Origin of the sequence: Achromobacter sp. ESBL13 (assembly GCF_036668755.1) — a bacterium.
Taxonomy (GTDB): Bacteria; Pseudomonadota; Gammaproteobacteria; order Burkholderiales; family Burkholderiaceae_B; genus Achromobacter.
Genome location: NZ_JAZEVT010000006.1, coordinates 343,295 through 400,178, shown reverse-complemented (window position 1 = coordinate 400,178; position 56,884 = coordinate 343,295). Strand labels below are relative to the sequence as shown.

Genomic DNA, 56,884 nt, shown 5'->3' with positions numbered 1-56,884 from the left:
GTGCGGGGACCCCACAGGGCGCGCCGGAGTGGCTGGGATTGAACAGCGGCGGTCGTGGTTCGGGTTATGGCCGCTGTTCGCCATGCAGCGCGAACTGTACTTGAGCGGGACCCGAAATGTACAAAGGTTTGTATAGCTTTGTGAGTGGCGTGTACGAAGCGTGGCGGCGTCGGGTGGCCCGTGCTCAGCGGGGCGAGCCGGGGGGGGATTCGCCGGACAGGTCGCGCGCGGTCGTCGCCGCCTGTTGCATCAGCCACGCGGCGACCACATCGGCGTCGGCGGTGCCACGCCGCGCGTTGCGGACCAGCCAGTAAGCGTGTTCGGTGGCCAGGGCCGCCTGCTCGCCCACCGGTTGCAAGCGGCCGTCGGCCAGCATCGGCGCAATCAGCGCCAGCCGGCCCAGCGCAATGCCATGGCCGGCCAGCGCCGCCAGTACGATCTGGTCGTATTGATTAAAGCGCAGCATGCCCTTGGCGCGTGCCCGATTCAGGCCGCGCGCATTCAGCCATTCCGACCATTGCAGCCAGGGCCGGGTGGGGTCGTCGAATTCAAGCAACACGTGGCGTTGCAGCTCGCCCGCATCCAGCTCGCGGGCGTTCAGTGACGGGTGCGCCACGGGTACCACCGATTCCCCGAACATCCAGGCGGCGTTGTCCGGGACCCTGTCGCGCGGGCTGTAGCGGATGGCGATGTCGACGCTTTCGCGGTCGATATCGATCAGGCGGTTATCGGCCGCCACGCGCACGTCGATCTGCGGATGCGCCGCCTGGAAGTCGCCCAGACGCGGCAGCAACCACAGCGAGGCCACGCCGATGGTGGTGGTGACGGTGACGGGGGTGCGCCGCCCGGGGGCGCGCAGCTGTTCGGTCAAATCCCCCAGCTGGCTCAGCCACACGTCGGCCATGCGGAACAGCTGCGCGCCTTCGGAGGTAAACGACACGCTGCGAAAGCCGCGCACCAGCAGCGGCACGCCCAAGTGCTCTTCCAGCGCGCGGATCTGGCGGCTGACAGCGGACTGCGTCACATGCAGATCCTGCGCGGCAAGGGTGATGCTCATGCGGCGGCCCACGGCGACGAAGCCTCGTACGAGATCAAGCGGCGGGAGCTTTGCCAGTGGATATGACATTCGCGAAACTCATGCGTATCGGGCGGAAATGTTGCTTGAGCAATAGTACGCCCACGGCGTTCAATAGAAGGCCGCGACAAGCGCCAGCCGGGCCTTGGTCGCAGCCTTGTCCTGCCGGAGTTGCCTGATGAACGCGTCTTTGCCTGACTCGCCCCGCATGCAGATGTGGTTCGATTTCGCCAGCCCTTACAGCTATCTGGCCATCTTGCGCGTGCAGGCGCTGGCGGAAAGCGCGGGCGTGGTGGTCGACCTGCGTCCCTTTTTGCTGGGGCCGATTTTCCAGGCTCAGGGCTGGAACGATTCTCCGTTTCGCCTGTTTCCCGGCAAGGGCGCCTACATGATGCGGGACATCGCCCGCCTGGCCGACAAATACGGCATCACCTACAACCGCCCGCGTCTGTTTCCGCGCATGAGCGTGCTGCCGGCGCGCATCGCCTTGCTGGGCCAGGACGAACCGTGGTGCCGCGATTTCTGCGTGGCGGTGTTTCGCGCCAACTTCCAGGACGACCTGGACATCCAGTCCGAAGATGTGGTGCATGGCCTATTGCAAGACCTGTCCCTGGATGCCGATGCGCTGATCGCGCGCGCCAAGTCCGAAGCCGCCAAGGAAGCGCTGCGCCGTCAGGTGGACCGCGCGCGGGATCTGGGTCTGTTCGGCGCGCCCACCTTCTTTGCGGGCGGTGAAATGTTCTGGGGCAATGATCGCCTGGAGGACGCGCTGCAATGGGCGCGCGACCAGGTAGCCGCCCGCGACGTTGCTGTTGCCGACCAGGACAATTCCGTCAGCCCTTCGTAACGGGCGCCACGCGTGCCCATTCCTCGTCCGAGTACAGGCGCGATCGCAGCAGGAAGCGCTTGCCTTCCGCGCTGTCCAGCGAAAATGCCCCGCCGCGCCCGGGCACCGCGTCGATGATGAGCTGGGTGTGCTCCCAGTACGCAAACTGGTCCTCGCCCATGTAGAACGGGCAACCTTCCAGCTGGCCCAGCAGCACGTCCGAGCCCCCGACCATGAATTCGCCCTGGGCATAGCACATGGGTGAACTGCCGTCACAGCAGCCGCCCGATTGGTGAAACATCAGCGGGCCGTGCTTGGCGCGCAAGGTGTCGATCAGTTGGCGCGCTTCGTCGGTGGCGACGACGCGCGGGGTGGGGGCTTCCATGGGGGTGTCCTGTGTGGGCCGGCGGTTCGAAGGTGTCGCGCGCCAGGCCCGCAGGCCCGGCGCGCGTTGAAGCGCTGTCCGCGTCAGAAGAAACCCAGCTTCTTCGGCGAATAGCTGACCAGCAGGTTCTTCGTCTGCTGATAGTGGTTAAGCATCATCTTGTGATTTTCACGCCCGATGCCCGACTGCTTGTATCCGCCAAACGCCGCATGCGCCGGGTACGCGTGATAGCAGTTCGTCCACACGCGCCCCGCCTTGATTGCGCGCCCCATGCGGTAGCACGTATTGGCGTCGCGCGACCACACGCCCGCGCCCAGGCCGTACAGCGTGTCGTTGGCCAGCGCCAATGCATCGTCGGCGTCCTTGAACGTGGTGACCGCCACGACCGGCCCGAAGATTTCTTCCTGGAACACGCGCATCTTGTTATGGCCCTTGAACACCGTGGGCTGCACGTAGTAGCCGCCTTCCAGCCCGCCTTGCATCTGCGCGCGTGATCCGCCCGCCAGCACGTCGGCGCCTTCCTGCTTGCCGATGTCCAGGTACGACAGGATTTTTTCCAACTGCTCGGTGGACGCCTGCGCGCCCAGCATGGTGTCGCCGTCCAGCGGGTTGCCCTGCTTGATCTCGGCCACGCGCTTGAGGGCCCGTTCCATGAACTTGTCGTACAGCGATTCCTGGATCAACGCGCGGCTGGGGCACGTGCACACCTCGCCCTGGTTCAGCGCAAACATCACGAAGCCTTCAACCGCCTTGTCCAGAAAGTCATCATCTTGCGCCGCCACATCGGCAAAGAAAATGTTGGGCGACTTGCCGCCCAGTTCCAGCGTGACGGGGATGATGTTCTGCGACGCGTACTGCATGATCAGCCGGCCGGTGGTGGTCTCGCCGGTGAAGGCGATCTTGGCGATGCGCTTGCTGGAGGCCAGGGGCTTGCCGGCTTCCAGGCCAAAGCCCGTCACCACGTTCAGCACGCCCGGGGGCAGGATGTCGCCAATCAGTTCCATCAACAGCAGGATGCCCAGCGGGGTCTGCTCGGCGGGCTTGAGCACCACGCAGTTGCCGGCCGCCAGCGCGGGCGCCAGCTTCCACGCCGCCATCAGGATGGGAAAGTTCCACGGAATGATCTGGCCGACCACGCCCAGCGGCTCGTTGAAGTGGTAGGCCACGGTGTCGCTATCGATTTCCGACAGGCCGCCTTCCTGGCTGCGGATGCACGAGGCGAAATAGCGGAAGTGGTCGATGGCCAGCGGGATGTCGGCGGCGCGCGCTTCGCGGATCGGCTTGCCGTTGTCCCAGGTTTCGGCGGTGGCCAGGCGTTCCAGGTTGGCTTCCATCACGTCCGCGATCTGCATCAGCATGCGCGCGCGTTCCGCGGCCGGGGTCGCTCCCCATTTCGGCGCGGCGCGATGGGCGGCGTCCAGCGCCAGGTCCACGTCGCGTTCCTTGGAGCGCGCGTTGCGCGTCAGTACCTGGCCGGTGACGGGCGTGACGTTGTCGAAGTACTCGCCATCCGCCGGCTTTTGCCACTTGCCGTCGATGAAGTTGTCGTACTGCGTTTTCAGGTCCAGACGGGTGCCATACGTGTCCGGGGTGATGCGGGTCGCGATGTCCATGCTTGTCTCCGATTTTGTGGGATAGCGGCAGTCAGCTGCCTGCCTGGTATCAAGCAAGGAACATGCCAACGTGCGGGCTTCCCCGCTGGACAGCGCGCGCCCTCGCGTGCGAAAGTTGACTTCGCCGCGCCCGGACGGGCGTGCAACAGTTTTGCCCCTTCGAGATGTCGTTATTTGCGACGTTGTCGCGGAACAGGTGTCGCAGAAGCGCCTGTCCAAGGAGACACGCATGGCCAGTCAATCTCGTCAGCACGCGCTGACGCAAGCGCGCCTGCTGTTCAACCAGCAGGGCGCCGTGCCCGGCGGCATCGTTGCCGAGCCCATCCTGCGGTCCTGGCGCCGGTGCGCCGACCTGGGCTTCGACATGCGCGGCGTACGGCGTGCCGAACTCATGACGCAAGGCGAACTGCGCGAGGCCCAGCAGCGCAACGAAGCGCTGCGCCGCTTGTCGGAACCCGCCATGTCGTACCTGCGCCGCCAGGCGGGCGGCAGCGGCAATCTTGTGATTCTGTCGGATGCCCAGGGTCTGGTGCTCGATAGCGATGGCGACAGTGGTTTCGCCAGCCGCGCATCGCGCGTGGCGTTGATGCCCGGAGCGCCCTGGGACGAAGCGGCGGCGGGCACCAACGCCATCGGCACGGCACTGGTCGAAGGCCGACCCATTGCCGTGCATGGCGCGGAACACTATTTCGAACCGAATCGCATCCTGACCTGCGCAGCCGTGCCCATCACCGACAGCGAGGGGCGCACGCTGGGCGTGCTGGACTTGTCCAGCCAGGCGCGCGATGTCCGTCCCGATGTGCTGGCGCTGGTGCGCGCGGCCGTGGACGTCATCGAACATCGTTTGTTTGAACAGGCTTATGAACGCTACACGGTGCTGCGTCTGCACGACGCGCCCTGCGGCCTGGGGGCGCCCGGCGAGGGCTTGCTGGCATTCCAGGGTGATCTGCTGATCGGCGCGAACCGTCGTGCGTTGCAGGCATTGGGGCTGGCGCCGACCGCGCTGGGCGTGTATCGCTACGCCGACCTGTTCGACGGTGAACTGGAACGCTGCCCGGACACGTCCGGCCGTGTGCTGGCGCGCTCGGGCGTTGGCTACCACGCACGCTTGCGTCAACCGCGCTCGCGGCCGCCGCAGCCCACGGCGCCGGCTCTGCCCGCTGCTACCGTCCGGCCGGCGGCGCCCAGCTTCGATGCCGCCACGCTAAGTGCGCTGGCGCGTGCGGTGCACCTGTCGGACGCGGGCGTTTCGATTTTGCTGCAAGGCGAAACGGGCGTGGGCAAGGAGGTGTTTGCCCGCGAACTGCATGCGCGCGGCAAGCGCGCGGCCGGGCCTTTCGTGGCGGTCAATTGCGCGGCGCTACCCGAAAGCCTGATCGAATCCGAACTGTTTGGCTACGAGGATGGCGCCTTCACCGGGGCGCGCCGGCAAGGCAGCAAGGGCTTGCTGCGCCAGGCGCACGGCGGTGTGTTGTTCCTGGATGAAATTGGCGACATGCCGCTGCTGCTGCAATCGCGCTTGCTGCGCGTCCTGCAAACGCGTGAAGTGTCACCGCTGGGCGCGGCGCGGCCGGTGCCGGTGGATTTTGCGCTGGTGTGCGCCACGCATCGCCCGCTGGCGCATGAAGGATCCGATGCGCCGGTGCGCCCGGACCTGTATTTCCGCATCGCCGAATACACGGTCACGCTTGAGCCGCTGCGTGCGCGCACCGATCGCCTGGAATTGCTGCGCGCGTTGTGGGCAGCGCAAGGCCCGGGGCCGGTGCTGCCGCCGTCGATCGAAGCCCGGCTGGCCGCGTATTCCTGGCCGGGTAATTACCGGCAATTGGTGGCGGTGTTGCGCACCTTGCATGTGTTGGCGGGGCCGTCGGGCGTGGTCGATGTCGACATGCTGCCTGCCGAGTTGTTGCAGTCGCCCGCTGCGACCCGCTCGCCAGACGGCCCGACCGCGCCGGATAGCGGCGTGGGGGATCTGCAATCGATGACAGATGCGGCAATACGCGACGCGCTGGTCGCGCATGGTGGCAATGTCAGCCGCGCGGCGCGCGCGCTGGGCGTGCACCGCAGCACCGTGTACCGGCGCGCGGGCAATGTGGTTGTGCCGCGTTCGCGATAGCGGCGCGGCGGGTTCGCAACAGCGCCCGCGCGGCCTGCGGGCGCCGGTGCGTTGGTCCGTTCCTTACCCCATCAGGCGCGCGAGTTCCGCGCCTGGATCCTTGGCGCGCATGAACGCTTCGCCTACCAGGAAGGCGTTGACCTTGTTGTCGCGCATCAGCTTGACGTCTTCGGGTTTGAGAATGCCGCTTTCAGTGACGACGCGCTTGCCCGCCGGAATGTTGGGCAGCAGGTCCAGCGTGTTCTTCAGGCTGGTTTCGAAGGTGCGCAGGTTGCGGTTGTTGATGCCCAGAAGCGGCGTCTTCATCGTCAGCGCCATGTCCAGTTCGCGGGCGTCGTGCACTTCCACCAGCACGTCCATGCCCAGTTCCATCGCCAGCGTTTCGTAGTCGCGCAGTTGCGTCGGCGTCAGCGCGGCCACGATCAGCAGCACGCAGTCGGCGCCCATCGCGCGCGCGGCGATGATCTGGTAGGAGTCGATCACGAAGTCCTTGCGCAGCACCGGCAGCGAGCACGCCGCGCGCGCCTGGCGCAGGTGGTCGTGCGAACCCTGGAAGAACTGCACATCGGTCAGCACCGACAGGCAGGCCGCGCCATGCACGGCATAGGACGAGGCGATGTCGGCGGGGGCGAAGGTGTCGCGCAGCACGCCCTTGGAGGGCGAGGCTTTCTTGATTTCAGCGATGACGCCGGCCTTGCCTTGCGAGATCTTGTCTTCGATGGCTTGGGCAAAGCCGCGCACGTCCTGGCGCGCCTGCGCTTCACGCAGGACTTCGGCTTCGCTGCGCATCTGGCGGGCGGCGGCGACTTCCTCTACCTTGACGGCGAGGATCTTCGCAAGAATATCGTTCATTTCTGGAATTTCCGGGTATATGCGCAGAATTCTTCCAGCTTGGCTCGCGCCGCGCCGGTGGCGATCATTTCAAATGCTAGCGCTAAGGCTTCGGGAATGGAATCGGCTTTATTGCCGGCGTAGATGGCAAGTCCTGCGTTCAGGGCGACGATGTCGCGGGCCGTGCCCTCGACATTTTCCAGCGCCTCGATGACAAGTTCGCGTGATTGCTCGCGATTGGACACCTTGATGGACCGGTTGGACATCATGGATAGCCCGTAGTCTTCGGGATGGATTTCATATTCCCGTATTTGACCATCTTTCAGCTCGCCCACCAGCGTGGCCCCGCCCAACGACGCTTCGTCCATGCCGTCCTTGCCGTGCACCACCAGCACGTGGCGCGAACCCAGGCGTTCCAGCACGCGCACCTGGATGCCGACCAGGTCGGGGTGGAACACGCCCATCAACTGGTTGGCGGCGCCGGCCGGGTTGGTCAGGGGGCCAAGAATATTGAAGATGGTGCGCACGGCCAATTCCTTGCGGACGGCAGCCACGTTCTTCATGGCCCCGTGATGCGCGGGCGCGAACATGAAGCCGATGCCGGTGGCCTGGATGCACTCGGCCACTTCCTCGGGCGACAGGACCAGGTTGGCGCCCAGCGCCTCCAGTACGTCGGCGCTGCCGCTGGACGATGACGCGCTGCGATTGCCGTGCTTGGCGATCGGCACGCCGGCCGCCGCCGCCACGAACATGGCGGTGGTCGAGATGTTGAACGTGTGGCTGCCATCGCCGCCCGTGCCGCACATATCCAGCAGGTCTTGCGGATTGGGCGTGACCACGGGCGTGGCGAATTCACGCATGACCTGCGCGGCGGCGGTAATTTCGCCGATGGTTTCCTTCTTGACGCGCAGGCCCATCAAGAGCGCGCTGGCGATCTGCGGCGACATTTCGCCGCGCATCAGCATGCGCATCAGATGCAGCATTTCGTCGTGGAAAATTTCGCGGTGTTCAATGCAGCGCGTCAGGGCTTCGGTGGGGGAAATGGTCACGATGCGTCCTTCTTGTCTTAGGCGAGGTTCAGGAAATTGCGCAGCAGGGCATGGCCATGTTCGCTGAGCACGGACTCGGGATGAAACTGTACTCCGTACAGCGGCAGGGTCTTGTGACGCACGCCCATGATGTCGCCGTCGGGCGCGGTGGCCGTCACCGCCAGGCAGTCGGGCAGGGTGGCGGGGTCGATGGTCAGTGAGTTGTAACGGATCACGGTGTACGGCGTGGGCAGGGCGGTGAAGATGTCGGTGCCGGTGTGCGAAATCTGCACCGTCTTGCCGTGCATGATCTGCTGGGCCCGCACGATGTCGCCGCCGTAGGCCGCGCCGATGGCCTGGTGGCCAAGGCACACGCCCAGAATCGGCTTCTTGCCGGCAAAGGCCTGGATGGCGGCCACCGAGATGCCTGCTTCAGCGGGCGAGCACGGGCCGGGCGACACGCAGATGCGGTCGGGGTTCAGCGCGGCGATCTCTTCCAGGGTGATCTGGTCGTTGCGCGCAACGCGCACGTCTTCGCCCAGTTCGCCAAAGTACTGGACCAGGTTGTAGGTAAACGAATCGTAGTTATCAATCATCAACAGCATTTTTTTCTCCGTGCGGGCAGGGGGCGTGCGGCGGGGCCGGGCCGGGATCAGATAGGTTCGTCCAGGCCGTGCTGGACCTGCTCGGCGGCGCGCAGCACGGCGCGGGCCTTGGCTTCCGTTTCGGCGTATTCGGCCTCGGGATTCGAGTCGGCCACGATGCCGGCGGCGGCCTGCACATACAGCGTGCCGTCCTTGATGACGCCGGTGCGGATGGCGATGGCCACGTCCATTTCGCCGCCGTAGCTCAGATAGCCGGCGGCGCCGCCGTAGATGCCGCGGCGCACCGGTTCCAGTTCGTCGATGATCTTCATGGCTTCCACCTTCGGCGCGCCTGTCAGCGTGCCGGCGGGGAAGGACGCGCGCAGCACGTCCATGCTGCTCATGCCCGGGTTCAGGTTGCCCGTCACGTTGGACACCAGGTGCATCACGTGCGAATAGCGTTCGATGACCATGGTGTCGCTGACCTTGACCGAGCCCACCTCGGCCACGCGGCCCACGTCGTTGCGCGCCAGGTCGATCAGCATCACGTGTTCAGCCACTTCCTTCGGGTCGGCCTTCAATTCGGCGGCCAGTGCCGCGTCTTCCTCGGGCGTTGCGCCGCGCTTGCGGGTGCCGGCCAGCGGGCGGATGGTGATTTGCGACTTGGGCACGCCGTTGTCCACCACGCGCTCCTGGCGCACCAGGATCTCGGGCGATGCGCCCACCACCTGGAAGTCACCGAAGTTCCAGAAGTACATATAGGGCGAGGGGTTCAGCGAGCGCAGCGCGCGGTAAAGCGACAGGGGCGAATCGCGGAACGGCTTGGCGATGACCTGGCCGATCTGCACCTGCATCAGGTCGCCGGCGGCGATGTGTTCCTTGGCACGGTGCACAGCGGCCAGATAGTCTTCTTTCTTGAAATCGCGCCGCTCTTCGGTCTGCATGCTGGCGTGGCTGTACGGAATTTCCACGGGGCGTCGCAGGCGCGCGCGCAGATCGTGCAGGCGCTGCTGGGCGCGGCTGTAGGATTCGGGCCGGCTGGGGTCGGCGTACACCATCAGGTAGATGCGGCCGGCCAGGTTGTCGACGATGACCAATTCGTCCACATGCATGAGCATCAGGTCTGGCGTGCCGCCGTCCATGCCGGCCGGAAACGGCTTGACGGCGGGGCCCAGGCAGGGCTCGATGTGGCGCACGGTGTCGTAGCCGAAGTAGCCGGCCAGGCCGCCGCAAAAGCGCGGCATGCCCGGGCGCAGCGCCACCTTGAACCGGCTTTGGTATTGCTCGATGAACGCAAGCGGGTCGCCTTCGTGCGTTTCCACGATCTTGCCGTCGTGCAGCACTTCGGTCAGCGTGCCGCTGGCACGGATCACGGTGCGGGCGGGCAGGCCGATGAAGGAATAGCGGCCGAAGCGCTCGCCGCCCACCACCGATTCCATCAGGCAGGTCATGCGGCCGGCCAAGGGGCCTGCATGCGCCAGCTTCAGGTAGATGCCCAGCGGGGTGTCGAGGTCGGCGTAGGTCTCGGCCACCAGCGGGATGCGGTTGTAGCCTTGTGCGGCAAGGGCCTTGAATTCGATTTCGGTCATGTCGGGGTCTCGTAAGCGATTTTTGGTTTGCTTTCAGACCGGGCGCACAACAAAAAAGCCCGGTCCAGGTGTCTGGTTCCGGGCTTGGCTCTGTGTTTACACAGCTACGGCACTAGGCGGCATACGCGTCCAGGGCCGGGAGGGATCATCGCCACCCGGAAGACAAACGCCACCAGCGCCACGAGGCGCCGAGCATTTGGTTCTGGGGGTAAGCGTTCATTGATCCGGGTGTGTCTTGATGAGGTGCGGTGTTTTGGTTGTTCCGGTTTGCCGACGCGCTTCAGGAGGCGATTTTCGCGGCGTTCTGGTTTTGATTCCAGAGCGCAACCCACTGGGCGGCGTTGACAAGCGTGTCAACTATACCATCGACATCCAGCTCCCGCACATCACGGCCTTCGTTGTAGCCGTAAGGCACCACCAGCACCTGCGTACCGGCCGTGCGGCCTGCCTGCGCGTCGTTGATCGAATCCCCGATCGTGACGGCTTCGGTCACCGCCACGCCCAGCAGTTCGCAGGCGTGTAGCACCTGGTCAGGGTCCGGCTTGCGGCGCACGCAGGTGTCGCCGCAAACCACGGCGTCGAAAAAGCCGGCCAAGCCCGTGCGCTGCAACAGCGGCAAGGTGAATTCGGTGGGCTTGTTGGTGACGACGGCCAGTTTCAGGCCCTGGTCGCGCATGTGCTTCAGGCCGTCGATCACACCGGGGTAGACCTGGGCGCGTTCGCCGTTGACCAAGTGATAGTGGCGGTAGAAGGACTCGCGCGCGCGGGCGAATTCCTCGGCCGACGGATCGGGCGCGTCCAGGCTGCCCGCCAGGCTGCGGCGGACCAGGTTGTCCACGCCCTTGCCGACGAACGTGGCGACCACGTCTTCGCGCAGTACGGTCAGGCCCAGGTCGACGCGCATGGCGTTGGCGGCGAATGCCAGGTCGGGGATGGAGTCCAGCAGGGTGCCGTCCAGGTCCAGCAGCGCGGCGCGAAAAGCGGTCATGTCGAGGTTTCCTGGTGGCTTAGACGGCGGTGGTTTCGCCGATGGCGATCTGTTCGCGCATGGATTTGATGATGCCGGCGTAGTCGGGCTTGCCAAAAATGGCCGAGCCGGCCACGAAGGTGTCGGCGCCCGCGCGGCGGATTTCAGCGATGTTGTCGATTTTGACGCCGCCGTCCACCTGCAGCACGATTTCCTGGCCGCCGGCCTGCGTCCAGGCGTCGATCCGGGCGCGCGCCTCGCGCAGCTTGGTCAGCGCGCCGGGGATGAAGCTCTGGCCGCCAAAGCCCGGGTTCACCGACATGATCAGGATCAGGTCGATCTTGTCCATGACGTAGTCCAGGTAGGACAGCGGTGTGGCGGGGTTGAAGACCAGGCCGGCCTTACAGCCGTTTTCGCGGATCAGCGACAGCGTGCGGTCCACGTGGCGGCTGGCGTCCGGGTGAAAGCTGATGTAGTCGGCGCCTGCCTTGGCGAACATCGGGACCAGGTCGTCCACCGGCTCGACCATCAGGTGCACGTCGATCGGCACTTGCACGTGGGGCCGGATCGCCGCGCACACCATCGGGCCGATGGTCAGGTTGGGGACATAGTGGTTGTCCATCACGTCCACGTGTATCCAGTCGGCGCCGGCAGCGACGACGTTGCGGACTTCCTCGCCCAGGCGGGCAAAGTCAGCCGACAGGATACTGGGGGTGATGCGGGTGGAGGCCGTGGAGGTAGACATGATGTTCGGGATCGGGGAGGGCATAATGTGCCATTATTGCAGTTTGAGGCGCGGGTTCGGGAAAGGCCCGGTTCCACGGCTCCCAATTCTGCGTTTTCGAAACGTCTCCCGAACGCCCGGCGCCGATGTCCGGCCCCCGCGTCCAGCCACACAGGGAAGGACTGTGAAACCTTACGACCTGAGCGTCTCTGTCTCTCCGCGCTTCGTGCCTGAACAGTCCGATCCCGGCGAACAGCAATTCGTGTTTGCCTATACCGTTCGCATCACCAACACCGGCGAACATCCCGCCCAGGTGATCAGCCGCCATTGGGTCATCACCGACGGCAACCAGCGCGTGCAGGAAGTGCGCGGGCTGGGCATCGTGGGCCAGCAACCGCTGCTGGCACCCGGCGAAACCTTCGAATACACCAGCGGCTGTCCGCTGCCCACCCCCGTGGGCACCATGCGCGGCACCTATCACTGCGTCGGCGAGAACGGCATCCCGTTCGAAGTGCCGATCTCCGAATTCGTCCTGGCCATGCCTCGCACCCTGCATTGAATGGCCCCGCCCGTCGCTCGTTTTTTTCCTAGCTCATGAAGCGCATTCTCAGCCTGTCCCTGCTGCCGATCTTGCTGGCCGCATGCTCTACGCCGTCGGAAATACCTTCCGGCCCCGGCGAAACCAGCACCATCCCGGGCTCGCGTGCTCCGGCGGCTGACGGCCCCCTGGTGGTGCCCTCGCTGTCGGCGTTGCCCGACACGCCGCCCCGCGCGCTGGCCGGCAAGTTCAAGGCCGGCACCTGGTCCGAAATGCCCGGTTGGTCCGCCGACGACCTGACTCAGTTCTGGCCCCTGTTCCTGCGTAACTGCCGGGGCCTGATGCGGCCGACCAGCGGCAACCTGGCCGCCCCGGCCCGCGCCACCCCGCGCGCCTGGCAGCCCGTCTGCGCCGCCGCCATCGACCCTGCGCGCGCGCCGGCGGCAGGCGACGGTGAAGCCGTGCGCCGCTTCCTGCAAACGTATCTGCAGCCGTGGCGCCTGAACGCCGCCGACGGCAAGCCGGCCACCAACACCGTCACCGGCTACTACGAGCCCCTGGTGCGCGGATCGCGCCGGCAGGGCGGCAACTACCAATGGCCGCTGTACGCCGTGCCGGCCGACCTGCTCACCATCGACCTGGGTTCGGTCTACCCGGACCTGGCCGGCAAGCGCGTGCGCGGCAAGCTGGATGGCAAGCGCGTGGTGCCCTATGACACCCGCGCCGCCATCGAATCGTCCTCGGGCCGTAAGCCCCCGGTGGTCGTCTGGGTGGATGACCCGGTGGATAACTTCTTTTTGCAAGTGCAGGGCTCGGGCCGCGTCCAGCTGACCGATGGCCCCGACGCCGGCAAGACCATCCGCGTGGCCTACGCCGACCATAACGGCCAGCCCTATGTGTCCATCGGCCGCTGGCTGATCGACCGCGGGGAACTCAGCGCCGATCAGGCGTCCATGCAGAACATCCGCGCCTGGGCGCAGCGCAATCCGAAACGCGTGCCGGAAATGCTGAACGCGAACCCGGCAGTGGTGTTTTTCCGCGAAGAGCCGGTTATCGACCCCGAACAGGGTCCCAAGGGCGCCTACGCGATCCCGCTGGCGCCCAAGCGATCCATCGCCGTGGACGCCACCTTCGTACCGCTGGGCACCCCGGTGTACCTGGCCACGACCTTCCCGGCCTCCGACCGCCCGTTGCAACGGCTGGTCTTCGCGCAGGACACGGGCACGGCCATCCGGGGCGCCGCGCGCGCCGACTTCTACTGGGGTTACGGCGAAGAAGCCGGCCAGCAGGCGGGCCGCATGAAACAACGGGGCCAGATGTGGGTGCTGTGGCCCAAGCAAGCGGGGGAGCCCTCGGCAAGATGAGCCATCAAATCGTCGTATGCGGGGCCGGCATCGTCGGCCTGTCCACCGCCCTGGCGCTGGCCCGGCGCGGCCAGCGCGTTGCCGTGCTGGCGCCGCGTTCGTCCGTGCCCGCCGCCGATCCCAACCACTACCACCCGCGCGTCTATGCCATTTCGCCCGCCAGCCAGCGTTTCCTGGCCGAGCTGGGCGTGTGGGACGCCATGCCCGCCGGCCGGTTGATGCCGGTGCAGGCCATGGAAATCCATGGCGACGCCGACGGGCAGGTCAACCTGAATGCCTGGCAGGCGGCATTGCCGCAGCTGGCCTGGATCGTCGAATCCGGCGAGATCGAACGCGTGTTGATTCAGGCGGTTCGGATGTTCGGCATCCCCTGGCTGGAAGACCGCTGCACCGGCTATCAGGATGGCGCGGTCGATACCGAAAGCGGGACCCGCATTCAGGCGGAATTGTTCGTGGGCGCCGACGGCGCCGCCTCGCCGCTGCGCACGGCGGCCGGCTTGAAGCACGACACCGTGTCCTACCACGACACGGGCCTGGTGGCGCATCTGGACGCCGAGCACGCCCACCATGGCACGGCCATCCAGTGGTTCCGTGACGACGGCGTGCTGGCGCTGCTGCCGTTGCCCGACACCGCCGACGGCCCGCAAGTGTCGATGGTCTGGTCCCTGCGCACCGAACTGGCGCAAGCGCTGCTGGCCTTGCCGGCCGAACAGCAGACCGCGCGCCTGGAAACCTTGCTGGCCGACGCCGCGGAGGGCCGGTTGGGCCGCTTGAAAGTGCGGAGCAAATTGCACGGTTTTCCGCTGACGTTGGAACGCGCGCAGATGGTGGCGCCCGGCATCGCGCTGGCCGGCGACGCCGCGCACCGGCTGCATCCCCTGGCGGGGCAGGGCCTGAACCTGGGCCTGGGCGACGTCGAGGCGCTGGCCCGCACCGTGGCCGGCCGCGAGTCCTACCGCTCGGCGGGCGACATTCGCGTGCTGCACCGCTACCAACGCGCCCGCGCCGAACCGGTGCTGGCAATGCGCCTGGCCACAGACGGCCTGCACAAACTGTTCGCCTCGCGCGCGACGCCGCTGGTGTGGTTGCGAAACGCCGGGATGCATGTGGTGGAACGCGCGCCCTTGGTCAAACGCCGCCTGATCGCGGGTGCATCGGCCAATTAAAGCGGCGCCAGGGTGTATGCCCAGGCGCGGCGGCCAGGCACGGGCGGCCAGCCCCGCGCTTTGAGGTTTTCTTTTGGAACCTTGAAGCGCGCCGGGCGTCTGAAGGACACTTCGCCTTTCCGCGTCCAACCGGCATGTCGTCCGGCCCGGCTCCTTGCCGGATGAGTTACGCTTTCCCCCAAAGAACACGATAAGTACAGGAGCACCCATGACTTTCCGCATCTCCGCCACGCTGGCGGCTTGTTTCCTGGCCGGTGGGCTGGGCTTGTCCGCCCCGGCACTGGCGCAGGCGCCGGCCCAAGGCAAGGCCGTCTCCACCGAGTCGGTCGGCAAACCCGCCCAGGGCGAAAAAAGCGTGTCGACCCCGCAGCTCGACGCCGTCAAGGAACGCTTCGAACAACGCTTTTCCGGCATGGACGTCACCGCCGTGCGCCTGACGCCTTACGGCATTTTCGAAGTGCAGCTGGGCATGGACCTGCTCTACACGGACGAAAAAGTCACCTGGGTCATGGAAGGTCCGTTGATAGACGCCATGACGCGCCGCGATGTCACCCGCGAGTCGCAGGAAAAGCTCAGCGCCGTCACGTTTGATCAGCTGCCGCTGGAACTTGCCATCAAGCAGGTCAAGGGCACCGGCGCAAAAAAGGTCGCTATATTTGAAGATCCCAACTGCGGCTATTGCAAGCAGCTGCGCAAGACGATGGAAGACCTGAACGACGTCACCGTCTACACCTTCATGTACCCGATTCTGTCGCCCGATTCCAAGGACAAGGTGCGCGACGTCTGGTGCGCCAAGGACCAGGGCAAGACCTGGGACGACTGGATGGTGCGCAACAAGAAGCCGGCCACCGCCAATTGCGATGTGCCTGAAGACAAGCTGCTTGCGCTGGGCCACCGCCTGATGGTGCGCGGCACGCCCACGCTGTTCTTTGCCGATGGCTCGCGCGTTAGCGGCGCCATTCCGCTGGACCAACTGAAAGAACGCTTGAACTGACCGGCGCTGATCGCGCCGGCCGGGTGGCTGGCGTGATAGCCGCCTTGCCACCCGGAGAAGACACTTGAAAATCGCAATACTCGACGATTACCACGACGTAGCACGGCGCTATGCGGATTGGACCTCGCTGGGCGGTGACGCCGAGGTGCAGATCTTCAACAACTTCATTCCGACTGAGCAGGTCGAGGCCACGCTGGAACCCTTCGACGTGATCGTGGCGATGCGCGAACGCACGCCGTTTCCCGCGGAACGCATCCGCGCGCTGCCCAAGCTGCGCCTGTTGATCACCACCGGCATGCGCAACAACGCCATCGACATGCCAGCCTGCACGCAGCAGGGCATCGTCGTGTGCGGCGCGCCGGGCAGCGCCGACGCCAACACCGCCACGGCCGAACTGGCCTGGGCGCACATCCTGGGGCTCTTCAAGCACCTGCCCGCGGAAGACGCGGCCATGCGCCGCGGCATGTGGCAAACCGCCATGCCCGAGCCGCTGGCCGGCAAGCGGCTGGGCGTGTTGGGCCTGGGCAAGCTGGGCGCGGCCGTGGCCAAGGTGGGCCTGGCTTTCGGCATGGACGTCGTCGCCTGGAGCCCCAACCTGACGGACGAACGCGCCGAGGCGGCCGGGGTCAAGCGCGTCGACAAGCACACGCTGTTTGCCACGTCCGACGTGGTCAGCCTGCACTTGATCTTGTCCGAGCGCAGCCGTCACGTGGTGGACGCCGCGGCGCTGGCCGCGATGAAGCCAACCGCCTATCTGGTGAACACGTCACGCGCCGGGCTGGTCGACAACGAAGCCCTGATGGACGCGCTGGTGAAATTCCGCTTGGCGGGCGCCGGCCTGGACGTCTACCCCGAAGAGCCGCTATCGCCCACCGACTCGGTGCGCGACCTGGACAACGTGATCCTGACCCCGCACCTGGGCTACGTCAGCCGCGAGAATTTCGAGGCGTTCTACCAGAACGCGCTGGACGCCGTGAAGGCGTTTCAGGCGGGCAAGCCGATTCGGGTGCTGAACGCGTAACCGCCTCGGGCTCGTGCCCTGCGCAAAACGGCTGGCCGTTGCCAACGGCCGCTTCCAGATATTTCCACAGACGATTCAGCACCGGCCCTTGCGGCCGGTCGCTGCGCCGCGCCGCAACCAACGCCTCGACGCTGCCCGGCAGATGGCGGCTGGTGATGTCCAGCAGGCGCCCGTCGCGCAATTCGTCTTCAATCAAAAAGCGCGGCAGGTGGCCCCAGCCCATGCCCTGCAAGATGATCTCCTTTTTCATCTGCTGGTCCGGGACCGTGCATTGATGCGCGCCGTCGATCATGAAGTAGCTGCGCGCGGGTGTATGGCGCGCGGTATCGCGCATGACGCACTGCGTGTAGCCGCGCAGCAGACGGGGCGTGATGGGGCGCGGCGACGCGGGTAGAAAACCCGGTGCCACGACGGGAATGAACGGCACGTCCAGCAAGTCCAGGCAGTCGATGCGGGATTCGCCCCGGTCCACCCGATGCAGGATCAGATCTGCGTCGCCATCCAGCAACCGTTCCACCGGGCCGCCCACCGCCTCGAAATGCAGGTTAAGACGCGTGCCCGGGCACAGCGCAAAAAAACCGCCAAGCAAGGCCAGCATCTGGGGCCGTGGACACAAGTCGCCAATCACCACATGCAGCTCGCTTTCTTCGCCCATCGCCAATTGCGCGGCATGCGTGCGCAGTGCGTCGAACTCGCGCAGCAGACCGGTGGCGTGCTGGTGAAATGATCTGCCCGCCGGCGTCGGCCGCACCCGGTAGCCGCTGCGGTCAAACAGCATCAGGCCCAATTGCCGCTCCAGCTTTCCCACCGCGGCGAACACGGCGGGATGGGATCGATGCAGCGCGGTGGCCGCAGCCTGAAATCCGCCCAGGCGCACCACGGCGTCAAAGCACTGGAGGTCGTGCAGGGTGAAGTCGTTCATGTTCGGTTTTCCGACAAAGACTGTGCGAACTTTGTAATTTCTTATTCAAAGCCGCGCAACTACGCTGGGCATCATGTTCACCCTTGAAGGCAGCATGATCATGCAAACGATGTCCGCAACCACAACTACCACAACCACAACTTCCACGATTACAACTTCCACATTCACCACGGGCGATTGCGTACGGATCGCCTATCGGCTGGATGGTCAGCAGCACCGGCCGGTGCTGGTCCTATCGAATTCCATCGGTACCACACTGCATATGTGGGACGACCAAGTCGTGGACCTGTCGCGGCACTTCCGGCTGCTGCGTTACGACACGCGCGGGCATGGCGCGTCCGGTGTGCCGGCGGGGGCTTACTCGATGGATCGGCTGGGCAGGGATGTCATCGAACTGCTGGACGCGCTGGGCATTGCCCGCGTGCATTTCATGGGGCTGTCCCTGGGCGGCTTCATCGGCCAGTGGCTGGGCATACATGCGCCGCAGCGCATTGACCACCTGATCCTGGCCAACACGTCTTCGTACCTGGGCCCCACGCCGCAATGGGACGAACGCATCGCCGCAACCCTGCGGGCGCGGGACATGTCGGACACCGCCGCGATGTTTCTGGGTAATTGGTTTCCGGCCGATATGTTGCGCGTGGGTGGCCCGGTCATCGATCGCTTTCGCGCCATGCTGCTGGCGATGGATCCTCAGGGCCTGGCCGGCGCCTTCGCGGCGGTGCGCGACGCGGATTTGCGACGCACGATTGCGCTGATCGACCGCCCCACGCTGGTGATCGCCGGGCGCGACGACACGGTCACCGCCGCCAGCCATGGCGCATTGATCGCGGCCACGGTGCCGGGCGCGCGCCTGCTGGAGCTACCCACCGTGCATCTTTCGAATATTGAGCAGCCCGCAGAGTTCACGCGGGCGGTGCTGTCGTTCTTGCCGCCGCGTTGATACATAGCGGCGCGCAAAAACGTAGCGGTGCGCCAAAAACGGGCAGGGTGCCGCCGTGGGCGGCCCCTGGCTCCGCGCGCCGATTACTGGCGCGTGAACGTCACTTTCTTTTCAACGATCGCGCCCGGGGCGGATGCGTCCGGGGTGGCGCCGGGTGTGTCGCCGCAGGCGTCGGCCGCGTTGTCGTCCGGGTCCACCGCGTCAAACGCCGTGTCGCCATTCGCGTCCGGCACGCCGGTGGGTTTCAGGCCGACAAAGTCGAACAGGTCGCGGTCCATCAAGTGCGACGGCACCACGCGCGACAGCGCGTTGAACACGTTCCACGAGCGGCCCGGATGCTGCTTGTCCCAGTCCTTGATCATCCGGCCCACTTCCTTGCGCTTCAGGTTTTCCTGCGAACCGCAAAGGTTGCACGGAATGATCGGGAATTGCTTGAGCTCGGCGTAGGCAATCAGGTCCGTTTCGGCCACATAGGCCAACGGGCGGATCACCGTGTGGCGGCCGTCGTCCGACACCAGCTTGGGCGGCATGCCCTTGGCCTTGCCGCCATAGAACAGGTTCAGGAAGAACGTAGCCAGGATGTCGTCGCGGTGGTGGCCCAGCGCGATCTTGGTGGCGCCCAGTTCAGACGCGACGCGGTACAGGATGCCGCGACGCAAGCGCGAACAGAGCGAGCACATCGTCTTGCCTTCTTCCAGCACGCGCGTGACGATGGAATACGTGTCTTGCGTCTCGATGTGGAAAGGCACGCCCAGGTCTTTCAGGTACTGAGGCAGGATGTGGTCGGGAAAGCCGGGCTGCTTCTGATCCAGGTTGACGGCGATCAGCTCGAACTTGAACGGCGCGCGCTTTTGCAGCTGCAACAGGATGTCCAGCATGGCATAGGAATCCTTGCCGCCCGACAGGCAGACCATCACGCGGTCGCCTTCTTCGATCATGTTGTAGTCGGACAGCGCGCGCGTCGTCTCGCGGGCCAGGCGCTTGGTCAGCTTGTTGCCTTCGTGGCGGGCTTTTTCCTCGGCCTCGGTGCGAAAGCGGACCTCGGGGGTGCGGACGGCGGGGGGCGGAGCAATATCGTTCATGATCAACGTGAAATCTGGATTTCCACGCCTACCGCCGCGCAGTCGGAAAAGGCCATGGGCTTGCTGATGCGCAAGCGTAACGAGCGGATTTCCTGGAAGTCGGCCAACAGGCGCGCGGCGACTTGTTCGGACAGGGTTTCGATCAGGTTCACATGCGCTTGCGTGCATTCCTCGACGATGGCCTCGCGCAGACGGCGGTAGTCCAGCACGCTGTGGATATCGTGGTCGTCGACAGAGCGCTGGATGTCCACATCGAATTCGGCGTCGACATGCAGGGGCTGGGTGGCGCGGCGCTCGTGTTCGAGGATGCCGATGCGGGCGTCGAGCGCAAGCCCGGAAAGGATGATGCGACGTGTGGGCATGATGAAAACCTGGGTGGGACAGCCGGAATTGTAAGGGGACGGCGGATCGGGGGCGGCGCGCTGGCTACAATTGCGCCACGTCCTGGCACCCGTGAGGCGCCGGCGCGGTCAATAAGGGTGGAAATGCAACACATGCACGATGCGGTCATTGTAGGCGGCGGCCCGGCCGGCGCGTCCTGCGCCCTGTGGTTGGCCAGGCTTGGTTTGTCCCCGATATTAGTCGAGGCCGGCGCCCGCCTGGGCGGCCTGGCCCAGGACAATCCATTTGCCGACGACTGGATCGCCGTGCTGCCGGGCGTGACGGGGCAACAGGTAGCCGCCAATATCGACACCAGCGTGCGCGCCGCCAACGTGCCGCTGCGCATGGACACGCGCGTTGTCGATGTGCTGCCCTGCAAAGGCGGTGTCCAGGCCACCTTGGCTGGACCCGACGGCGGTCAGGAACGGGTGCGCGGCCGCACGCTGGTCATCGCTTCGGGTGTGCGCGCCAAGGGCCTGCCCGATCATCCGCCGGGCGCATCGTGGCCCGGCGTGCTGGTCGGCCCGGGTTCGCCCATCGTCGCGCAGGACTACTCCGGCTTGTCGGTGGCGGTGCTGGGCGGCGGCGACAACGCCTTCGAGAATTACGTTTACGTGCGCAATCGCGGCGCGCGCATGGTGCACCTGTATGCGCGCAGCGTGCGCGCCCAGCAGCAATGGGTTACCCGCGCCGGCCGCGAAGGCGTGCGCATCGGCCCCTACACCGTCGACCCCGCTCACCGCAGCGTGGACGGCCGGCAGTACGACCTGATCCTGGTCTTCTATGGCTGGGAACCGCAAGCCGCCTTTGCCGACGGCCTGCAACTGGCCCGCGACGAACGCGGCTACATCCGCACCGACTTCGCCACCGCCCAGACCAGCGTGCCGGACATCTATGCCATCGGCGAAGTCGCCCACCGCATGCACCCTTGCGTGGTGACGTCGATGGCGGACGGCGTGGTGGCGGCCAAGGCCATCCAGCGCCGCTGGGAACGCGCGGGCGACTAAGTCCTCGTGCGAAGCGCGGCAGGCTGAGCCCAAGCCCAAGGCCAACGCCAAATTTCCAGAGTCGCCACCCGGCCGGACCCGCCTTGCAAGATCCGCGCGCCCGCCTCGGCGTTAAGCTCAGGCGAAGCCTGCCCTCCAGATTGCAGAATTGGCATTTGCCGGCGCGCCGCACACACTTGCCCCACAAGTTGGTCATCCATGACCGCGTTCGGAGACAAGCATGTTGCAAGCGCATCGCTGGCTGGCCGCGGGCGTGATGGCGGCCGCCATCGCGGGTCCGGCCCACGCCGCCTGGCCGGAACGGCCGATCACCCTGATCATCCCCGCCGCGCCTGGCGGCACCACCGATATTTCGGCGCGGCTCATCGCCGACAAGCTCGCGGCCAAGCTGGGCCAGCAGGTCATCGTGGAAAACCGCGCGGGCGCGGCCGGCATCATCGGCGCCCAGGCGCTAGCGCGCGCCAAGCCTGACGGCTACACGCTGCTGATGGGCAATATCGGCCCCAACGCCATCAACTACGCGCTGTACAAGACGCTGCCCTACAAGCCCGCCGACTTTGCGCCGGTCACGTTGGTGATCTCGGTGCCCAACGTATTGGTCGTGAACGAAGCGTCGCCCGTGCGCAGCGTGGCCGACTTGCAGGCGCAGGCGCGGCGCGACCCGTCCAAGGTGTCCTTCGGCAGCTCCGGCGCGGGGCAATCGCCGCATCTGTCCGCCGAACTGTTCAAGCAACGCGCGGGCGTGGCCGGCACGCATATCCCGTACAAGGGCGCCGGCCCCGCCGTGGCCGCGCTGCTGGGCCAGCAGTTCACGTTCATGATCGACAACCTGCCCAGCTCCATGCCGTACATCCAGTCGGGCAAGCTGCGCGCGCTGGCGGTGACCAGCGACAAGCGGCTGGCCGAACTGCCGGACGTGCCCACGATGGCCGAAGCCGGCGTCAAGGACATGGTCGTCACCGCGTGGTTCGGGCTGATCGCGCCGGCGGGCATGCCGGCAAACGTCGTCGACAAACTCTACGCCGCCACGCGCGACGTGGTGCAAAGCCCCGATATCAGCGGGCGTTTCAAAGCCATGGGCGGCCAGGCGGGCGGCAACACGCCCGCCGAATTCACCGCCTTCATCGACCAGGAACGCGCGCGCTGGAAGCAAATCGTGGACACGGCCGGACTGGCCCAGGAGCAATAGATGATCGACAAGATCCAGGCGTCCATGGCCCAGGCCGTGGCCGTTATTCCCGATGGTGCATCGGTGCTGGTGGGTGGCTTCGGCGAGGCCGGCGTGCCCTACGAATTGCTGCAATGTCTGGCGGAATCGGGGCGGCGCGACTTGACCATCATCTCGAACAACGCCGGCACCTTCGAGCGCGGCATTGCCGCGCTGCTGATCCGTAAACAGGTCAGGAAGATCATCTGCTCGCACCCGCGCCCGCCCAATTCGGACGCCTTCGCCCGTGCCTATCGGGCCGGCGAGGTCGAACTGGAATGCGTGCCGCAAGGCACCCTGGCCGAACGGCTGCGCGCGGCCGGCGCCGGACTGGGGCCGTTCTATACCCCCACCGGCTACGGCACCGAATTGGCCGAAGGCCGCCGACAGGAAGTGATCGATGGCGTGGGCTATGTGCTGGAACAGCCGCTGCGTGCGGACTACGCGCTGATCCGCGCGCACCTGGGCGACCGCTGGGGCAACCTGATGTACCGGCACGCGGCGCGCAACTTCAACCCGGTCATGTGCATGGCGGCGGGCCACGCCATCGCTCAGGTGGACGAGATCGTGCCGCTGGGCACCTTCGTGCCGGAGCAGGTCATGACGCAAGGCATTTTCGTCAAATCCGTGGTGCGGGTGGAGGGCTGACATGCAGAGCAATCACAATGACCGAGGCAACCAGGGCAACCAGGGCAATCACGGCAATCACGGCAACCGAGGCGACCAGCGCAACGACGGCGATCCCCATGCGCGATCCATCACCGGCCTGACCCGGCAGCAGATCGCGCAGTTGCTGGCCAGCGATATCCCCGACGGGTCCATCGTGAACCTGGGCATCGGCATGCCGACGCTGGTGGGCGACTACCTGCCTCCCGACAAAGACATCCTCCTGCACAGCGAAAACGGCATCCTCGGCATGGGCCCCGCCGCCAGCGGCAAGGACGTGGACCCGGACCTCATCAACGCCAGCCGCCAACCCATCACCTTGCTGGACGGCGCATCCATCACCGAGCACACCGTGTCGTTCGCCATGATGCGCGGCGGTCATCTGGACTATGCCGTGCTGGGCGCGTTCCAAGTGTCGGAAACGGGCGACCTGGCCAACTGGAAGACGGACGCGGCCGATGCCATCCCCGCCGTGGGCGGCGCCATGGACCTGGCCGTGGGCGCCAAGCAGGTGCTGGTCACCATGGAACACCGTGGCCGCGACGGCGCGCCCAAGGTGCTGCGCCAATGCAGCTATCCCCTGACAGGCAAGGGCGTGGTCACGCGCATCTACACCGATCTGGCGGTGATCGACGTGACGCCCGGCGGCTTGAGCGTTTACGCGATGACCGAGGGCGTCAACGCCGCGTATCTGCGTTCGGTGACCGATGCGCCCTTGCGCTTTCCCGAGACGCCGCGTGTGATCGTGCTGGATGCCGCCGGCGCCCCGCGCTACGCGTGATGGCGTCTGGCGTGACCGCCCCGCATTCACAGCCAAGTTCCAGCCCGGCCCTGCAAGCCGACCCTGCAAGCCCCGACCCTGCAAGCCCCGACCCACCAAGCCCGACCCACCAAGCCCGACCCACCAAGCCCGACCCATCCAGCCCGCTTCGGGCCAAGGAGACCGCTGATGATCCGATCCCTGTTGGCCGCCGCCGCGCTATGCGTGTTGCCCGTGGTCGCCGCGCACGCCGCGCCCGTCTATCCGGACAAGCCCATCACCTTGCTGATCCCGTACCCGCCCGGTGGCAGCGCCGACATGCTGGCTCGGCCCCTGGGCGCGCAATTGCAGAAGATGTGGGGCCAGCCGGTGGTGCTGGAATACAAACCGGGCGCGGGCGGCGCCATTGCCTCGGCGCAACTGGCGCGCGCCAAGCCCGACGGCTATACGCTGCTGATGGTGCTGGCCGCGCACGCCATCAACCCCAGCCTGTATCCGTCATTGCCTTACGACACGCGCAAGGACTTCGCGCCGGTGTCGCTCGTTGCCACCTTGCCGATGCTGGTGGCCGCGCCCTTGAACACGCCGGCCAACACAATCCCAGAACTGATCGCCTACGCCAAGAGCCACCCCGGCAAGCTCAGTTTTGCGTCGGCGGGCAATGGCAACACCAGCCACCTGGCCGCCGAGATGTTCAAGAACCAGACCGGCACGGACATGATGCACGTGCCCTACAAAGGTAGCGGCCCCGCGGTAGTGGCATTGCTGGGTGGCGAGGTGTCGCTGATGTTCGACAGCATCTCGACGTCGTTGCCGCAGGTGCAGGCCGGCAAGTTGAAGGCAATCGCGGTGACGGGCGAACGCCGGTCGCCGCTATTGCCCAACGTGCCGACGGTAGCCGAAAGCGTGCCGGGCTTCGTCGTGAACGGCTGGTATGGCGTACTGGCGCCGGCGGGCACGCCGCCGGGCATCGTGGACGCGTTAAGCCAAGGTATCGCCAGCGCGGTGGCAGAGCCTGCCTTGAAGCAGCAACTGGCTGGCTACGGCTATGAAGCGGTGGGGTCCACGCCCGCCGAATTCGCCCGCCATATCGACCGCGAACTGGATACCTGGAAGCAGGCAGTGACCGTGTCGGGCGCCAAACTGAATTAACGGCGATGACAGAAGCTGGCCGATGTGTTGCGCATCGGCGTCATCAGACCTAGCACGATTTTGCTTTGAGAACTTTCTCATATTTCCGGCCCGGCGGATTCGAAACAATGGCACTCGTCCCTGCGTTGATGCGTTGAAGGCTTCAGCCTGACTCTACGCGGCGGACCCAAGGCACGCGGGTTGCGAGCCCTGGGGGCAAGTCAGTCGGAGAGTTCGGTGAATAACAAGATTGTTGCGGCAGGTATTGCGTTTTCGTCCTTGCTGTTGTGCGGCAGTGCGCTGGCGGCCGATGTGAAGTTTGTGTTCACGGGCCACGTGTCTTCATCGACCTGCGCAATCAACGGGCTGGGCAAAGAAGGGGTCGTTCAGGTGAATCTCGACCCTGTCAGCGTCAGTGCGCTGGCCAAGCCGAACGATGTGGCGGCGCGCCAGCTCGTCACTCTGGAGTTGACTGGCTGTTCGGCCACCAAGGTCGTCACGCGCTTTAACCGCGATGCAAACGTCGACAGCGCCACCGGCGCACTGATCAACCAGGCGGCGTCCAAAGAAAACGAAAGCCCGTCAAGCGCACAAGTCCAATTGCTGAACAGCAAGTACCAGCCCATCAATCTGTTCACGGGCGCCGGCGCCGAAACGATCACCATCGCGGACAAGTCCGCGACGATCGAGTTCTACGCTCAGTACCTGGCGCCCACCGCCGGCACCACGGCCGGCCCGGTCCAGACCGAAGTCCTGCTGGATCTGATCTACGAATGAAGCCGGTTCCCCTTGAGCGTACGCTCAGGGGGCTTCCGGACCACGCAAGTCGGGCCACCAAGCTTCGTCGCTTCTGCGCGTTGCTCTGCCTGGCTTGTGTGACCCTGCTGCCTCCTAGCGCCCAATCCAACGTGGTTATCGGCGGCACCAGGCTCATCTATCCGGCGTCAGAGCGTGAAGTCACTCTTCGCCTGACCAATGAGGGCGCTCGGCCCGCGTTGGTGCAGGCCTGGATTGACGACGGCGATCTGGAATCTGACCCAGACGACGTTGATGTGCCGTTCGTGATTACGCCGCCGCTGGCGCGTATCAATCCGCGCACGGGGCAGACCTTGCGTGTGGCGCATCTGCCCAATACCGGTGTTGCGACCGACCGGGAATCGGTGTTCTGGCTGAATGTGCTGGACGTCCCGCCACTGCCTTCCGGGCAGGTGGCCAACCACATGCAACTGGCCTTCCGTAGCCGCATCAAGCTTTTCTTTCGTCCCGTCGGGCTGCCGGGCACGCCGGGCGAGGCCGTCCTGAAGCTGCAATGGCGCGTGGTGCACACCAGCAAGGGCGCGGCGCTGCAGGTGCGCAATGACAGCGCCTTTCACGTCTCGCTGACCGGCGCGCAAGTAAAGGCGGCCGGCGGGCGCGGCGCTGCCGTGCCGGTGCCCGTGCACATGCTGGCCCCCCGGTCCGTGACCGAGTTCGGCGCGGATAAAATTTCGCAAGCCGCCGGCACCTCGGGATCGGTGGCGTTCGAATGGATCAACGACTATGGCGCAACCGTGCAGCGCGAAAGTCCGCTTGAGCCTTAGGCGGCGCCGTGTATCGTCGCATGCGATTAAGCAGCGCGTTCCTGCTCGTATCCAGCTTGTTCGGCGTCGCCGTGCAGGCCAACGAAGCCGTCGAATTCAACCCGGCGTTCTTCGCCGGACGCCGTGGGCAGCCCGTGGATCTGTCGCGATTCCAACGTGGCAATCTCCTGACGCCCGGCATCTACCAACTGGACCTGTACCTGAACGGCAACCGCGTGGGGCGCCAGCAGGTCAGCGTGCGCAAGGTAAACGGGGGGGGTAGCGGCAATTCGGCAGCACCACCGCCAGACAACGATACCCAACCGTGTCTGCCCGCCAAGGTGTTCGAGCAGATCGGCCTGAACGTCACGCTGCTGGATGGGTGGCCGCCGGCCCCTGCCGCCGAAGCGGATTGCGTGGGGCTGGACCGCCTTCCGCCCGCTAGCCGCTTTGATATCGACCTGTCCGAACTGCGGGCCGATCTGTCCATTGCGCAGCTCTACCTGAAGTCGACGGCGCGCGGTTATGTGCCGCCGGAAGAATGGGACACGGGCGTGAACGCGGGCTTTCTAAGCTATGGCATCAACCTATCGTCCAACCGCTACGCCAACCAAGACAACCGGCAGCTTTACAGCAGCGTGAACGCGGGCTTGAACCTGGGCGCCTTGCGCTTTCGGCACAACGGGTCGTTCAGCATGGCGAACCGGATCGGCGCGTCGGGCGGCAGCCACTACCAGGCGTTAAGCAGCTATGTGCAGCGCGATGCGACACCGCTTGGCGCGCAATTGACCCTTGGGCAGTTCTACACGCCCGGTAATATCTTCGACAGCATTCCGTACACGGGCATTCAACTAAGCAGCGACGAACGCATGCTGCCCGATTCCATGCGCGGTTTTGCGCCGGTGGTGCGCGGTATTGCCGACACCACGGCCAAAGTCAGCGTGCGGCAAGGTAACAACCTGCTGTATGAGACCACCGTATCGCCTGGCCCCTTCGCCATCGATGACCTCTACAACACCGGCTACGCGGGCGATCTTGATGTCACGGTCACCGAAGCCGATGGCCGCACCAAGCGGTTCCTGGTGCCTTATGCATCGGTTGCGCAATTGCTGCGCCCAGGCAGTTCGCGTTTCAGCCTGACGGGTGGTCGCTATCGCGACGACACGCTGGTTTCCCCGCCCGCGTTTTTGCAAGGCACCTACCAACGTGGGCTGTCCGACACGGTAACGGGCTATGGCGGCATCATTGCCGCCCAGCGGTATCGCGCGGTGCAGGGTGGGGTGGCGGCAAGCACGCCGTGGGGCGCGCTTGCCGCCGACTTGACGCAATCACGCGCCAAGCCGCTACGCCATGCGGGGCAGCGCGCAAGCGACGTTGAAAGTGGGCGCAGCCTGCGCCTTAGCTACAGCAAGCTGCTGGAGCCGACGTCAACGAACTTCAGCGTGGTGGCGTACCGGTTCTCCAGCGAGGGCTACCTGGGCTTTGGAGAATTCTCGCGCCGTGTCGCTGGGCGCGATGGCGCACCGACCCGCGGACAGGAACGTAGCCGCCTGCAAATGAACATAAGCCAACCCCTGGCGGACGGCTGGGGCCAAGTGGCCTTGTCCGGCGTGGCGCAGAACTATTGGGGGCGCGACCAACGCCGCGACACCAGCTTCTACGCGGGCTACTCCAATGGATACCGTTGGGGCACCCTGAGCGTCAGCGTGACTCGCACGCGAGACGACAGCGGCCGTTTCGGTAATCAATACCTGTTGAGCCTGAGCGTGCCGCTGGGGCGCGGCTCGAATACGCCTTTTTTCAGCACATCGCTGAACACGCAGGGCCAGGGAGATAGCGCCGTCAATGCGTCGTTAAGCGGATCCGCGGGCGAAGCGGGGCAGTTCGGCTACAACGTCTATGCATCCCAAGACCGCAACCGCGACCAGCGCAGCGCCAACCAGGGCGGCAGCGTGCGCTACGACACGGGGCATGCAACCTATATGTTGTCAGGCAGTCGCGGCGACAACTATCGCCAACTTGGCGCGGGCATGCGCGGGACGCTGGTAGCGCATGCCGGCGGCATCAACGCGACGCAGAGCCAGGGCGAGACCATAGCCGTGCTGCATGCACCGGATGCCCAAGGCGCCGCAATTGGATCGAACTCGCGCGGCCGTATCGACGGAAACGGATACGGCGTGGTCGCGGGCCTGATGCCTTATCGCCGCAATGATGTGGCGCTGGACCCCAAGGGTACGTCGCAAGACGTCGAATTTGAAATGACGTCGCAGCAGGTAGCGCCGCGCGCCGGGGCGGTCGTGCTGTTGCGATATCCCACCGTGGTCGGCCGCCCCATTCTGCTAAAGCTGGTGCGTGAACATGGGGCTGCCATGCCAATGGGCGCTGAACTCAGCATCGCGGGCGTCGACGCGGTCACATTGGTGGGCCAGGGAGGGCGGGCGTTCGTGCGTGGACTGCATGGCAGAGGTCAATTGGTCGCCAAATGGGGCTCGGGCGCCGATCAGCAATGCCGGGCGGCTTACCAGATCGACGAGCAGACGGCGGAGGGCGGCATGTATTACCCCCAATTGGAATTGCCTTGCGTGGAGGCGCCCCACGTGCCGGCGATACCCGCGCAGCAGGAAGCGAAGACATCATGAAAGCCATCATTCGCGGATTCAGCCTTGGGCTGTTGTTGATGTCAGCAAGCGGCTCGATCTGGGCTTCGTGCTCCGGCGACCGCCGCGTGACCACCATTACCGAAGCACAGCTTGATGCGGTCCGGCCGGGGCGCGACGCGCCCGTGGGCAGCACGATCCACTCCATTTCCATCAACGACCCCGCGGCCAAGGTCAAGTGCACTTCTACGCGAGACACGTTCTCGTACGGATTCGTGTCGAACCCCACCCCGGTCGCCGGCTACGACAGGGTGTATGCGTCGGGCATACCGGGCATCGGGGTACGCGTCTTCTGGCCGCACGAATACGGCGTGTTCATGCCGTCGCCCATGACGCCAAAACGAAATCTCAATCCCTGGGACTACACCCCACCGCAGACTTTCAGGATCGATTTCATCAAGACAGGGCCGATCCAGTCCGGAACGACGCGGGACCTACGCGTTGAAGTGCGCTACAGCGCCTTGGTCAGCAACGCTATCGTCTTCAACAACCTTGGCTACGACGCAAAGATCATCAGCTGCCTGCCCATTGACAGCGAAATGAAGGTGGACATGCCTACCATTCGTGACCGGGATCTGGGTCATGTGGGCGCCACGGCCGGTGCCCACCCCTTTACTGTCAATCTGGCATGCGACCCCGGCGTGAAAGTCGCCTATCGGATCGACGCGCCGGGCCAGGAAAACAACGTGATCAGGAACTCCAGCGCAGAAGGAATGGCGAAAGGGGTGGGGGTGCAACTGGTGATGGGGGACGTTGGCAGCAATGTCGTTCAACCGCTGGAGACGCGCATGGAAATCACGTCGACGCCCAACGCGGGCCCGGCCATCGTGTCGATCCCCTTGGCCGCGCGCTACTACCAGACTGCGCCCACGTTCACGGGGGGCAAGATCAGCGCGACCGCCACGATGACCCTGTTCTACGAATAAGAAGCCGGATCAGGTAAGCGGGGCGCGCGTGGTGCACGCCCGTGTCCTTACACCGTCAACACGCAGTCCAGCGCTTCGGGCGCGTTCAGCCTGACGCGGAACGCGCGCAGCTCGTCGCGCCGGAACACATGCACCGTCACGCGGTCGCCCGGCAGGTATTGCGACAGCAGCATGTCCAGGCCCGCCGGCGCTTCCACCCGCAATCCGTCCAGCGCCACCAGCACGTCACCCGCCGACAGCCCGCCCTTGTGCGCCGCGCCGCCTTCCAACACGGTGGCAAGCGTCAGCGCGTCGCCTTGTTTGCGCGTGCGCACATCCAGCGTAGGAATGTTGACCGACGTTTTCCAATGCAACGTAATGCCTTGATCGGCCAGCAGTTCGGCCAGCGGCACGTCGGCCGTGCCGTAGGCGTGGCGCGCGATGAAGCGCCGGGTGTCCACGCCGGTGGCTTCCAGGATCAGCCCCGGCAGCGCGTCTTCCGGCAGGCCTTGCGGCTTGCCCTGATAGAAGTCGCGGCCGTAGCGGTCCCATAGCAAACGCATTACATCGTCCAGCGAGTGCGCGCCACCGCTTTCGCGGCGGATCAGCAGGTCCAGCCCCAGCGCCACCAGCGCGCCCTTGGTGTAGTAGCTGACCAGCGCGTTCGGCGAATTCTCGTCCTGCTTGTAATAGCGGGTCCACGCGTCGAACGAACTTTCCGCCACGGATTGCTTGGCGCGGCCCGGGGTGCGGGCGACGCTGGTGATGGTCTTGGCCAGCAGGCGCAGATATTCCGTTTGCGTGATCGCGCCGGAACGCAGCAGCAGCAGGTCGTCGTAGTAAGACGTGAAGCCTTCGAACACCCACAACAAGCGCGTCAGGTCGGGCTGCTCAAGATGGTAGGGCGCAAAGGCCTGCGGCTTGATGCGCTTGACGTTCCAGGTGTGAAAGTACTCATGGCTGACTAGGCCGAGAAAGCCGCGATAGCCTTCGCCCTGGCCTTGCTGGCCCAGCACCGGCAAGTCTTTGCGGGCCGTCATCAGCGCGGTGCTGGCGCGATGTTCCAGGCCGCCGTAGCCGTCGCCCGTGATCATCGTCATGAAGACGTAGCGGTTCGAGCTGTCCAGGAAGGGCGCGCGCTTGGTGCGCGGTTCAAAGAACTCAATCTGCGTGTCGCAGATCTTCTTCACGTCGGACGCGATGCGAGCCAGATCCAGGTTGGGCGCCACGCCCGTGAACACCAGTTCGTGCTCGGCGCCATGCGAGGTAAAGCTGACCACCTGCGGCCGGCCCATTTCCACCGGGTGGTCGATCAACGCATCGTAGTCGGGCGCCACGTACAGGCCAAAGCCGTGGCGCCGTGCCGCGCCCCGCTGGCCGGTGGCTTCCGGCAGGCTGGTGTAGACCTTCCAGCCGTCGATGCCACGCGGGGGCGCCAGGTCAACCAGGCAGGGCAGGTGGTCTTGCCCGTGCACACGCAGGAAGACGCTGGTGCCGTTGAAAAAGCCATGCGTTTCATCCAGGTGCGCGCCGCGTACCGACAAGTCCCAGGCATAGACGACATATTCCACCCGCAGGGGCCCGTCCACGGGCGCAGCCTGCCAGGTGTGGTTATCGATTTTGTCGACAATCACCCGGCGCGAACCCGAGTACGCCGCCACGGATTCAATCTGGCGGGAAAAGTCGCGGATCAGATAGCTGCCCGGAATCCAGGCCGGCAACGACAAGCGCTGGCCGTCGGGCGAGGGGGCGTCGATCGTTAGGGTTATCCGGTAGCGGTGTCCGGCGGGGTCATAGGGCGTCAGGCGGTAAAGTACGGGGCAAGCGTTGTCTTTTTTCATGCTCGTATCTTATTTCATACTTCCTACTGGAGACATTCAATGAGCGAGTCGTTTGTGCTGGTCGAAACCCGGGGCCGCGTCGGTCTGCTGACGCTGAACCGCCCCAAGGCGCTGAACGCGCTGAACGATCAACTGATGGATGAGCTCGGCGCGGCGCTGTTGGCGTTCGAGGCCAACGCCGACATCGGCTGCGTGGTCATCACCGGCAGCGAAAAGGCGTTTGCCGCGGGCGCGGACATCGGCGCCATGAAAGACTGGTCGTACATGGACGTGTACGGCAGCGAATACATCACCCGCAACTGGGAAACCCTGAAGCGCATTCGCAAACCCGTGATCGCCGCCGTGGCCGGCTACGCCTTGGGCGGTGGCTGCGAGCTGGCGATGATGTGCGACATCATCATCGCCGCCGACAATGCCAAGTTCGGCCAGCCCGAAATCAAGCTGGGTGTGATCCCCGGCGCGGGCGGCACGCAGCGCTTGCCGCGCGCGGTGGGCAAGGCCAAGGCCATGGACCTGGCCTTGACCGCCCGCATGATGGGTGCCGAAGAAGCCGAGCGCGCCGGCCTGGTCTCGCGCGTGGTCGGCGCCGACAAGCTGATGGAAGAAGCGCTGGACGCCGCGACCGTGATCGCATCGATGTCGCTGCCGTCCGTGATGATGGCCAAGGAATGCGTGAACCGCGCGTTCGAAGGCTCGTTGAACGAAGGCTTGTTGTTCGAGCGCCGCGTGTTCCATTCGCTGTTCGCCACCGAAGACCAGAAGGAAGGCATGGCGGCTTTTACCGAAAAGCGCAAACCGGACTTTAAACACCGTTAAGGCTTGTTACGACAGTAAAACGCCCGCGCTGATGTCGCGGGATGCCCAGCGCGCCCACACCGGCGCGCTTTTTCATGGGCGCGGCAGGCGTGCGGGCACGTTGCGCCTTGAAACGTCTGGGCAGCACCTTGTTGCAGAGTTCTTCCCTATGCTGGTTAAGCGTCATCAAGAGGTGCCGCGCCAGAGCGGCTTGCCCCACTGGCAAGTCCCGCGCGGCGGCTCGCTAGCAAACAAAATCAAGAAGGAGCCTTGCATGCGTACATTTATCGCTAACCGCCGGTGGTCGACCGCGGTACTCGCCGGCGCGTTAAGCGTCTGCTTCATGACCGCCACCCAGGCTCAATCGCCGCAGCCCTCGCTGCGCCTGGTTTCCGAAACGCCTTATCCCGCCTCGTCCGCGCCCGCGCCGCAGATGAGCGAAGCGGAATTGCGTGACACCGCGATCGACGCCTATGTCTACGCCTACCCGATGGTGCTGATGGAGCTGGCGCGTCGCAAGGCCACCGCCGTGCAGACGCCGCTGGACGGCCGCGCGCCAATCAACCAATTCGGCCACAAGACCGCGTTCCCCGATCCGCGCGCCGCCGATACGCCGTGGCCCAGCGCCGATGCGCTGTATTCCAGCCTGTGGTTCGACGTGTCGCAAGCGCCGCTGATCGTGAACCTGCCCGATACCGGCGGCCGTTACTCGGTGCTGTCGGCGCTGGACATGTGGAGCGACGTGTTCGCCTCGCGCGGCACGCGTACCAACGGTCGCGGCGCGCAGTCGTTTGCGATTGTCGGCCCGAATTGGCAAGGCACCCTGCCCACGGGCATGGACGTCATCCACAGCCCGACCTCGACGGGTTGGCTGATCGGCTGGACGCAGACGGGCGGCCCGCAAGACTATGCCGCCGTGAATCAGATCCAGGCCGGCATGACCGCGTCGCCGCTTATCGCCCCGGCCGCCTCCGCCACCACGCCCTACCGCAACCGCAACGCCGGCAACGCGTATCCGCAAACCGGATCACGCGTGGGCTCGGCGCCGATCGGCAGCGGCTTGCCCATGCCGACGCCGGTGAATGTTCCGGACGGCACGCCCGCCGAACAAGCCGCCAGCATGGACGCCGCGTCGTTCTTCACGGTGTTCTTCGACGTGCTGCGCAACAACCCGCCGCACGCCAACGACACACCCATCCTGGACCGCATGCGCCGCATCGGCCTGGATAGCCGTCAACCGTTCTCGTATGGACGCCTGAGCCCCACAGTGCAACAGGCGCTGGCCGACGCGCAGCCACTGGCGGGTCGCCGTATCGCCGATGGCGTGGCGCGCCTGGGCACGCCGATCAATGGCTGGAATACCGTGCTGTCCGGCATCGGCACCTACGGCACCGACTATTCGCGCCGCGCCGCCATCGCCTACGCGGGCCTGGGCGCGCCGACGCCGGAAGACGTGCTGTACCCGGTGACCGTGTCCGACTCGAAGGGCCGCCAGCTCAAGTCCGATGAAGACTACGTGCTGCACTTCGACAAGGGCCAGCTCCCGCCGGCCAACGCGTTCTGGTCGCTGCACGTCTATAACGACAAGCACGGCTTTGGCGAGAACCCGGCCAACCGTTACGCCCTGCGCAGCACCGACGGCCTGAAGTACAACGCGGACGGTTCGCTGGACATCTACATCCAGCGTCGCGACCCGGGCGAGAAGAAGCGTTCCAACTGGATCAGCTCGCCGGCCGCCGACGGTCCGTTCCTGTTGAGCATGCGTTTGTACTGGCCGCAGGACACCGCGCTGGACGGTCTGTGGGCGCCGCCGCCGGTCAAGGAAGATTGATCGCAGCCGTGTATTAGCACCGCTTGCCGAAACTAAAAGCGGCCCTTTGTACAAGGGCCGCTTTTTTATCGCGGGACCGCGTGGGGCAAGGCTTGCGGGACCATTGAGCAAGCATTGCCCGCGTCCCTAATTTCAGTGTTGCGCGGTCGTTGCGCCCACCTTACAAACGGCCGAAAGTTCATTTGCTTGGGCAAAAAGATTCACGCTATACTCTGCGGGTTTGACGCTTGCGGGATAAGAACACGTGGCGGCCGGGTATGCAAAAGCGGGGCTGAAAAGCACTGACATGCATGGGCAAGCCGGTTCTGACAGGGTAGTAGTGCAGCGGGGATGCTTGATGCAAAAGATGCGCGGGTCAGAAGTAGAGGCAGCGCAAAGCTCAGCACAAGGCTCGATGCGAGGCGCGTTGTATGGTGAACAACCGGGTGAAAAACCGGGTGAACACCAAGGTGAAAAACCGCAACAGCAGCAGCAGCGAGATTTGTTGGACCAGGATGATGAAGTAAAAGTTCTGGTGCTTAGCGACGCAGACCGCGCCGCGCTGAATGCTCAGGCAAGCCGAGGTCTCCTGTTGGCATTGGCGGCGCAGGGCGCCATGGGGCTCGCAGCGGCAGTAATTGCGGGAGTTGTCGGAGGGGCGGCGGCGGGTTGGTCGGCGCTGGCGGGGGCGGGAGCGTATTTCATACCCAATGCATTGTTTGCATTGCGCCTGGTTGTCAGCGTTCGGGCTGGTCGCGCCAACCCTTTTACCTTTCTCTCTGGTGAGTTGATCAAGTTATTCGCAACGGCGTTGTTGTTGTGGGTGCTTTCGCGTGTGGCACAGGACAGTCTGGTTTGGCCTGCCGCATTGCTGGGTTTGATACTCACATTGAAGGGCTACCTCCTGCTCTTGATGTTCCGCAAGTTGTCTTAGCGCCGAGCAGTAAGTAGCGGCAAACGTGATCGTGGAATCGTCCGGCTCGCAAGGGTTCGGGCATACAGCAAATAGGGTAGGATTCAAATGGCTGCTGCCAGCGACGTGTCGCCTCAGTCCGCGTATATTCAGCATCACTTGGTGCATCTGAACAATACCGGTGAAAAACAGAGCGCAATTGCTCAGTTCGACATCATCAATTACGACTCGTTGTTCTGGTCCGGCCTGATGGGTCTGATCGTCATTTTCTTCCTGTGGCGCGCTGCTCGCCGCGCCACCAGTGGCGTGCCGACCCGCTTCCAGGCCTTCGTGGAAATGATCGTCGACATGGTCGACGACCAGGCCAAGGGCATTGTCCACAACGCCAAAAGCCGTCTTTTCATCGCCCCGCTGGCGCTCACCGTGTTCCTCTGGATCATCCTGATGAACGCGCTGGACTTGCTGCCGGTTGACCTGTTGCCCTCCATCTGGCGCCTGACCGGCCTGGGTGCCGAGCACGGCGACCCCCTCTATTACCACCGCATTCTGCCGACGGCCGACTTGAACGTGCCCATGGGCATGTCGCTGGGCGTGCTGCTGCTGATGTTCTATTACGGCATCAAGATCAAGCACCCGGGCGGCTTCGTCAAAGAACTGTTCACCGCGCCGTTCCATGCGCATGGCCTGGGCGCCGTTGTGCTGGCCCCGTTCAACCTGCTGCTGAACCTGATCGAATACGCCGCCAAGTCCGTGTCGCTGGGCATGCGGTTGTTCGGCAACATGTTCGCCGGCGAACTGATTTTCATGCTGATCGCCCTCCTGGGCGGCGCCTGGACCGGCTTTAACGGCGCCAGCATCGGCTTGGGAATCGGCCACATCCTGGCCGGCTCCATCTGGGCGATCTTCCACATCCTGATCGTTCTTCTGCAGGCCTTCATCTTCATGATGCTGACGCTGGTGTATCTCGGCCAGGCACACGAAGGCCACTGATCCCCCGAATTTCCTGCGCTGGCCACCCGGCCAGCGTGGGATAGCAAGATTATCTTGCATTGAGCTGTACCCCTTATTTTTCAATTTTTGACTTCAGATTTCTAACCAAGGAGTTGTCATGACCAACGTCGCTTTCGTTGCCCTCGCTTGCGGTCTCATCATCGGTTTGGGTGCTATCGGCGCTTGCATCGGCATCGCATTGATGGGCGGCAAGTATCTGGAAGCTTCGGCTCGTCAGCCTGAGCTGATGAACGCTCTGCAAACGAAGATGTTCCTGCTGGCCGGCCTGATCGACGCGGCATTCCTGATCGGCGTGGGTATTGCCATGCTGTTCGCCTTCGCCAACCCGTTCGTCGGTTAAGGCAGCGCCCGCCGGCGAATAGGCGGGTCATGACGTTGGCGGCGATGTGGGCAACAGCCCCGTCGCCGGCCAGCAAAGTATCGAGTGCTCCGTGACGCCCCTTTCCGGGTGCGGTCGGAGCCGCAAGGTGTTAAAGGAACGACCGTGAATCTGAACGCGACGATCATTTTCCAGATGCTCGTGTTCTTCGTTCTGGGCTGGTTCACGATGAAATTCGTGTGGCCTCCTCTGACGAAGGCGATGGACGAGCGCCGCCAAAAAATCGCCGACGGCCTTGCCGCCGCCGAGAAGGGCAAAGCCGACTTGGCTCAAGCCCAGGCGCGCGTCAGTCTGATCGAGGCTTCTGCCAAGTCCGAAAACCACGCCCGCATCATCGAGGCCGAGAAGCAAGCCGCCTCCCTGATCGAGCAAGCCCGCCGTGAAGCGGAAGCTGAACGCGCCCGCATCGTGGCTCAGGCTGCTCAGGATGCCGCGCAGGAAGTCCAGCGCGCTCGTGACTCGCTGCGCGACGATGTTGCCGCGTTGGCCGTCAAGGGTGCTGAACAGATCCTCAAGCGCGAGGTTGACGCCCGCGCCCACGCCGAGCTGCTCAACCAGCTTCGCGCGCAGCTTTAATCCGGGACCGTCATGGCTGAACTTTCCACTGTTGCCCGGCCCTACGCTGAAGCGCTCTTCAGCGCAGCGCGCGACGACAAGGCCGGCTTGCCGGCCTGGGCCGACCTGGTCAGCGAAATGTCGCAGGTCGCCTCCAACCCGGACGTGCGCGAGGCCATGGCCGACCCGCGTCTGGGCGATAAGCAGCGCGTCGAGCTGTTCTCCGGCCTGATCAAGGCCGAACTGCCGCAGGCCGCCCGTAATTTCATCGAGTTGCTGGTTGAAAACGACCGGCTGCTGCTGCTGCCCGACATCGCCTCGCAATTCGTGGTGCTGCGCAATCGTCACGAGGGCACGGCGCAGGCGGAAATCACCAGCGCGTTCGAGCTGAGCGACGCCCAGGTCAAAGACCTGGTTGCCGCCCTTGAACAAAAATTCGGCCTCAAGCTCAAGCCCAACGTCACCGTCGACCAGTCGTTGATCGGCGGCGTGCGCGTGGCTGTCGGCGACCAAGTGCTCGATACTTCCGTACAAGCTCAATTGGTCCGCATGCGCGATCAGCTCGCCGCTTAAGGCAACTAACAGGATTCCAGGAGTCAATATGCAACTCAATCCCTCCGAGATCAGCGAACTGCTCAAGAGCCGCATCGAGGGCCTGGGCGCTTCGGCTGATGTCCGTACTCAGGGCACCGTCGTGTCCGTGACCGACGGTATTACCCGCATCCACGGCTTGTCCGACGTGATGCAGGGCGAAATGCTCGAATTTCCCAACAATGTTTTCGGTCTGGCGCTCAACCTCGAGCGCGATTCCGTCGGCGCCGTTATTCTGGGCGACTACACCGGCATCTCCGAAGGCGACCAGGTCAAGACGACCGGCCGCATTCTGGAAGTCCCGGTCGGTCCGGAACTGAAAGGCCGCGTGGTCAACACGCTGGGCGAGCCGATCGACGGCAAGGGCCCGGTCAACGCCAAAGAAACCGACATCATTGAAAAAGTGGCGCCTGGCGTTATCGCCCGCCGCTCGGTGTCGCAGCCGCTGCAAACCGGCGTCAAGGCTATCGACTCGATGGTGCCGATCGGCCGTGGCCAGCGCGAGCTGATCATTGGCGATCGCCAGACCGGCAAGACCGCCGTCGCTGTCGACACGATCATCAGCCAGAAGGGCAAGGGCGTCACCTGCGTGTACGTCGCTATCGGCCAGAAGGCTTCCACGATCAACAACGTGGTGCGCAAGCTGGAAGAGCACGGCGCGATGGAATACACCATCGTCGTGGCCGCTTCGGCTTCGGACTCGGCCGCCATGCAATACCTGGCCGCCTACGCCGGTTGCACGATGGGCGAATACTTCCGCGATCGTGGCGAAGACGCCCTGATCGTTTATGACGATCTGACCAAGCAAGCCTGGGCCTACCGCCAGGTGTCGCTGCTGCTGCGCCGTCCGCCGGGCCGCGAAGCCTACCCGGGCGACGTGTTCTACCTGCACTCGCGTCTGCTGGAACGTGCTGCCCGCGTGAACGAAGACTACGTCGAAAAGTTCACCAACGGCGCCGTCAAGGGCAAGACCGGTTCGCTGACCGCACTGCCGATCATCGAAACGCAGGCAGGCGACGTGTCCGCCTTCGTTCCGACCAACGTGATCTCGATCACCGACGGCCAGATCTTCCTGGAAACCGACCTGTTCAACGCCGGTGTCCGCCCCGCCATCAACGCCGGTATCTCGGTGTCGCGTGTGGGTGGTGCTGCGCAGACCAAGGTCGTCAAGAAGCTGTCCGGCGGTATCCGTACCGACTTGGCGCAGTACCGTGAACTGGCCGCCTTCGCGCAATTCGCTTCCGACCTGGACGACGCCACCCGTCGCCAGCTGGAACGCGGCAAGCGCGTGGTCGAACTGCTCAAGCAGCCGCAATACCAGCCGCTGCAAGTGTGGGAACTGGCCGTCACGCTGTACACGGTCAACAACGGCTACCTGGATGACGTGGACGTGGCCCAAGTGCTGTCGTTCGAGAAGTCGCTGAAGGATCAGCTGAAGGCCAAGCATGCGGCCATGATCCAGCGCATCGAAGACACCAAGGAACTGTCCAAGGACGACGAGGCCGAGCTGGCCACCGCCGTTCAGGAATTCAAGAAGCACGGTGCTTTTTAAGAAAGTGATGGGTTAGGCGTCTGCAACGCCTCACCCGTCCTTACCGGATGGTTGAGGCGTGAGCGGAACCCATCGGCCAGTCTTCACAGGAAAGCGCAATGCCCGGAATTAAGGAAATCCGAACCAAGATCAAGAGCGTGCAAAACACGCGCAAGATCACCAAGGCGATGGAAATGGTCGCCGCATCCAAAATGCGCAAGGCGCAGGAACGGATGCGTGCTGGTCGTCCGTACGCCACCAAGGTGCGCGAGATTGCTGCGCACCTGATGCAAGCCAACCCCGAGTACAGCCACCCGTACCTGGTCGAACGCGAAGTCAAGGCGGTCGGCGTGGTCATGGTGACGACTGACAAGGGTTTGTGCGGCGGCTTGAACACCAACATCACTCGCGTGACGTTGGGCAAGCTGAAAGAGTTCGAGAAAAACGGCATCGCCGTGCAAGCGACCGCTTTCGGCAACAAGGGCGTGGGTGTGCTGACCCGTATCGGCGCCAAACTGGTTTCCCAGGAAGTGCAACTGGGCGACAAGCCGCAACTGGACCGCCTGCTGGGCGCGATCAAGGTGCAGCTGGACGCCTACCTGGACGGCCGCATCGATGCGCTGTACGTGGCTTCGACCCGCTTCGTCAACACGATGAAGCAGGAGCCGCTGTTCCTGCGCCTGCTGCCGTTGGCCAGTGGTTTGGATGATCCGTACCAATCGGGTGCCGAAAGCCTGGCCAAGACGTCGGAAGTGAAGTCGGACTACAGCTGGGATTACATCTACGAACCCGACGCCCGTAGCGTGATCGACGACCTGCTGCAGCGTTACGTTGAAGGCCTGCTGTATCAAGCCGTGGCCGAGAACATGGCTTCGGAGCAGTCGGCCCGGATGGTCGCCATGAAGGCGGCGTCGGACAACGCCAAGAAGGTCATCGGAGAGCTGCAACTGGTCTACAACAAGACCCGTCAGGCCGCGATCACCAAAGAAATTTCGGAAATCGTAGGGGGCGCTGCCGCCGTTTAAGGCAGGCAGCTCCCGTCTAAAGCTATCAAGCAAGGAATCGACATGAGCAACGGAACCATCGTTCAGTGCATCGGCGCCGTGGTGGATATTCAGTTCCCCCGCGATCACATGCCCAAGATCTATGAGGCGCTTACCCTGGCCGACGACGAGTCCTCCTCGTTCGCCGAAAAGGGCCTGACGCTGGAAGTGCAGCAACAGTTGGGCGACGGCGTGGTGCGTACCATTGCGCTGGGCTCCAGCGACGGCCTGCGCCGCGGCATGAAGGTCACGGGCACTGGCGGCCCGATCTCGGTGCCGGTCGGCACCGGCACGCTGGGCCGCATCATGGACGTGCTGGGTCGTCCCATCGACGAAGCCGGCCCGATCCAGCACGAAGAAAAGCGTGGCATCCACCAATCGGCTCCCCGTTTCGACGAACTGTCGCCGTCGGTGGAACTGCTGGAAACCGGCATCAAGGTTATTGACTTGGTGTGCCCGTTCGCAAAGGGCGGCAAGGTCGGCCTGTTCGGCGGCGCCGGCGTGGGCAAGACCGTGAACATGATGGAACTCATCAACAACATCGCCAAGCAGCACAGCGGTTTGTCGGTGTTTGCCGGCGTGGGTGAACGTACCCGCGAAGGCAACGACTTCTACCACGAAATGGAAGAGTCGAACGTTCTGGACAAGGTTGCGATGGTGTTCGGTCAGATGAACGAACCCCCGGGCAACCGTCTGCGCGTGGCGCTGACCGGCCTGACGATGGCCGAGAAGTTCCGTGACGAAGGCCGCGACATCCTGTTCTTCGTGGACAACATCTACCGCTACACGTTGGCCGGTACCGAAGTGTCCGCACTGCTGGGCCGTATGCCGTCGGCCGTGGGCTACCAGCCCACGCTGGCTGAAGAAATGGGCAAGCTGCAAGAGCGCATCACGTCGACCAAGACGGGCTCGATCACGTCCATCCAGGCCGTGTACGTCCCTGCGGACGACTTGACCGATCCGTCGCCTGCCACGACCTTCCAGCATTTGGACTCCACCGTCGTGCTGTCGCGTGACATCGCTTCGCTGGGTATCTACCCGGCCGTGGATCCGCTGGATTCGTCCAGCCGCCAGCTCGACCCGCAAGTCGTGGGCGAAGAGCACTACGCCGTTGCGCGTGGCGTGCAGCAAACGCTGCAACGCTACAAGGAACTGCGCGACATCATCGCGATTCTGGGCATGGACGAACTGTCGCCGGAAGACAAGCAGGCCGTGGCCCGCGCGCGTAAGATCCAGCGCTTCCTGTCGCAGCCGTTCCACGTGGCTGAAGTGTTTACCGGCTCGCCCGGCAAGTACGTTCCGCTGGCCGAAACCATCCGTGGTTTCAAGATGATCGTGAACGGCGAGTGCGATGCCCTGCCGGAACAGGCCTTCTACATGGTCGGTTCGATCGACGAGGCCTTCGAGAAGGCCAAGAAACTGCAATAAGGAACCGATATGGCTACCCTGCATGTGGATGTCGTCAGCGCAGAGGAAGCGATCTTCTCCGGTGAGGCGAAGTTCGTGGTGCTGCCTGGCGAAGCGGGTGAACTGGGCATCTTGCCCGGCCACACCCCGCTGATTTCGCGCATACGCCCCGGTACGGTCAAGATCGTTCGTGCCGACCAAGGCGAGGAAAACATCTTCGTCGCCGGGGGCATTCTGGAAGTGCAGCCGGGCAGCGTGACGGTTTTGGCCGACACCGCTATCCGTGCTTCCGACCTGGACGAAGCCCGCGCCGTGGAAGCTCGCAAGAAGGCCGAAGAGGCCCTGGCGAACGCCAAGGACAAGGCTGACATCGCAGTTGTCGAAGCGGAACTCGCCATGCTGGCTGCGCAAGCCATCGCGGCGCGCAAGCTGCGCCAAGGCGGTCGTTCGCACTAAGCGGCACAGCAGTACACGCCGGGTTCGCCCGGATCGAAAAAAGCGGCCCCTGGCCGCTTTTTTCATGCGCGCTCCGCTTGCAGCGGCTTGCCGCAATGCCGCTGACGGGGCGACCGCAATGCGTTCGATACGAATAGCTGGGCCGCAACGGCAACAGTAGCCTTCAACTTTGCCTGACAAGCCAAGGGGAAAGCGGTGCGACAAGTCCTGGATTGCGGGGTGCTGCTGGCGCCCGGCCACGAGGCCGCCATGCGCGACTGGGTGGCGCGTCATCAAAGCGGGTTGCCCCGCGTACGCCTGCATCTGGTGCCGATGGATGCAACGCCTGCCGCCACGCGTACAAGCGCCGCGCAGCCCACCGCGGGGTACATCGCGGCGCCGCCGGCAGACGGGGCACCGGACGTCCAGGTGCTGGCGCGCATGGCGGTGGCGCTGCGTCGCTATGACAGCTGCGTCCTGCCGGTGGCGCCCTGGTCGGTGGCGTGGGCGCGCACGGCGCTGTCGATGGCTGGCGCGGATCTGACGACACCATTGTTGCTGCTGATGGACGATATGAAGGCGCCCGCCATTGAAGACTTGCTGGGCCTGGGCGCCACCGACTTCATGGCTCAGCCCGCCTGCCTGGAAAGCATGCGGGTGCGGCTGGGCCGCCTGTGCCGGCCGGTGGCGGGCCGGCTGTCTCCTTGGCAGCAGCAGCGCGTGTCCCAGGTGCAGGAATCCGCAGCCAACTATCTGGCGCCCGGTGACGGCGCGGGCTTGCCGCCACATGCGCCGCGGCCGCGCGTGGCGCCCGACGTGCTGGAACAGGGCCTGGCCAGCTTGCGCGACCCCCGGCGGCTACCGGCGCACGAAGCGTTTCGCTTGGCGAAGTCGCGGGTGGTGGCCGGGTTTGAGCGCGATTACATTCACCACGCGCTGTCGCGTCACGGCGGTAATGTGGCGCAGGCGGCGCGCGCGTCCGCCAAGCATCGGCGGGCCTTCTGGGCGCTGATGCGCAAACATGGCATCGACGCGGCCCCGTTTCGCCGAGCCGCGCAATTGCGCGGCCTGCGTCCTTGAACGGCGCGCTGGTGCCCCCATTTGCGCGTTGGCAAGCAGCGTGTGCGGGCTTGCCGCTGCTTGCCGCCCAAGGGAAGTAAAATCACGGCTTCCGATCAACGAGGATAGTCGTGTCTGCTTCCAGCTTGAAGAACGATGTGTTCTTGCGCTCGCTTTTGCGCGAGCCCGTGCCCTATACCCCGATCTGGCTGATGCGCCAGGCGGGTCGCTACCTGCCGGAGTACCGCGCCACGCGGGCCCGCGCAGGCTCTTTCATGGGCCTGGCTCAGAACCCGGACTACGCCATGGAAGTCACGTTGCAGCCGCTTGCGCGCTTCGACCTGGATGCGGCCATTCTGTTTTCCGACATCCTGACCGTGCCGCATGCCATGGGCCTGGGCCTGGATTTCGCGGAAGGCGAGGGCCCGCGCTTCGCGCACCCGGTGCGCGATGAGCAAGACGTGGCCCGCCTGGCGGTGCCCGACATGGACAAGCTGCGCTACGTGTTTGACGCGGTCAGCGTGATCCGCCGCGAGTTGGACGGCAAGGTGCCGCTGATCGGCTTTGCGGGCAGCCCGTTCACCATTGCCTGTTATATGGTCGAGGGCAAGGGCAGCGACGACTACCGCCTGATCAAGACAATGCTGTATTCGCGGCCCGATCTGCTGCACCGCATCCTGGAGATCAACGCCGAGGCCACGCTGCAATACCTGAACGCGCAGATCGCCGCGGGCGCGCAAGCCGTCATGTTGTTCGACAGCTGGGGCGGTGTGTTGGCGGACGGCCTGTTCCAGCAGTTTTCGCTGGCGTATACCAAGCGCGTCGTCGACGGCCTGACTCGCGAACATGAAGGTCGGCGCGTGCCGGTCATCGTGTTCACCAAGGGCGGCGGGCAGTGGCTTGAGCAGATCGCAGCGTGTGGTTGTGACGCGGTGGGGCTGGACTGGACGGTGGACCTGGCCGCCGCCCGCCGCCGCACCGGTGACTCCGTGGCCTTCCAGGGCAACCTGGACCCGATGGCGCTGTTTGGCGGCGGCCCCGCCATTCGCGCCGAAGCGCGCCGGGTGCTCGACGCTTTCGGGCCGGTGGGCAAGGGCGGCCACGTGTTCAACCTGGGACACGGAATCTCGCGCTTCACTCCGCCAGAAGCCGTAGCCGAACTGGTTGAAGAAGTCCACCAACATAGCCGCTCGCTGCGCGGGTAAGTGAGTGAACGCTTCGGTCCGCAGGGCCGAAGTTCTAGGGCCCCGGCAAGGACTTGTGCACAGCAAGAATTTGCTCGGGGAAAACCCTTTAGAAGCTAGTTTACAATCTTGGAACATTGCATAGACCCTTGTTTTTAAAAGGAAAAAGCGAGTTTTCTACCGGATTGCTCCCGGCCGGGCAATCTAGGCTTATTCCGAAAGTTGATGTTGCCCCAGCCTTTTCCCCAAAGTTATCCACAGGCGTCGATAGAGTCGCTGCGCGCATCCGGGCCCCAATTTCCCGGCCGCCCCACCGACCGTTGACCCTCATCCCTTCGGATTAATCCTTCCCCGTGACACCCACCTGCCTCCATGTCTGATTTGCTGCCCAGCCCGCCCGCCGAAGCCGTTTGCTGGGTGCGCGTGGCGCTGGATGTGCCGTTGCCCGGCCCGTTCGACTATCGCAGCGATGCGCCCGTTGCCGTGGGCTTGCGGGTCATCGTTCCGTTTGGCCGGCGCAAGATGATCGGGGTGGTGGTGGAGAACCCGGCGCAGCCGTCCTACGACCCCAAGCAGATCCGGCCGATTGAACAGGTGCTGGACGACCTGCCCCCGTTTGACGAGGACTGGTTGCGGCTGGCGCGCTTTGCCGCGGACTACTACCAGCGGCCGTTGGGCGAAGTCATGTTGCCGACCTTGCCCCCGCCGCTGCGCAAGCCCACGGCGTATCAAGGCAAGCGCTCGGCCGGTGGCCCCGTCACCCGCCTGGACAACCGCAAGCGCAAGCCGGTGCGTACGCCTGCCAAGGCTGACCAGCCGCCCGAACTGAACGACGCGCAGCTTGCCGCGGTGGACGCCATCGGCGCGCTGACCGCTTTCAAACCCGTGCTGCTGCATGGCGTGACGGGCAGCGGCAAGACCGAGGTCTACCTGCGCGCCGCCGAAAAAGTACTGGGCCAGGGCCGCCAGGTTCTGCTGATGGTCCCGGAAATCAATTTGACGCCGCAGCTTGAAGCCGCGTTGCGCGCGCGCCTGGAAGCGTTGGTGGGGCCGGACGGGCTGGCGGTCATGCACAGCGGGCTGTCCGACGGCGAACGCTTGCAGGCCTGGGCGCGCGCCCAGCGAGGCGAAGCGCGCATGCTGCTGGGCACGCGCATGTCGATCTTCGCGCCGCTTGGCAAGCTGGGCCTGATCGTGGTCGATGAAGAGCACGACGCGTCCTACAAGCAGCAGGACGGGCTGCGCTATTCGGCGCGCGATCTTGCCGTGTGGCGCGCGCACGACCTGAACATCCCCGTGGTGCTCGGCTCTGCCACGCCGTCCCTGGAAACCTGGCAGCATGCCGAGCGCGGTCGCTACCTGCGCCTGACGCTGCCGGGGCGCGCGCGTTCCAGCACGTTGCCGTCGATGCGGCTGGTGGACACGCGCCGGTTGCAAATGAAGCACGGCATGTCGCCGCAACTGCTGGACGCCATCGGACAGCGGCTGGAACGCAAGGAACAGTCGCTGATCTTCCTGAACCGGCGCGGCTATTCCCCCGTGCTGCATTGCCAGTCTTGCGCGTGGGTCAGCAATTGCCCGCGCTGCACCGCGTTTACCGTGCTGCATCGCACGGACGGACGCGGGCATCGCTTGCAGTGCCACCATTGCGGCTACCAGGCGCCGGTGCCACGCGCATGCCCGGAATGTGGCGACCAGGATCTGGCCCCCATGGGCCGGGGCACCCAGCGCGTCGAAGAGCATCTGGCTGAACTGTTCCCCGAGGCGCGCATCCTGCGTATCGACGCCGACAGCACACGCAAGAAGGGCAGCGCCGAGGCGCTGTTCGCGTCCGTGCATGCGGGCGAGGTCGACATTCTGGTCGGCACGCAGATGGTGGCCAAGGGCCACGATTTTGCGCGCTTGGGGTTGGTGGGCGTGCTTAATTCAGACTCGATGCTGTTCGCGCACGATTTTCGCGCGCCCGAACGGCTGTTTGCCCAGCTGATGCAGGTGGCCGGCCGCGCGGGACGCCATCAGGGCAACGGCGAAGTGCTGATCCAGACCGGTTATCCCGAGCAGCCCGTGTACCAGGCGCTGTTGCGCCACGACTACGCGGGCTTTGCGCGCCACGCCTTGCATGAACGCGAAAGCACCGGCTTGCCGCCATTTGTGTATCAGGCCCTGCTGACCGCCGAGGCGCGCGAACTGAAAGTGGCGCAAGCCTTCCTGGAGCGCGCCCGCGTGTTGCCCGAAGGGGAATGGGCGGCCGACTTTCCCGGCCTGGACGCCATCATGCTGTATGACCCGGTGCCGCTGCGCGTGGTGCGCGTGGCCAACATCGAACGCGCGCAGTTGTTGGTGGAAAGCAGCAGCCGCCCGGCCTTGCAGGCATTCCTGGCGTCGTGGTCGCACCACCTGCCGTACATCGCCAACGAGGCGCGCGTGCGCTGGCAATTGGAGGTGGATCCGCTTGAAATCTAGTTGCGGCCTGCCCTCATGCGCCGGCCAGGCGATTGTTCTATGATCTTCTTCCTCTATCGCGCTGGCGCGGCAGGCGCTTGGCGCCTGCGCCCGTTTTAAAGCTCAACATGTCCGCTAGCGAATCCATTGCCCAAGGTATGAACCCCGCTCAACGCGAGGCGGTGCTGTACCTGGACGGCCCCTGCCTGGTGCTGGCCGGCGCCGGCAGCGGAAAGACGCGGGTGATTACTCAGAAAATCGCGTATCTGCTGCGTGAGTGTGGCTACATGGGCCGCAACGTGGTGGCGCTGACCTTCACCAACAAGGCGGCGCGCGAGATGGACGAGCGCGTCAAGACGCTGGTGGACCGCAAGCTTTCCAAGGGCCTGATCATCAGCACGTTTCACTCGCTGGGCGTGAAGATGCTGCGCGAGGAAGCGCGCAACGCCGGCCTGAAGCCCACGTTCTCCATCCTGGATGCCGACGACGCCATGTCCATCATCCAGGAGTTGCTGGCCACCACCGACAAGGCCCGGCTGCGGCACGTGCAGGGCATCATTTCGCTGTGGAAGAACGCGCTGCTGGAACCCGACGACGCCGCGCGCGAAGCCGTCACGCCGGGCGACGTGGAAGCCGCCAACATCTACCGCAGCTACGCCGCCACGCTGGCCGCGTATCAGGCCGTGGATTTCGATGACCTGATCCGCATCCCCGCGCTGCTGCTGTCCAGCAACGAAGAGGTGCGCACGCGTTGGCAGAACCGCGTGCGCTACCTGCTGGTGGATGAATACCAGGACACCAACGTGTGCCAGTACCGCCTGGTGCAGTTGCTGACGGGCTCGCGTGCCATGTTCACGGCGGTGGGCGACGACGACCAGGCCATCTACGCCTGGCGCGGCGCCACGATCGAAAACCTGGCCAAGCTGACCACCGACTACCCGAACATCAAGCTCATCAAGCTGGAACAGAACTACCGCTCGGTGCAGCGCATTCTGGCCGCCGCCAACGCGGTCATTGAAAAGAACCCCAAGCTTTTCGAAAAAAAGCTGTGGTCCGATCTGGGCGTGGGCGAACCCATCCTGGTGTCGGCCATGGACGGCGAAGAACAGGAAGCAGAATCCATCGCCATGAAAGTGTCGGCCTCGCGCTTCGAGCGCCAGGCGCAGTGGAAAGATTTCGCCATCCTGTATCGCAGCAATCACCAGTCGCGCATTCTTGAGCAGGCGCTGCGCAACCTGAAGATTCCGTACACCATCTCGGGCGGGCAAAGCTTTTTCGACAAGGCCGAAGTGCGGGATGTGTTGGCGTACCTGCGGCTGCTGGCCAACGACGATGACGACCCCGCGTTCATCCGCGCGGCCACCACGCCCAAGCGCGGCATCGGCCAGGCCACGTTGCAGGTGCTGGGCCAGTACGCCGCCACGCGCGAATTGTCGCTGCTGGCCGCCGTGGCGGAGACAGGGCTGGAAAGCCTGTTGGCGCCGCGCCAGCTGGACCCGTTGCGCACCTTTGCCGAATTCATTCGCCGCATGCAATGGCGCGCCGGCCGCGGCGCCGCTTCCGGCAAGGACGCCGCGCCCGCCGAGCCGGCCGGTGTCATCCTGGATGACCTGGTGGAAGCCATCCAGTACGAACGCCACCTGTTCGAACTGTTCGAAGAGCGCCCCGCGCAAACGCGTTGGCAGAACGTGTTGGAACTGACCGGCTGGCTCAAGCGCAAGGCCGAGGAGGACAACATGTCGCTGTTTGATCTGGTGCAGCACGTGGCGCTGGTGACGATGCTGGAACGCGGTGAAGAAGACGAGCCCGACGCGGTCAAGATGTCTACCTTGCACGCGTCCAAGGGGCTGGAGTATCCGCACGTGTACCTGGCGGGCGTCGAGGAAGGCTTGCTGCCGCACTTGGGCAAGGACGACGAAGTGGGTGACCCGGCCCGCGCCGCCGAGAACCTGGCCACGCGCATTCAGGAAGAACGGCGCTTGATGTACGTGGGCATCACGCGCGCGCAGCGCAGCCTGAACCTTAGCTGGTGCAAGCGCCGCCGCCGCGCGCGTGAAGACCTGGTGCGCGAGCCTTCGCGGTTCATCGAAGAAATGGGATTGGGCGACGTGCGTTTGCAGGAAGACGAAGCCACCGCCGCGATGAACCCCAAGGAACGCATGGCGATGTTGAAAGCGCTGTTGAAGAAATAGCGGGAAAGCCGCATGCCTGCCCCGCTTAAAGACGACGTCCGCTATCTGCCGGTGCGCGGCACGCCGGGGCTGGTGCTGGGGCAGGCGCGGCTTTGCCAGTTTGAGTTTGACCGCCACTATCACGAGGACTATCACATTGGTCTGGTGACGCAGGGCGTGCAGCGGCAGTGCTTTCGCGGGCAGAGCATTTTGCTGGGGCCGGGCGGCATCGCGCTGATGCCGCCCGGTGAAATCCATGATGGCTCGGGCGCGGGCGAGCACGGCGCGGCTTATGTGTTGAAGACGTTCCGTATCTCGGCGGCGCTGATGCGCACCTGCATTGAAGACGTTTCCGCTACCGCCGCGCAGGAACGGTTCCTTGGCACGCTGGTGCAGGACGCGGACCTTGCGCGGCGCTTCATGGCTTTGCACAACGTGTGGATGTCCGGTGCGGCGGACGAGCCGCTGGCGCGGCAAGCGCAGGCACTGAGCGTGATGGCCGACCTGTTCGTGCGCACGCGCACCGTCAAGCCGCAAGTGGTCAAGGGCGGCTTGTCGGCCGCGCATCAACGGGCCGTGCGCGATTACTGCCTGGCGCATCTTGCCGACAAGATTTCATTGGACGACCTGGCCCGGCTTTGCGGGCTGAGCCGCTTTCAGTTTCTACGACGTTTTACGCACAGCACGGGGTTGACGCCGCACGCGTGGTTGGTCCGACTGCGCCTGGAACGCGCCTGCGCGGCGCTGGCCGGCGCGCGCCTGTCGGTGGCCGAGGTGGCCGCCGACGTGGGCTTCTATGACCAAAGCCATTTCAACCGCGCCTTCCGCGCCGCCTACGGGGCACCGCCGTCGGCGTATCAGCCGTCGGCATAGGCCGACCGCGAAAACGACGCGGGCGCTCGGCGCGCGCTGGCCGGCTGGCGGCCAACGTAATTGTTGCCGGTCTCAGCCCACCCGAGCGCGCAACGCGGACAGGAAATGATCCACATCCTGTTCCTTGGTGGCAAAGGACGTCACCAGGCGCACGACGCCCGGGCCCCAGCGGTCGTGATAGAAGCGAAAGCCGTCAGCCAGCAGCCCGTCGATGGCGGCGGTGGGCAGCTGGCAGAACAGGATGTTGGCGTCCGCCTTGCCTTGCATCGCGACGCCGGGCAAGCCTTGCATGCCGGCCGCCAGCCGCGCAGCCATGGCGTTGGCCTGGCGCGCGTTGCGCAGCCAAAGGTCATTGTCCAGATACGCCTGCATCTGCGCCGACAACAGCCGCATCTTTGAAAACAGATGGCCGCCACGCTTGCGCCTGAACGCCAGTTCCTGCGCGCGTTCGGGCTTGAACAGCACGATGGCCTCGGCTCCCAGCACGCCGTTCTTGGTTGCGCCGAACGACAGGATTTCGACGCCCGCCTTCCACGTCATTTCCGCCGGCGTGCAATCCAGGCTGACCAGCGCGTTGGCAAAGCGGGCGCCGTCCATGTGCAGGGGCAGCCCCGCATCGCGGCAGACGCCGCTGATGGCCTGGATCTCGTCCAGGGTGTAGACGCTGCCTGTCTCCGTGGCCTGGGTGATGCTGACGCAAGACGGCTGGACGGTGTGCACGTCGCCCACCTTGCGGCGCGCGTGGTCCGCAAGCTGGACGGGGTCGATCTTGGCATTGTCGCCGCCCAGCAGGGTCAGGCGGGCGCCGTTGGTGTAGAACTCGGGCGCGCCGCATTCATCGTTGGCGATATGGCTTTGCGTGTGGCACAGCACCGCGCCCCAGGGCGGCGTCAGCGTGGCAAGGCTGAGTGAATTGGCCGCGGTGCCCGTGGGCACCAGCAACACGTCCACCTCGTGTTCAAAGATGTCGGCAAGGCGGCGCTGCACGTTCAGCGTGCCGTCATCGCCGCCATAGGCCGGGGCCTGCCCGGCGTTGGCGCGCAGCAGCGCGTCCATGACCTCGGGGCTGGCGCCTGCAATGTTGTCGCTGGAAAAGCCCATTTGCAGGGCGGGGACGGATAAGGGCGTGTTCACGATGGGGTTCCGGCTTATTGGGCAAAAGCGTCACTGTGCCGGGGTGCGCGCCGCCAGGCTTGTAGAAAATTGCGGCTGGCTTCTACACTGGGAAAATCCGTCTTGAAGGAGCGCATCATGTGTCGTTGGCTGGCTTACACCGGTAGTCCCTTGCAGATGGAAAGCGTGCTGTTCAAAGCCAAGCATTCGCTGATCGACCAAAGCCTGCACGCGCGGCTGGGCGCCACCACGACCAACGGCGACGGCTTCGGGCTGGGCTGGTACAGCCGACCGTACGATGGCCACATCGAGCCGCCGTTTCGATACCGCAGCGTGCACCCCGCCTGGAACGACCGTAATCTGCGCGAAGCGGCGCGCGCCATCCACGCGCCTTTATTCGTGGCGCACATCCGCGCCGCCACCGACACGCCCGCCCAAGAAACCAACTGCCATCCGTTTCGCCACGGGCAGTGGCTGTTCGTGCACAACGGGGTCATTCGCGACTATCCGCTGCTGCGCCGCGACCTGATGCTGATGATCGCGCCCGCCTATTTCGGCTCATTGGAAGGGTCCACCGATTCGGAAGTGATGTTTCTGCTGGCGCTGACCTTCGGCCTGGACGAAGACCCTATCCGCGCGCTGGCCCGCATGGTGGGTGCCGTGGAAGAGACGGGCCGCCGCCACGGCGTGACGCATCCGATCAACATGACGGTGTGCGCGCTGGACGGGCACCGGCTGATTGCGGTGCGTTATTCCAGCGAGGCGGAATCGCGCACGCTGTTCCACAACACCTGCGTGCGCCATTTGCGCGAGCTATATCCGGAAGACCCGCAGATCGCCGCGCTGGACGAGAACGCGTTCTTGCTGCTGTCCGAACCCTTGAGCGAGATGCCCGGCGTCTGGGAAGAGGTGCCCGAGGCCACCGCGATCATCGCCGGGGGCGGCGACGTGCGGCATTACCCGTTTGCGCCGATTGCGCCGGGGCCGTGACCCGGCCGCTGATCCCGCGTGAAACCGCCGGATTGCACCAGAAATCAGCGAAATTGGCCGATAAATAGGGGTCATCAAGCACGCTTCGCTCATATAAGCGAGAATGCGTGTCGCATGACGGTGCGACGTCCTGGGCCGCGAAAGCACCCCAACTCAATAAGGAAGTTGCATGACAGATAGCAAAACCCCGCAGGTCTCAGACGCATTGGCGGTGTTTACGCACACGGGGAGCGCCCCGGTTCGCTTTGAATTGCATGACAAAGGCGTGGTCTGCCAACAAGGCGACACGCGCCGCTACACCGCGTTCGCGGATGTCCTGGATCTTTGCCTGTTCCCCGCCGAAGCGGGCGCAACGGCAGGTCCGATCAACCAATTTGCCTACCGTACGAAGCTGGCGCAAGACTGGACCATCGTGTCCGGCGAGGTCAGCAACTTCGCCCAGTTCATGGATGCCTTCCGCTCGCGTTATGTCGCGCAGCGCCTGCCCGTGCTGGAAGCGTTGATGGCCGATGGTGAGCGCGTTGCGTTCCGGTATATCAAGTCCGGTGAGTTTCCCGGTGTTCAAACGCAGGAACTGGCCCTGTCGGCCGAAGGCCTGCATATCGATGGCGCCACCTGGCCTTACGAGTCGTTGCAGCGTATCGACCTGAACGACTGGACCGAAACCATCACGCTGCAAGACGATAGCGGCAAGACGGTGTTTTCGTGCGTGGCCACGCGTATTCTCAGCTCGGATCTGCTGGTGAACCTGGTGTACGACCAGCTGGGCCAGACGGCGGAATACGCCTGATAGGGCATTGCCCTCAAGCGGCGTAACGGGCGCGCTTGAAACGCAATGAAGAAGGGCCGCCATCGTGCTACGAGCGGCCCTTTTTGCATGCTGCGCGGCGAGATTAATGCCCGGCGTGCAGCGCCGGATTCAACGTGCCCCAGGCCGCCGTGCGCACCAAGGTTTCCACCACACCGGTTTGTGAATTGCGGCGGAACAGCAGGCCGTGCCGGCCCGCCAGCGACGCGGCTTTCACCACGGCGCCTTCGGGCGTCAACACGCGCGTGCCCGCCGTGATGTAGCAGCCGGCTTCCACCACGCAATCGTCGCCCAGCGAAATACCGATGCCGGAATTGGCGCCCAGCAGGCAGCGCTTGCCGATGGACACCACCTGCTTGCCGCCACCCGACATCGTGCCCATGATGGACGCGCCGCCGCCGATATCGCTGCCGTCATCGACGATGACGCCCGCGCTGATGCGGCCTTCGACCATCGAAGCGCCCAGCGTGCCGGCGTTGAAATTGCAGAAGCCTTCGTGCAGCACGGTGGTGCCTGGCGACAGGTACGCTCCCAGCCGCACGCGTGCCGTGTCGGCAATGCGCACGCCGCTGGGCACCACGTAGTCGGTCATGCGGGGGATCTTGTCCACGCCTCGTATTTCCAGCACCTGCCCGGTGGCGCGCAATTGCCAGCGCAGGGCATCGACCTGATCCACCGCGCACGGCCCGGCAGAGGTCCATGCCACGTTGGACAACACGCCGAACAAGCCGTCCAGGTTGGCCTCGTGCGGCCGGATCAGACGGTGGCTGAGCAGGTGCAGGCGCAGGTAGGCATCGTGCGCGTCTGCCGGTGGCGCAGCCAGTGACGCGATGGCCGTGCGCACCGCCACGATATCGACCTTGCGGCGCGTGTCGCGCACCAGCGCGGTGGGCACGTGTTCGCCCAGCGCCGCGCGCGCTTCCTCTGGCGTCAGGTGGCGCGTGCCCCCCGCCGGCGTGTGATCGGCCAGCGACGGGCGCGGGTACCAGGTGTCAAGGACGGTGCCGTCGGCCGCCAGCGTGGCAAGACCGTAGGCAATGGCGCTGTCTGAGGTGTCGGACATGGCGGATGGGCGTAGCGTTGACGTGGATTGAATGGTGAGGCCTGAGTGGGGCCTGAGGCGGGCCGGTGAATCGGGAAGTCACCGGCCCGCTTTCCCGGCCCGTTCTTCAGGCCAGTTCGCGCAGCAGCAATTCCCAGAACTTCAACCGCTGTTCCAGCGTGGACACCAGCACGTACTCGTTCAAGGTATGCGCGCCGTCGCCGTCCGCGCCCAGGCCGTCCAGCGTGGGGATGCCCATCGCAGAGGTGAAGTTGGCATCGCTGCCGCCACCCGTCATGGGCGCATCTTCCAGCAGGAAGCCGGCGCGGTCCGCGTAGCCTTGCACCAAGGCCAGCAAGGCTGCCGCCGCTTCCGTCTTGACCATCGGCGGGCGGTTCAATTCGACGTTGATGTCCAGTTCAACGTCAGGCCCCACCGCGCACAGTTCGCGCATGCGGCGCAGCACGTCTTCGGCCGCGCCCATGTCGGGCACGCGGAAGTCCACCACGCAGCGGCACAGCGCGGGCACGGTGTTGGTAACCGTGCCGCCGGCGATGGTGCCCACGCTGACCGTGATGCCACGGTCGTAATCGGTCATGGCTTCCAGCGCCAACACCTGATGCGCCATTTCACGAATCGCGCTGCGGCCCTTTTCGTGCTGCATGCCGGCGTGCGCCGGGCGGCCCTTTACGTTCAGGTTCAACATGCCCGTGCCCTTGCGCGCCGTGACGCACTTGCCGCCGTTCGGGCGGGCCGGTTCGCACACCAGCGCGTATTTGGCGTTGGCGGCAAAGCGTTCGATGTGCACGCGCGAGGCATGGCTGCCTGTTTCTTCGTCGGGTACCACCAGGAAGTCCACCGGCAGCTGCGTCGCGCCGGGGCGCGCCACGCCGGCCAGCGCCGTCAGCGCCAGATAGATACCCGCTTTCATGTCGTAGCTGCCCGGGCCGTAAAGACGGTCGCCGTCGATACGGACCGGGTTCTCCAGCAGGGTGCCCACCGGATGCACCGTGTCCATGTGCGCCAGGATCAGGATGCCGGGGCGCGTGTCGCCGGGGGCGCGGTTGGTGGCGTACAGCAACGGGCCCGTGGTGGGGCCCAGCGACGACAGTTCCACCCTCAAGCCCGCGGCGGCCGCGTAGTCGGCGATGATGCGCGCCATGGCGGCGATGCCGTCGGGGTAGTTCGACGGCGATTCGCATTGCAGCCAGCTTTGAATGCCGGCGACGATCTGTTCAGTGCTTTGGGTGTTGGACATGGCGGTATCGGGTTTCAGCAATGAAAGGGAAAAAGACGATCAGGCGACCTGCTGACCGGCCAGGCGGGCCAGTTCGGCGGCATCGGGCATCTGGCCGTCAAACCACAAGCTGGCGCACACGGCCGACATGGCGCGGCCATCGTGGCCGATGCCGGGCACCACTTGCAGCGTCCAGCCGAACGGCACGCCACGGCGCTCGGCTTCGCGCTTGCCGAAGTCGTAGTAGTTCTGCGCGCGCGCAAAGCGGTGCGGGCCCTGGCGCATGGCGGCGGGCTCGGACGGCAGGTTGGGGTCGTCGGTGGCGATGTCCTGGTCGCCGGCCAGGATCGTCATCGGATAGGCCAGCAGCTTGACCAGGTGGTCTTCGGTCAAGCCCACGCCGTCCATGCCTTCAGGGAACGGATAGTCGAACGTGGGCAGCGTGTACCAGCCCGGGTTGCCCGCCGCGACGGCCTTGAACGGCGCGTGCGACTGGCTGCTCATCAGGCGGTGCACGAACTGGCCGCCGGCCGAATGGCCGAACAGGTAGACGTTCTGGCCGTCGGTGATTTCACCGGCAATCATGTCCTTGATGACGTTGCCCACCAGCGCGTAGGTCCAGCCGTCGATGTGGCGCGGGTTGCCGCCGGCCGAGAACACGCGGCCGTTGTTGTAGCTTTCCACGCCCGGCCAGATTTCGTTGGAGAACGTCAACGCCACGATCAGCAGCTTGTGCTTGTCGGCGGCCTCGACCCAGAAATCGCGGTATTCATCGCCGTTGCGCAGCACGCCGTGCTGCACGATGACGACCGGGCGGTCGGGCGTGTAGCCGTACGGCCGATACGTTTGCAGCTTGAACGGACGATCCGAATTGCGGTCTTCGTCGATGTACTGGATGGTGTTGCGGCCCGCATGGCCCATTTCGATGGCGATGCGGTCCACGTTGGACATGTCGGAGGGTTTCATCAGGCGCTCGCTTCGTTCAGGTGGCAGGCCGACCAGTGGCCCGCCGAGATTTCTTTCAGGACCGGCGCCTGCTCGCGGCAGCGCGGCATGGCGTGGGGGCAACGGGGGTTGAAGGTACAGCCCGGCGGCGGGTTCAGCGGCGACGGGATTTCGCCCTTGATCGGCGTGAACTTGCGGCCACGGCGGGAGACGTCCGGCACTTCGGCCATCAGGGCCTGGGTGTAGGGATGGTTGGCGCGCGCGAAGATCTCGGCCGACGTGGAGATTTCCACGATCTTGCCCAGGTACATGATCGCGACACGATCCGAGATGTGCTTGACCACGCCCAGGTCGTGGCTGATGAACAGGTAAGTGAAACCGTGCTGCTCGCGCAGGTCCATGAACAGGTTGATCACCTGCGCCTGAATCGACACGTCCAGCGCGGCCACGGGCTCGTCGCAGACCAGGAACTTGGGCGCCACCATCAGCGCGCGGGCGATGCCGATGCGCTGGCGCTGGCCGCCGGAAATCTGGTGGGGAAAGCGGTCGCGGTATTCGGCGTCCAGGCCCACTTCCTTCAAGGCCTGGTCGATGCGCGCGGGGATCTCGGCCGGCGGCGCCAGCTTGTGGACCTTAAGCGATTCGCCCAGGATCTGGCGCAGGCGCTG

Annotated in this window: 53 protein-coding genes (1 of these 53 only partly in view); 35 read left to right on the top strand and 18 right to left on the bottom strand. The window is 64.9% G+C overall.

The window, feature by feature from the left end; genetic code table 11:
- Window positions 1-184: 184 nt before the first annotated feature.
- Entirely contained in the window at window positions 185-1,126 is a 942-nt protein-coding gene (locus tag V6F88_RS23170; protein ID WP_332612531.1) for a LysR substrate-binding domain-containing protein, read from the bottom strand.
- A 127-nt stretch (window positions 1,127-1,253) separates the two neighbouring features.
- On the opposite strand from V6F88_RS23170, the gene V6F88_RS23165 reads away from it, so the two are divergent.
- Window positions 1,254-1,922 (top strand): 2-hydroxychromene-2-carboxylate isomerase, encoded by a 669-nt coding sequence (locus tag V6F88_RS23165; RefSeq protein WP_332612529.1) that lies wholly within the window; start codon window positions 1,254-1,256, stop codon window positions 1,920-1,922.
- Here the strand turns inward: V6F88_RS23165 and V6F88_RS23160 are convergent.
- Window positions 1,909-2,286 carry a DUF779 domain-containing protein gene (locus V6F88_RS23160; RefSeq protein ID WP_332612527.1) on the bottom strand — a complete coding sequence of 126 codons (378 nt, stop codon included), beginning with the start codon at window positions 2,284-2,286 and terminating at the stop codon, window positions 1,909-1,911. The two genes, V6F88_RS23165 and V6F88_RS23160, sit on opposite strands and share 14 nt — an antisense overlap.
- An 83-nt stretch (window positions 2,287-2,369) precedes the next feature.
- Window positions 2,370-3,899: an aldehyde dehydrogenase gene (adh, locus tag V6F88_RS23155; RefSeq protein WP_332612524.1), complete on the bottom strand. Its 1,530-nt coding sequence runs from the start codon at window positions 3,897-3,899 to the stop codon at window positions 2,370-2,372.
- A gap of 229 nt (window positions 3,900-4,128) precedes the next feature.
- Between adh and V6F88_RS23150 the strand changes: the two genes are divergently transcribed.
- The gene (locus V6F88_RS23150) at window positions 4,129-6,015 is read left to right on the top strand and encodes a sigma-54-dependent Fis family transcriptional regulator (protein WP_332612522.1); all 1,887 of its coding nucleotides are present in this window, start codon (window positions 4,129-4,131) and stop codon (window positions 6,013-6,015) included.
- Window positions 6,016-6,078: 63 nt separating this feature from the next.
- On the opposite strand, the gene trpC is transcribed toward V6F88_RS23150, so the two are convergent.
- From trpC to rpe, 6 genes are all read right to left on the bottom strand, one after another.
- Window positions 6,079-6,867, bottom strand: a complete 789-nt coding sequence (trpC, locus tag V6F88_RS23145; protein WP_332612520.1) for an indole-3-glycerol phosphate synthase TrpC — start codon at window positions 6,865-6,867, stop codon at window positions 6,079-6,081.
- Window positions 6,864-7,895, bottom strand: a complete 1,032-nt coding sequence (gene trpD, locus V6F88_RS23140; protein WP_046805611.1) for an anthranilate phosphoribosyltransferase — start codon at window positions 7,893-7,895, stop codon at window positions 6,864-6,866. The genes trpC and trpD overlap by 4 nt, the downstream gene beginning before the upstream one ends.
- A 17-nt stretch (window positions 7,896-7,912) precedes the next feature.
- Window positions 7,913-8,479, bottom strand: a complete 567-nt coding sequence (locus V6F88_RS23135) for an aminodeoxychorismate/anthranilate synthase component II (RefSeq protein WP_332612518.1) — start codon at window positions 8,477-8,479, stop codon at window positions 7,913-7,915.
- 47 nt (window positions 8,480-8,526) lie between these two features.
- Window positions 8,527-10,047: an anthranilate synthase component I gene (gene trpE, locus V6F88_RS23130; protein WP_332612516.1), complete on the bottom strand. Its 1,521-nt coding sequence runs from the start codon at window positions 10,045-10,047 to the stop codon at window positions 8,527-8,529.
- A 280-nt stretch (window positions 10,048-10,327) separates the two neighbouring features.
- On the bottom strand, window positions 10,328-11,035 hold the full coding sequence (locus V6F88_RS23125; RefSeq protein ID WP_332612514.1) for a phosphoglycolate phosphatase: 708 nt from the start codon (window positions 11,033-11,035) through the stop codon (window positions 10,328-10,330).
- Window positions 11,036-11,054: 19 nt separating this feature from the next.
- Window positions 11,055-11,783: a ribulose-phosphate 3-epimerase gene (rpe, locus tag V6F88_RS23120; protein ID WP_332612512.1), complete on the bottom strand. Its 729-nt coding sequence runs from the start codon at window positions 11,781-11,783 to the stop codon at window positions 11,055-11,057.
- 139 nt (window positions 11,784-11,922) lie between these two features.
- Between rpe and apaG the strand changes: the two genes are divergently transcribed.
- From apaG to V6F88_RS23095, 5 genes are all read left to right on the top strand, one after another.
- Window positions 11,923-12,297, top strand: coding sequence for a Co2+/Mg2+ efflux protein ApaG (gene apaG / locus V6F88_RS23115; protein ID WP_046805616.1), 375 nt, complete (start codon window positions 11,923-11,925; stop codon window positions 12,295-12,297).
- Window positions 12,298-12,332: 35 nt separating this feature from the next.
- Complete coding sequence (gene mltA / locus V6F88_RS23110) at window positions 12,333-13,640, top strand: murein transglycosylase A (protein WP_332612509.1); 1,308 nt, start codon at window positions 12,333-12,335, stop codon at window positions 13,638-13,640.
- Complete coding sequence (locus tag V6F88_RS23105; RefSeq protein ID WP_332612507.1) at window positions 13,637-14,806, top strand: UbiH/UbiF family hydroxylase; 1,170 nt, start codon at window positions 13,637-13,639, stop codon at window positions 14,804-14,806. Before mltA ends, V6F88_RS23105 begins: the two co-directional genes overlap by 4 nt.
- A 208-nt stretch (window positions 14,807-15,014) precedes the next feature.
- On the top strand, window positions 15,015-15,800 hold the full coding sequence (locus V6F88_RS23100) for a DsbC family protein (RefSeq protein WP_332612505.1): 786 nt from the start codon (window positions 15,015-15,017) through the stop codon (window positions 15,798-15,800).
- Between the two features lie 64 nt (window positions 15,801-15,864).
- Window positions 15,865-16,821: a D-2-hydroxyacid dehydrogenase family protein gene (locus tag V6F88_RS23095; RefSeq protein WP_332612502.1), complete on the top strand. Its 957-nt coding sequence runs from the start codon at window positions 15,865-15,867 to the stop codon at window positions 16,819-16,821.
- Here V6F88_RS23095 and V6F88_RS23090 read toward each other — a convergent pair.
- Window positions 16,727-17,743: a LysR family transcriptional regulator gene (locus V6F88_RS23090; RefSeq protein WP_332612500.1), complete on the bottom strand. Its 1,017-nt coding sequence runs from the start codon at window positions 17,741-17,743 to the stop codon at window positions 16,727-16,729. The genes V6F88_RS23095 and V6F88_RS23090 overlap by 95 nt on opposite strands.
- A gap of 109 nt (window positions 17,744-17,852) precedes the next feature.
- Between V6F88_RS23090 and V6F88_RS23085 the strand changes: the two genes are divergently transcribed.
- Window positions 17,853-18,686 carry an alpha/beta fold hydrolase gene (locus tag V6F88_RS23085; RefSeq protein ID WP_332612608.1) on the top strand — a complete coding sequence of 278 codons (834 nt, stop codon included), beginning with the start codon at window positions 17,853-17,855 and terminating at the stop codon, window positions 18,684-18,686.
- An 83-nt stretch (window positions 18,687-18,769) separates the two neighbouring features.
- On the opposite strand, the gene ttcA is transcribed toward V6F88_RS23085, so the two are convergent.
- Window positions 18,770-19,768, bottom strand: coding sequence for a tRNA 2-thiocytidine(32) synthetase TtcA (ttcA, locus tag V6F88_RS23080; RefSeq protein WP_332612498.1), 999 nt, complete (start codon window positions 19,766-19,768; stop codon window positions 18,770-18,772).
- 2 nt (window positions 19,769-19,770) lie between these two features.
- The gene (gene folB, locus V6F88_RS23075) at window positions 19,771-20,130 is read right to left on the bottom strand and encodes a dihydroneopterin aldolase (protein ID WP_046805622.1); all 360 of its coding nucleotides are present in this window, start codon (window positions 20,128-20,130) and stop codon (window positions 19,771-19,773) included.
- 123 nt (window positions 20,131-20,253) lie between these two features.
- On the opposite strand from folB, the gene V6F88_RS23070 reads away from it, so the two are divergent.
- From V6F88_RS23070 to V6F88_RS23030, 9 genes are all read left to right on the top strand, one after another.
- Window positions 20,254-21,156, top strand: coding sequence for an NAD(P)/FAD-dependent oxidoreductase (locus V6F88_RS23070; RefSeq protein ID WP_332612496.1), 903 nt, complete (start codon window positions 20,254-20,256; stop codon window positions 21,154-21,156).
- Window positions 21,157-21,376: 220 nt separating this feature from the next.
- Window positions 21,377-22,345 carry a Bug family tripartite tricarboxylate transporter substrate binding protein gene (locus tag V6F88_RS23065; RefSeq protein ID WP_332612494.1) on the top strand — a complete coding sequence of 323 codons (969 nt, stop codon included), beginning with the start codon at window positions 21,377-21,379 and terminating at the stop codon, window positions 22,343-22,345.
- Entirely contained in the window at window positions 22,346-23,011 is a 666-nt protein-coding gene (locus V6F88_RS23060) for a 3-oxoacid CoA-transferase subunit A (protein WP_332612492.1), read from the top strand.
- 1 nt (window position 23,012) lies between these two features.
- Window positions 23,013-23,810 (top strand): 3-oxoacid CoA-transferase subunit B, encoded by a 798-nt coding sequence (locus tag V6F88_RS23055; RefSeq protein WP_332612490.1) that lies wholly within the window; start codon window positions 23,013-23,015, stop codon window positions 23,808-23,810.
- A 168-nt stretch (window positions 23,811-23,978) separates the two neighbouring features.
- Entirely contained in the window at window positions 23,979-24,941 is a 963-nt protein-coding gene (locus V6F88_RS23050) for a tripartite tricarboxylate transporter substrate binding protein (protein WP_332612488.1), read from the top strand.
- Between the two features lie 216 nt (window positions 24,942-25,157).
- A complete protein-coding gene (locus tag V6F88_RS23045; RefSeq protein ID WP_332612486.1) occupies window positions 25,158-25,697 on the top strand; it encodes a fimbrial protein in 540 nt (179 codons plus the stop codon).
- Entirely contained in the window at window positions 25,694-26,500 is an 807-nt protein-coding gene (locus V6F88_RS23040) for a fimbria/pilus periplasmic chaperone (protein WP_332612485.1), read from the top strand. The genes V6F88_RS23045 and V6F88_RS23040 overlap by 4 nt, the downstream gene beginning before the upstream one ends.
- Before the next feature lie 20 nt (window positions 26,501-26,520).
- A complete protein-coding gene (locus V6F88_RS23035; RefSeq protein ID WP_332612483.1) occupies window positions 26,521-29,118 on the top strand; it encodes a fimbria/pilus outer membrane usher protein in 2,598 nt (865 codons plus the stop codon).
- Entirely contained in the window at window positions 29,115-30,062 is a 948-nt protein-coding gene (locus V6F88_RS23030) for a fimbrial protein (protein WP_332612481.1), read from the top strand. Before V6F88_RS23035 ends, V6F88_RS23030 begins: the two co-directional genes overlap by 4 nt.
- A gap of 47 nt (window positions 30,063-30,109) precedes the next feature.
- Here the strand turns inward: V6F88_RS23030 and V6F88_RS23025 are convergent, their stop codons facing one another.
- Entirely contained in the window at window positions 30,110-31,882 is a 1,773-nt protein-coding gene (locus V6F88_RS23025; protein ID WP_332612479.1) for a M61 family metallopeptidase, read from the bottom strand.
- Window positions 31,883-31,921: 39 nt separating this feature from the next.
- On the opposite strand from V6F88_RS23025, the gene V6F88_RS23020 reads away from it, so the two are divergent.
- The 16 genes from V6F88_RS23020 to V6F88_RS22945 all read left to right on the top strand — a co-directional run bounded on the left by V6F88_RS23020 (window position 31,922) and on the right by V6F88_RS22945 (window position 50,081).
- Window positions 31,922-32,698 (top strand): enoyl-CoA hydratase, encoded by a 777-nt coding sequence (locus tag V6F88_RS23020; RefSeq protein WP_332612478.1) that lies wholly within the window; start codon window positions 31,922-31,924, stop codon window positions 32,696-32,698.
- A 253-nt stretch (window positions 32,699-32,951) separates the two neighbouring features.
- On the top strand, window positions 32,952-34,508 hold the full coding sequence (locus V6F88_RS23015; protein ID WP_332612477.1) for a DUF1254 domain-containing protein: 1,557 nt from the start codon (window positions 32,952-32,954) through the stop codon (window positions 34,506-34,508).
- Between the two features lie 481 nt (window positions 34,509-34,989).
- A complete protein-coding gene (locus V6F88_RS23010; RefSeq protein WP_332612607.1) occupies window positions 34,990-35,421 on the top strand; it encodes an ATP synthase subunit I in 432 nt (143 codons plus the stop codon).
- A gap of 87 nt (window positions 35,422-35,508) precedes the next feature.
- Window positions 35,509-36,390: a F0F1 ATP synthase subunit A gene (gene atpB / locus V6F88_RS23005; RefSeq protein WP_006227276.1), complete on the top strand. Its 882-nt coding sequence runs from the start codon at window positions 35,509-35,511 to the stop codon at window positions 36,388-36,390.
- A gap of 118 nt (window positions 36,391-36,508) precedes the next feature.
- The gene (gene atpE / locus V6F88_RS23000; RefSeq protein ID WP_003815363.1) at window positions 36,509-36,751 is read left to right on the top strand and encodes a F0F1 ATP synthase subunit C; all 243 of its coding nucleotides are present in this window, start codon (window positions 36,509-36,511) and stop codon (window positions 36,749-36,751) included.
- A 144-nt stretch (window positions 36,752-36,895) separates the two neighbouring features.
- Entirely contained in the window at window positions 36,896-37,366 is a 471-nt protein-coding gene (locus tag V6F88_RS22995) for a F0F1 ATP synthase subunit B (protein ID WP_006227275.1), read from the top strand.
- 12 nt (window positions 37,367-37,378) lie between these two features.
- Complete coding sequence (locus tag V6F88_RS22990; RefSeq protein ID WP_046806632.1) at window positions 37,379-37,918, top strand: F0F1 ATP synthase subunit delta; 540 nt, start codon at window positions 37,379-37,381, stop codon at window positions 37,916-37,918.
- Window positions 37,919-37,946: 28 nt separating this feature from the next.
- Entirely contained in the window at window positions 37,947-39,488 is a 1,542-nt protein-coding gene (gene atpA, locus V6F88_RS22985; protein ID WP_006217061.1) for a F0F1 ATP synthase subunit alpha, read from the top strand.
- Between the two features lie 98 nt (window positions 39,489-39,586).
- Entirely contained in the window at window positions 39,587-40,492 is a 906-nt protein-coding gene (gene atpG / locus V6F88_RS22980; protein ID WP_332612473.1) for a F0F1 ATP synthase subunit gamma, read from the top strand.
- 42 nt (window positions 40,493-40,534) lie between these two features.
- Window positions 40,535-41,938 carry a F0F1 ATP synthase subunit beta gene (gene atpD / locus V6F88_RS22975; protein WP_332612472.1) on the top strand — a complete coding sequence of 468 codons (1,404 nt, stop codon included), beginning with the start codon at window positions 40,535-40,537 and terminating at the stop codon, window positions 41,936-41,938.
- Between the two features lie 9 nt (window positions 41,939-41,947).
- Window positions 41,948-42,373 carry a F0F1 ATP synthase subunit epsilon gene (locus V6F88_RS22970; protein WP_006217064.1) on the top strand — a complete coding sequence of 142 codons (426 nt, stop codon included), beginning with the start codon at window positions 41,948-41,950 and terminating at the stop codon, window positions 42,371-42,373.
- A 195-nt stretch (window positions 42,374-42,568) separates the two neighbouring features.
- Window positions 42,569-43,432, top strand: coding sequence for a helix-turn-helix domain-containing protein (locus V6F88_RS22965; protein WP_332612470.1), 864 nt, complete (start codon window positions 42,569-42,571; stop codon window positions 43,430-43,432).
- A 110-nt stretch (window positions 43,433-43,542) separates the two neighbouring features.
- Window positions 43,543-44,616 (top strand): uroporphyrinogen decarboxylase, encoded by a 1,074-nt coding sequence (hemE, locus tag V6F88_RS22960; RefSeq protein ID WP_046806627.1) that lies wholly within the window; start codon window positions 43,543-43,545, stop codon window positions 44,614-44,616.
- A 351-nt stretch (window positions 44,617-44,967) separates the two neighbouring features.
- Entirely contained in the window at window positions 44,968-47,058 is a 2,091-nt protein-coding gene (locus V6F88_RS22955) for a primosomal protein N' (protein WP_332612467.1), read from the top strand.
- 107 nt (window positions 47,059-47,165) lie between these two features.
- Window positions 47,166-49,229 carry a UvrD-helicase domain-containing protein gene (locus V6F88_RS22950; RefSeq protein ID WP_046806625.1) on the top strand — a complete coding sequence of 688 codons (2,064 nt, stop codon included), beginning with the start codon at window positions 47,166-47,168 and terminating at the stop codon, window positions 49,227-49,229.
- 12 nt (window positions 49,230-49,241) lie between these two features.
- Window positions 49,242-50,081 (top strand): AraC family transcriptional regulator, encoded by an 840-nt coding sequence (locus V6F88_RS22945; RefSeq protein ID WP_332612465.1) that lies wholly within the window; start codon window positions 49,242-49,244, stop codon window positions 50,079-50,081.
- Window positions 50,082-50,153: 72 nt separating this feature from the next.
- On the opposite strand, the gene V6F88_RS22940 is transcribed toward V6F88_RS22945, so the two are convergent.
- Complete coding sequence (locus V6F88_RS22940) at window positions 50,154-51,215, bottom strand: threonine aldolase family protein (protein ID WP_332612463.1); 1,062 nt, start codon at window positions 51,213-51,215, stop codon at window positions 50,154-50,156.
- A 117-nt stretch (window positions 51,216-51,332) separates the two neighbouring features.
- Between V6F88_RS22940 and V6F88_RS22935 the strand changes: the two genes are divergently transcribed.
- The gene (locus V6F88_RS22935) at window positions 51,333-52,184 is read left to right on the top strand and encodes a class II glutamine amidotransferase (protein WP_046806622.1); all 852 of its coding nucleotides are present in this window, start codon (window positions 51,333-51,335) and stop codon (window positions 52,182-52,184) included.
- 169 nt (window positions 52,185-52,353) lie between these two features.
- Window positions 52,354-52,974 carry a hypothetical protein gene (locus tag V6F88_RS22930; RefSeq protein ID WP_332612462.1) on the top strand — a complete coding sequence of 207 codons (621 nt, stop codon included), beginning with the start codon at window positions 52,354-52,356 and terminating at the stop codon, window positions 52,972-52,974.
- A gap of 103 nt (window positions 52,975-53,077) precedes the next feature.
- Here the strand turns inward: V6F88_RS22930 and dapD are convergent, their stop codons facing one another.
- The 4 genes from dapD to V6F88_RS22910 all read right to left on the bottom strand — a co-directional run.
- Window positions 53,078-54,055 (bottom strand): 2,3,4,5-tetrahydropyridine-2,6-dicarboxylate N-succinyltransferase, encoded by a 978-nt coding sequence (dapD, locus tag V6F88_RS22925; RefSeq protein WP_332612461.1) that lies wholly within the window; start codon window positions 54,053-54,055, stop codon window positions 53,078-53,080.
- A gap of 106 nt (window positions 54,056-54,161) precedes the next feature.
- Window positions 54,162-55,292, bottom strand: a complete 1,131-nt coding sequence (locus V6F88_RS22920; RefSeq protein WP_332612460.1) for a M20 family metallopeptidase — start codon at window positions 55,290-55,292, stop codon at window positions 54,162-54,164.
- 39 nt (window positions 55,293-55,331) lie between these two features.
- Window positions 55,332-56,237 (bottom strand): alpha/beta hydrolase, encoded by a 906-nt coding sequence (locus tag V6F88_RS22915; RefSeq protein ID WP_332612459.1) that lies wholly within the window; start codon window positions 56,235-56,237, stop codon window positions 55,332-55,334.
- A protein-coding gene (locus tag V6F88_RS22910) for an ABC transporter ATP-binding protein (protein ID WP_332612458.1) crosses the window boundary here: on the bottom strand, window positions 56,237-56,884 show its 3' portion. It continues 363 nt past the right edge of the window; 648 of the gene's 1,011 nt are visible here — the last part of the coding sequence; its start codon lies off the right edge, out of view; the stop codon is at window positions 56,237-56,239. Before V6F88_RS22910 ends, V6F88_RS22915 begins: the two co-directional genes overlap by 1 nt.

Coding starts and splice junctions, on each gene's coding strand:
- trpE (WP_332612516.1), bottom strand. CDS start 10,047: ATGACCGAAATCGAATTCAAGGCCCTTGCCGCACAAGGCTACAACCGC.
- V6F88_RS23040 (WP_332612485.1), top strand. CDS start 25,694: ATGAAGCCGGTTCCCCTTGAGCGTACGCTCAGGGGGCTTCCGGACCAC.
- dapD (WP_332612461.1), bottom strand. CDS start 54,055: ATGTCCGACACCTCAGACAGCGCCATTGCCTACGGTCTTGCCACGCTG.
- V6F88_RS23170 (WP_332612531.1), bottom strand. CDS start 1,126: ATGTCATATCCACTGGCAAAGCTCCCGCCGCTTGATCTCGTACGAGGC.
- trpC (WP_332612520.1), bottom strand. CDS start 6,867: ATGAACGATATTCTTGCGAAGATCCTCGCCGTCAAGGTAGAGGAAGTC.
- V6F88_RS22930 (WP_332612462.1), top strand. CDS start 52,354: ATGACAGATAGCAAAACCCCGCAGGTCTCAGACGCATTGGCGGTGTTT.
- V6F88_RS23070 (WP_332612496.1), top strand. CDS start 20,254: ATGCAACACATGCACGATGCGGTCATTGTAGGCGGCGGCCCGGCCGGC.
- adh (WP_332612524.1), bottom strand. CDS start 3,899: ATGGACATCGCGACCCGCATCACCCCGGACACGTATGGCACCCGTCTG.
- V6F88_RS22945 (WP_332612465.1), top strand. CDS start 49,242: ATGCCTGCCCCGCTTAAAGACGACGTCCGCTATCTGCCGGTGCGCGGC.
- V6F88_RS23035 (WP_332612483.1), top strand. CDS start 26,521: ATGCGATTAAGCAGCGCGTTCCTGCTCGTATCCAGCTTGTTCGGCGTC.
- V6F88_RS23025 (WP_332612479.1), bottom strand. CDS start 31,882: ATGAAAAAAGACAACGCTTGCCCCGTACTTTACCGCCTGACGCCCTAT.
- rpe (WP_332612512.1), bottom strand. CDS start 11,783: ATGCCCTCCCCGATCCCGAACATCATGTCTACCTCCACGGCCTCCACC.
- V6F88_RS23020 (WP_332612478.1), top strand. CDS start 31,922: ATGAGCGAGTCGTTTGTGCTGGTCGAAACCCGGGGCCGCGTCGGTCTG.
- V6F88_RS23065 (WP_332612494.1), top strand. CDS start 21,377: ATGTTGCAAGCGCATCGCTGGCTGGCCGCGGGCGTGATGGCGGCCGCC.
- V6F88_RS22990 (WP_046806632.1), top strand. CDS start 37,379: ATGGCTGAACTTTCCACTGTTGCCCGGCCCTACGCTGAAGCGCTCTTC.
- ttcA (WP_332612498.1), bottom strand. CDS start 19,768: ATGAACGATATTGCTCCGCCCCCCGCCGTCCGCACCCCCGAGGTCCGC.
- V6F88_RS22970 (WP_006217064.1), top strand. CDS start 41,948: ATGGCTACCCTGCATGTGGATGTCGTCAGCGCAGAGGAAGCGATCTTC.
- V6F88_RS23090 (WP_332612500.1), bottom strand. CDS start 17,743: ATGAACGACTTCACCCTGCACGACCTCCAGTGCTTTGACGCCGTGGTG.
- V6F88_RS23100 (WP_332612505.1), top strand. CDS start 15,015: ATGACTTTCCGCATCTCCGCCACGCTGGCGGCTTGTTTCCTGGCCGGT.
- V6F88_RS23150 (WP_332612522.1), top strand. CDS start 4,129: ATGGCCAGTCAATCTCGTCAGCACGCGCTGACGCAAGCGCGCCTGCTG.
- V6F88_RS23030 (WP_332612481.1), top strand. CDS start 29,115: ATGAAAGCCATCATTCGCGGATTCAGCCTTGGGCTGTTGTTGATGTCA.
- atpG (WP_332612473.1), top strand. CDS start 39,587: ATGCCCGGAATTAAGGAAATCCGAACCAAGATCAAGAGCGTGCAAAAC.
- V6F88_RS23160 (WP_332612527.1), bottom strand. CDS start 2,286: ATGGAAGCCCCCACCCCGCGCGTCGTCGCCACCGACGAAGCGCGCCAA.
- folB (WP_046805622.1), bottom strand. CDS start 20,130: ATGCCCACACGTCGCATCATCCTTTCCGGGCTTGCGCTCGACGCCCGC.
- V6F88_RS23060 (WP_332612492.1), top strand. CDS start 22,346: ATGATCGACAAGATCCAGGCGTCCATGGCCCAGGCCGTGGCCGTTATT.
- V6F88_RS23135 (WP_332612518.1), bottom strand. CDS start 8,479: ATGCTGTTGATGATTGATAACTACGATTCGTTTACCTACAACCTGGTC.
- V6F88_RS22935 (WP_046806622.1), top strand. CDS start 51,333: ATGTGTCGTTGGCTGGCTTACACCGGTAGTCCCTTGCAGATGGAAAGC.
- V6F88_RS23015 (WP_332612477.1), top strand. CDS start 32,952: ATGCGTACATTTATCGCTAACCGCCGGTGGTCGACCGCGGTACTCGCC.
- atpD (WP_332612472.1), top strand. CDS start 40,535: ATGAGCAACGGAACCATCGTTCAGTGCATCGGCGCCGTGGTGGATATT.
- V6F88_RS22920 (WP_332612460.1), bottom strand. CDS start 55,292: ATGTCCAACACCCAAAGCACTGAACAGATCGTCGCCGGCATTCAAAGC.
- V6F88_RS23055 (WP_332612490.1), top strand. CDS start 23,013: ATGCAGAGCAATCACAATGACCGAGGCAACCAGGGCAACCAGGGCAAT.
- V6F88_RS23050 (WP_332612488.1), top strand. CDS start 23,979: ATGATCCGATCCCTGTTGGCCGCCGCCGCGCTATGCGTGTTGCCCGTG.
- atpB (WP_006227276.1), top strand. CDS start 35,509: ATGGCTGCTGCCAGCGACGTGTCGCCTCAGTCCGCGTATATTCAGCAT.
- atpA (WP_006217061.1), top strand. CDS start 37,947: ATGCAACTCAATCCCTCCGAGATCAGCGAACTGCTCAAGAGCCGCATC.
- V6F88_RS22955 (WP_332612467.1), top strand. CDS start 44,968: ATGTCTGATTTGCTGCCCAGCCCGCCCGCCGAAGCCGTTTGCTGGGTG.
- atpE (WP_003815363.1), top strand. CDS start 36,509: ATGACCAACGTCGCTTTCGTTGCCCTCGCTTGCGGTCTCATCATCGGT.
- V6F88_RS23105 (WP_332612507.1), top strand. CDS start 13,637: ATGAGCCATCAAATCGTCGTATGCGGGGCCGGCATCGTCGGCCTGTCC.
- V6F88_RS22915 (WP_332612459.1), bottom strand. CDS start 56,237: ATGAAACCCTCCGACATGTCCAACGTGGACCGCATCGCCATCGAAATG.
- V6F88_RS23085 (WP_332612608.1), top strand. CDS start 17,853: ATGTCCGCAACCACAACTACCACAACCACAACTTCCACGATTACAACT.
- V6F88_RS22950 (WP_046806625.1), top strand. CDS start 47,166: ATGTCCGCTAGCGAATCCATTGCCCAAGGTATGAACCCCGCTCAACGC.
- mltA (WP_332612509.1), top strand. CDS start 12,333: ATGAAGCGCATTCTCAGCCTGTCCCTGCTGCCGATCTTGCTGGCCGCA.
- V6F88_RS23125 (WP_332612514.1), bottom strand. CDS start 11,035: ATGACCGCTTTTCGCGCCGCGCTGCTGGACCTGGACGGCACCCTGCTG.
- V6F88_RS23165 (WP_332612529.1), top strand. CDS start 1,254: ATGAACGCGTCTTTGCCTGACTCGCCCCGCATGCAGATGTGGTTCGAT.